This is a genomic window from Herbaspirillum sp. GCM10030257 (genome assembly GCF_042666555.1).
Lineage (GTDB): Bacteria > Pseudomonadota > Gammaproteobacteria > Burkholderiales > Burkholderiaceae_D > Noviherbaspirillum.
Map to the genome: position 1 here is coordinate 1 of NZ_JBHTDH010000001.1, position 57,671 is coordinate 57,671.

The 57,671-nt window shown below is 56.1% G+C and carries 46 protein-coding genes (1 of these 46 running past the window's edge); 23 read left to right on the forward strand and 23 right to left on the reverse strand.

The window, feature by feature from the left end:
• The 7 genes from ACFQUU_RS00005 to ACFQUU_RS00035 form a co-directional block, all read left to right on the forward strand.
• Positions 1-1,173, forward strand: a 1,173-nt coding sequence (locus ACFQUU_RS00005; protein ID WP_382240786.1) for a molybdopterin cofactor-binding domain-containing protein, incomplete at its 5' end; no start/stop codon positions are given.
• On the forward strand, positions 1,170-2,219 hold the full coding sequence (xdhC, locus tag ACFQUU_RS00010; protein WP_382240789.1) for a xanthine dehydrogenase accessory protein XdhC: 1,050 nt from the start codon (positions 1,170-1,172) through the stop codon (positions 2,217-2,219). The genes ACFQUU_RS00005 and xdhC, both read left to right, overlap by 4 nt.
• A gap of 81 nt (positions 2,220-2,300) precedes the next feature.
• Positions 2,301-3,650 (forward strand): guanine deaminase, encoded by a 1,350-nt coding sequence (gene guaD / locus ACFQUU_RS00015; RefSeq protein WP_382240792.1) that lies wholly within the window; start codon positions 2,301-2,303, stop codon positions 3,648-3,650.
• A gap of 215 nt (positions 3,651-3,865) precedes the next feature.
• On the forward strand, positions 3,866-4,957 hold the full coding sequence (locus tag ACFQUU_RS00020; RefSeq protein ID WP_382240795.1) for a porin: 1,092 nt from the start codon (positions 3,866-3,868) through the stop codon (positions 4,955-4,957).
• Positions 4,958-5,068: 111 nt separating this feature from the next.
• Entirely contained in the window at positions 5,069-5,845 is a 777-nt protein-coding gene (locus ACFQUU_RS00025) for a class II aldolase/adducin family protein (protein ID WP_382240798.1), read from the forward strand.
• 16 nt (positions 5,846-5,861) lie between these two features.
• Positions 5,862-6,044, forward strand: coding sequence for a 4-oxalocrotonate tautomerase (locus ACFQUU_RS00030; protein ID WP_382240801.1), 183 nt, complete (start codon positions 5,862-5,864; stop codon positions 6,042-6,044).
• 150 nt (positions 6,045-6,194) lie between these two features.
• Positions 6,195-6,569, forward strand: coding sequence for a hypothetical protein (locus ACFQUU_RS00035; protein ID WP_382240804.1), 375 nt, complete (start codon positions 6,195-6,197; stop codon positions 6,567-6,569).
• 98 nt (positions 6,570-6,667) lie between these two features.
• On the opposite strand, the gene tldD is transcribed toward ACFQUU_RS00035, so the two are convergent.
• The 3 genes from tldD to ACFQUU_RS00050 all read right to left on the reverse strand — a co-directional run bounded on the left by tldD (position 6,668) and on the right by ACFQUU_RS00050 (position 13,311).
• Positions 6,668-8,128: a metalloprotease TldD gene (gene tldD, locus ACFQUU_RS00040; RefSeq protein ID WP_382240807.1), complete on the reverse strand. Its 1,461-nt coding sequence runs from the start codon at positions 8,126-8,128 to the stop codon at positions 6,668-6,670.
• A gap of 136 nt (positions 8,129-8,264) precedes the next feature.
• On the reverse strand, positions 8,265-9,080 hold the full coding sequence (locus tag ACFQUU_RS00045) for a carbon-nitrogen hydrolase family protein (RefSeq protein WP_382240810.1): 816 nt from the start codon (positions 9,078-9,080) through the stop codon (positions 8,265-8,267).
• A 4-nt stretch (positions 9,081-9,084) separates the two neighbouring features.
• A complete protein-coding gene (locus ACFQUU_RS00050) occupies positions 9,085-13,311 on the reverse strand; it encodes a YhdP family protein (protein WP_382240813.1) in 4,227 nt (1,408 codons plus the stop codon).
• Positions 13,312-13,603: 292 nt separating this feature from the next.
• On the opposite strand from ACFQUU_RS00050, the gene glnE reads away from it, so the two are divergent.
• Positions 13,604-16,351, forward strand: a complete 2,748-nt coding sequence (gene glnE, locus ACFQUU_RS00055; RefSeq protein ID WP_382240816.1) for a bifunctional [glutamate--ammonia ligase]-adenylyl-L-tyrosine phosphorylase/[glutamate--ammonia-ligase] adenylyltransferase — start codon at positions 13,604-13,606, stop codon at positions 16,349-16,351.
• 359 nt (positions 16,352-16,710) lie between these two features.
• Here glnE and gap read toward each other — a convergent pair whose 3' ends face one another.
• Complete coding sequence (gene gap / locus ACFQUU_RS00060; protein ID WP_382240819.1) at positions 16,711-17,721, reverse strand: type I glyceraldehyde-3-phosphate dehydrogenase; 1,011 nt, start codon at positions 17,719-17,721, stop codon at positions 16,711-16,713.
• 154 nt (positions 17,722-17,875) lie between these two features.
• Positions 17,876-19,870: a transketolase gene (gene tkt / locus ACFQUU_RS00065; protein WP_382240822.1), complete on the reverse strand. Its 1,995-nt coding sequence runs from the start codon at positions 19,868-19,870 to the stop codon at positions 17,876-17,878.
• Here tkt and ACFQUU_RS00070 point away from each other — a divergent pair.
• From ACFQUU_RS00070 to ACFQUU_RS00115, 10 genes are all read left to right on the forward strand, one after another.
• Positions 19,869-20,054: a hypothetical protein gene (locus ACFQUU_RS00070; protein ID WP_382240825.1), complete on the forward strand. Its 186-nt coding sequence runs from the start codon at positions 19,869-19,871 to the stop codon at positions 20,052-20,054. The two genes, tkt and ACFQUU_RS00070, sit on opposite strands and share 2 nt — an antisense overlap.
• Before the next feature lie 149 nt (positions 20,055-20,203).
• On the forward strand, positions 20,204-20,929 hold the full coding sequence (locus ACFQUU_RS00075; protein ID WP_382242131.1) for a 16S rRNA (uracil(1498)-N(3))-methyltransferase: 726 nt from the start codon (positions 20,204-20,206) through the stop codon (positions 20,927-20,929).
• 145 nt (positions 20,930-21,074) lie between these two features.
• Positions 21,075-21,494 carry a YidB family protein gene (locus ACFQUU_RS00080; protein ID WP_382240828.1) on the forward strand — a complete coding sequence of 140 codons (420 nt, stop codon included), beginning with the start codon at positions 21,075-21,077 and terminating at the stop codon, positions 21,492-21,494.
• A gap of 19 nt (positions 21,495-21,513) precedes the next feature.
• Positions 21,514-22,380, forward strand: coding sequence for a zinc-dependent peptidase (locus tag ACFQUU_RS00085; RefSeq protein WP_382240831.1), 867 nt, complete (start codon positions 21,514-21,516; stop codon positions 22,378-22,380).
• A 93-nt stretch (positions 22,381-22,473) separates the two neighbouring features.
• Positions 22,474-23,451, forward strand: coding sequence for a bifunctional riboflavin kinase/FAD synthetase (locus tag ACFQUU_RS00090; protein WP_382240834.1), 978 nt, complete (start codon positions 22,474-22,476; stop codon positions 23,449-23,451).
• Between the two features lie 62 nt (positions 23,452-23,513).
• Entirely contained in the window at positions 23,514-26,363 is a 2,850-nt protein-coding gene (gene ileS, locus ACFQUU_RS00095) for an isoleucine--tRNA ligase (protein WP_382240837.1), read from the forward strand.
• A 205-nt stretch (positions 26,364-26,568) separates the two neighbouring features.
• Positions 26,569-27,090: a signal peptidase II gene (gene lspA / locus ACFQUU_RS00100; protein ID WP_382240839.1), complete on the forward strand. Its 522-nt coding sequence runs from the start codon at positions 26,569-26,571 to the stop codon at positions 27,088-27,090.
• Between the two features lie 50 nt (positions 27,091-27,140).
• The gene (gene coaBC / locus ACFQUU_RS00105) at positions 27,141-28,331 is read left to right on the forward strand and encodes a bifunctional phosphopantothenoylcysteine decarboxylase/phosphopantothenate--cysteine ligase CoaBC (protein ID WP_382240842.1); all 1,191 of its coding nucleotides are present in this window, start codon (positions 27,141-27,143) and stop codon (positions 28,329-28,331) included.
• 74 nt (positions 28,332-28,405) lie between these two features.
• Positions 28,406-28,855: a dUTP diphosphatase gene (dut, locus tag ACFQUU_RS00110; RefSeq protein ID WP_382240845.1), complete on the forward strand. Its 450-nt coding sequence runs from the start codon at positions 28,406-28,408 to the stop codon at positions 28,853-28,855.
• A gap of 13 nt (positions 28,856-28,868) precedes the next feature.
• On the forward strand, positions 28,869-29,975 hold the full coding sequence (locus ACFQUU_RS00115) for a M48 family metalloprotease (RefSeq protein ID WP_382240848.1): 1,107 nt from the start codon (positions 28,869-28,871) through the stop codon (positions 29,973-29,975).
• 165 nt (positions 29,976-30,140) lie between these two features.
• Here ACFQUU_RS00115 and ACFQUU_RS00120 read toward each other — a convergent pair whose 3' ends face one another.
• Complete coding sequence (locus ACFQUU_RS00120) at positions 30,141-31,058, reverse strand: DUF4394 domain-containing protein (protein ID WP_382240850.1); 918 nt, start codon at positions 31,056-31,058, stop codon at positions 30,141-30,143.
• Between the two features lie 606 nt (positions 31,059-31,664).
• On the opposite strand from ACFQUU_RS00120, the gene ACFQUU_RS00125 reads away from it, so the two are divergent.
• A complete protein-coding gene (locus ACFQUU_RS00125) occupies positions 31,665-32,114 on the forward strand; it encodes a c-type cytochrome (RefSeq protein WP_382240853.1) in 450 nt (149 codons plus the stop codon).
• Positions 32,115-32,154: 40 nt separating this feature from the next.
• Here the strand turns inward: ACFQUU_RS00125 and ACFQUU_RS00130 are convergent, their stop codons facing one another.
• The 6 genes from ACFQUU_RS00130 to cysT all read right to left on the reverse strand — a co-directional run bounded on the left by ACFQUU_RS00130 (position 32,155) and on the right by cysT (position 37,870).
• Positions 32,155-33,030: a DMT family transporter gene (locus tag ACFQUU_RS00130; RefSeq protein ID WP_382240856.1), complete on the reverse strand. Its 876-nt coding sequence runs from the start codon at positions 33,028-33,030 to the stop codon at positions 32,155-32,157.
• A 102-nt stretch (positions 33,031-33,132) separates the two neighbouring features.
• Positions 33,133-33,825 carry a two pore domain potassium channel family protein gene (locus tag ACFQUU_RS00135; RefSeq protein ID WP_382240859.1) on the reverse strand — a complete coding sequence of 231 codons (693 nt, stop codon included), beginning with the start codon at positions 33,823-33,825 and terminating at the stop codon, positions 33,133-33,135.
• 258 nt (positions 33,826-34,083) lie between these two features.
• On the reverse strand, positions 34,084-35,013 hold the full coding sequence (locus tag ACFQUU_RS00140) for a CysB family HTH-type transcriptional regulator (protein ID WP_382240862.1): 930 nt from the start codon (positions 35,011-35,013) through the stop codon (positions 34,084-34,086).
• Between the two features lie 12 nt (positions 35,014-35,025).
• Positions 35,026-36,093: a sulfate/molybdate ABC transporter ATP-binding protein gene (locus ACFQUU_RS00145; protein WP_382240865.1), complete on the reverse strand. Its 1,068-nt coding sequence runs from the start codon at positions 36,091-36,093 to the stop codon at positions 35,026-35,028.
• Complete coding sequence (cysW, locus tag ACFQUU_RS00150; protein ID WP_382240868.1) at positions 36,090-37,004, reverse strand: sulfate ABC transporter permease subunit CysW; 915 nt, start codon at positions 37,002-37,004, stop codon at positions 36,090-36,092. Before cysW ends, ACFQUU_RS00145 begins: the two co-directional genes overlap by 4 nt.
• Positions 37,005-37,006: 2 nt before the next feature.
• Positions 37,007-37,870, reverse strand: a complete 864-nt coding sequence (gene cysT / locus ACFQUU_RS00155; protein WP_382240871.1) for a sulfate ABC transporter permease subunit CysT — start codon at positions 37,868-37,870, stop codon at positions 37,007-37,009.
• 460 nt (positions 37,871-38,330) lie between these two features.
• Here cysT and ACFQUU_RS00160 point away from each other — a divergent pair, with 460 nt between their 5' ends.
• From ACFQUU_RS00160 to ACFQUU_RS00170, 3 genes are read left to right on the forward strand one after another with little or no spacing between them, the layout of a single operon-like run.
• A complete protein-coding gene (locus tag ACFQUU_RS00160) occupies positions 38,331-40,451 on the forward strand; it encodes a TonB-dependent receptor (protein WP_382240874.1) in 2,121 nt (706 codons plus the stop codon).
• A gap of 10 nt (positions 40,452-40,461) precedes the next feature.
• Entirely contained in the window at positions 40,462-41,187 is a 726-nt protein-coding gene (locus ACFQUU_RS00165) for a hypothetical protein (protein ID WP_382240877.1), read from the forward strand.
• 4 nt (positions 41,188-41,191) lie between these two features.
• Positions 41,192-41,896, forward strand: a complete 705-nt coding sequence (locus tag ACFQUU_RS00170; RefSeq protein WP_382240880.1) for a PepSY-associated TM helix domain-containing protein — start codon at positions 41,192-41,194, stop codon at positions 41,894-41,896.
• 401 nt (positions 41,897-42,297) lie between these two features.
• Here ACFQUU_RS00170 and arsH read toward each other — a convergent pair whose 3' ends face one another.
• From arsH to ACFQUU_RS00215, 9 genes are all read right to left on the reverse strand, one after another.
• Positions 42,298-43,056 carry an arsenical resistance protein ArsH gene (gene arsH / locus ACFQUU_RS00175; protein WP_382242134.1) on the reverse strand — a complete coding sequence of 253 codons (759 nt, stop codon included), beginning with the start codon at positions 43,054-43,056 and terminating at the stop codon, positions 42,298-42,300.
• Positions 43,049-43,480, reverse strand: a complete 432-nt coding sequence (gene arsC, locus ACFQUU_RS00180) for an arsenate reductase (glutaredoxin) (protein ID WP_382240883.1) — start codon at positions 43,478-43,480, stop codon at positions 43,049-43,051. Before arsC ends, arsH begins: the two co-directional genes overlap by 8 nt.
• Positions 43,481-43,485: 5 nt before the next feature.
• A complete protein-coding gene (gene arsB / locus ACFQUU_RS00185; protein ID WP_382240886.1) occupies positions 43,486-44,556 on the reverse strand; it encodes an ACR3 family arsenite efflux transporter in 1,071 nt (356 codons plus the stop codon).
• Positions 44,557-44,612: 56 nt separating this feature from the next.
• Complete coding sequence (locus tag ACFQUU_RS00190; RefSeq protein WP_382240889.1) at positions 44,613-45,122, reverse strand: arsenate reductase ArsC; 510 nt, start codon at positions 45,120-45,122, stop codon at positions 44,613-44,615.
• An 8-nt stretch (positions 45,123-45,130) separates the two neighbouring features.
• On the reverse strand, positions 45,131-45,556 hold the full coding sequence (gene arsN2, locus ACFQUU_RS00195; RefSeq protein WP_382240892.1) for an arsenic resistance N-acetyltransferase ArsN2: 426 nt from the start codon (positions 45,554-45,556) through the stop codon (positions 45,131-45,133).
• Between the two features lie 24 nt (positions 45,557-45,580).
• Positions 45,581-46,105 carry an ArsI/CadI family heavy metal resistance metalloenzyme gene (locus ACFQUU_RS00200; RefSeq protein ID WP_382240895.1) on the reverse strand — a complete coding sequence of 175 codons (525 nt, stop codon included), beginning with the start codon at positions 46,103-46,105 and terminating at the stop codon, positions 45,581-45,583.
• Positions 46,102-46,440 (reverse strand): ArsR/SmtB family transcription factor, encoded by a 339-nt coding sequence (locus ACFQUU_RS00205; protein WP_382240898.1) that lies wholly within the window; start codon positions 46,438-46,440, stop codon positions 46,102-46,104. The genes ACFQUU_RS00200 and ACFQUU_RS00205 overlap by 4 nt, the downstream gene beginning before the upstream one ends.
• 545 nt (positions 46,441-46,985) lie before the next feature.
• A complete protein-coding gene (locus ACFQUU_RS00210; RefSeq protein WP_382240901.1) occupies positions 46,986-49,244 on the reverse strand; it encodes a PhoX family protein in 2,259 nt (752 codons plus the stop codon).
• A gap of 421 nt (positions 49,245-49,665) precedes the next feature.
• Positions 49,666-51,777: a putative bifunctional diguanylate cyclase/phosphodiesterase gene (locus tag ACFQUU_RS00215; protein WP_382240904.1), complete on the reverse strand. Its 2,112-nt coding sequence runs from the start codon at positions 51,775-51,777 to the stop codon at positions 49,666-49,668.
• Positions 51,778-52,138: 361 nt separating this feature from the next.
• Here ACFQUU_RS00215 and ACFQUU_RS00220 point away from each other — a divergent pair, with 361 nt between their 5' ends.
• Complete coding sequence (locus ACFQUU_RS00220) at positions 52,139-54,364, forward strand: ATP-binding protein (RefSeq protein WP_382240907.1); 2,226 nt, start codon at positions 52,139-52,141, stop codon at positions 54,362-54,364.
• Positions 54,365-55,055: 691 nt separating this feature from the next.
• Here ACFQUU_RS00220 and ACFQUU_RS00225 read toward each other — a convergent pair.
• Positions 55,056-57,041: an ATP-binding protein gene (locus ACFQUU_RS00225; protein WP_382240910.1), complete on the reverse strand. Its 1,986-nt coding sequence runs from the start codon at positions 57,039-57,041 to the stop codon at positions 55,056-55,058.
• Positions 57,042-57,176: 135 nt separating this feature from the next.
• Positions 57,177-57,671: the 3' portion of a PAS domain S-box protein gene (locus ACFQUU_RS00230; protein WP_382240913.1), read on the reverse strand. It continues 1,419 nt past the right edge of the window; only the last 495 of its 1,914 coding nucleotides appear in the window; its start codon lies off the right edge, out of view — the gene reads right to left on this strand; the stop codon is at positions 57,177-57,179.

Here is a 57,671-nt window from a genome sequence, read left to right on the forward strand (position 1 = left end):
TTTTACGGCCGCAACGATGCCGAGGGGCGCAATGTCACCCAGTACGGGCAGAAGGTGGTTGACAACGTGATCCATGAACTGGTCGGTGAGCTCGAAGCGAGCAGCGACTACCGGGCACGGCGGGAAGCGGTCAGGGCATTCAATGCAAGCAGTCCGGTGCTGAAGAAAGGGTTGGCGATCACGCCGGTCAAGTTTGGCATTGCGTTCAATGTGAGCCACCTGAACCAGGCTGGTGCGCTGGTGCATGTGTATGTGGATGGTTCGGTACTGGTCAACCATGGCGGCACCGAGATGGGCCAGGGGATCAATACCAAGGTGGCGCAGGTGGTGGCGCATGAACTGGGGGTCGATTTGTCGCGGGTGCGGGTGTCGGCGACCGATACCAGCAAGGTGGCCAATACCTCGGCAACCGCAGCCTCGACCGGTGCCGACCTCAACGGCAAGGCCGCTCAGGATGCAGCCCGCCAGATTCGCGAGCGCCTCACCGCGTTCGCTGCCGAAGCCTATGGCGTTGATGCATCGAAGATCCAGTTCGCCAACAGCCATATGTATGTGGATGGCAAGCCGGAATCCTTCGAGTCGCTGATCCGCAGTGCTTACAACGCCCGCGTGCAATTGTGGTCCGACGGATTCTATGCGACTCCTGGCTTGTACTGGGATTCGAAGACGATGACCGGCAATCCGTTCTTTTACTTCGCCTACGGCGCTGCGGTATCCGAAGTCGTGGTCGATACCCTGACCGGCGAGTGGAAACTGCTGCGCGCCGACGCACTGTACGACGCTGGCAATTCGCTCAATCCGGCCATCGATATCGGCCAGGTCGAAGGCGCATTCATCCAGGGCATGGGCTGGCTGACCACCGAAGAACTGTGGTGGAACAAGGCCGGCAAGCTGATGACGCATGCACCGTCGACCTACAAGATTCCCGGCATCTCCGATTGCCCGGAAGATTTCCGTGTCGCGTTGTTCAAGAATCGCAATGCGTCTGACAGTATCCATCGTTCCAAGGCTGTCGGTGAACCACCTCTGTTGCTGCCCTTCTCTGTGTTCTTCGCGATCCGCGATGCGGTGGCGAGCGTTGGCGACTACAAGGTCAATCCACCGTTGAATGCACCCGCGACCAGCGAAGCAATCCTGAACGCCGTGGACGCGGTACGGGCAAGCGCAGCATGAGCGCATGGCTGTCAGCAGTCACATCGCCCACCGGGGACGTAATGCCGTCGGTGCTGGTCACCGTGGCCATGGTCGAAGGATCCGGGCCGCGTGAACCGGGCGCCAAGATGCTGGTCACGCGTGATGGCCAGGTCGACACCATTGGTGGCGGCCACCTTGAAATGCGTGCCTGTGAGATCGCCCGGGAAATGCTCAACCAGACCGCGACGATGCCGGCGGCCAGCCGCCGCATCGGCCGGTTTGCATTGGGACCGAGTCTCGGCCAGTGCTGCGGCGGCGTCGTGCATCTCGCGTTTGAACGGATTGACGGGGCACAGGCAGACTATTTTCGTCTGCTTGGTGAACGCCGGTCCGAACGCGAAACCAGCTGGCGACTGGTTGCACTCGATTCGGCAATCCCGCCCGTGATGCTCGATGCATCGGGCAAGTGCATTGCCGGTAGCTGGCCTGCCACGCTCGGTGCGATTGATGTCGAGCGCCCCTGCCATGTACTGAAAGATGCGGAAGGAAAAACCTGGCTGGCTGACCCTTGCCGCCCTTATCGGCCGCATCTGGTGCTGTTCGGCGCGGGGCACGTCGGTGCTGCCATCGTGCGCGCACTAGGCGAACTTCCCTGCCATGTCACCTGGGTTGACGAACGAGACGACATGTTCCCTGCGAGCGTGCCCGCCAATGTCAAGATTGAAGCAACCGACGCACCCGAAGCAGTCGTCGATGAAGTGGCGCCTGGCGCGACTTATCTTGTACTCACGCATTCCCATGCGCTCGACCAACGCCTGTCCGAAGCCATCCTGCGCCGCGCCGACGCCGGATGGTTTGGCTTGATCGGTTCAAAAACCAAGCGCATGCAGTTTGAACACAGGCTGCGCGACCGCGGTATTGCACAGGAACGAATCGCCGACATGGTCTGCCCGATTGGTGTTCCCGGCATCACCGGCAAACAGCCGGCCGTCATCGCCGCATCGGTCTGTGCGCAATTGCTGCAGGTCTGGGAAGCGGAAGAATGTGCACAACTCGCCCAGCCACAGCGGCGGCAATTCGCATGAGGCATGCGCCGCGCAGAGACCTGCGCGGTTTCGTCATGGCTGCGCACGACAATATGCAATACCAAGCAATGAAAGAATGTAATGACCTCGACTAAAGCACTCCCAAACTGCCAGGCTTACCGCGCCAGCATCCTGCACTTCACGGCTGATCCAGCCTTTAACGACAACGCCTTTCGCTGGCATGAAGACGGCCTGCTGATCGTGGCCGATGGCCGCATTTATGCCGCCGGCGACTATACCCAATTGAGCGGCACCCTGCCCGAAGGCGTCAAGGTCCAGGATTATCGCGGCAAGCTGATCGTGCCCGGTTTTATCGATACGCATATCCACTATCCGCAGACCGACATGATCGCCTCGCCGGCACCTGGTCTACTTCCCTGGCTGGAGACATATACGTTTCCGACCGAGCGCAAGTTTGAAAAGGAAGAACATGCCGTCGAAGTGGCAAGCTTCTTCCTCGATGAATTGCTACGCTGCGGCACCACGACAGCGATGGTGTATTGCACCGTGCATCCCACATCGGTCAATGCCTTCTTCGGCGAAAGCGAAAAGCGTAACCTGCGCATGGTAGCCGGCAAGATCATGATGGACCGAAATTGTCCCGACTTTCTTTGCGACACAGCGGAAGGCGGCGTACGCGACAGTGAAGACCTGATTCGCACATGGCACAAGCGAGGCCGGCAACTGTATGCGATCACGCCGCGCTTTGCGCCAACTTCGACCGAGGCGCAATTGCAGCTGGCCGGTGAACTTGCTCAGACCTATCCCGACACCTTCCTGCAAACCCACGTCGCCGAAAACACCGATGAAGTCGCGTGGGTCAAATCGCTGTTCCCGGAGGCGCGCAGCTATCTGGATGTGTACGACCACTACGGCATGATGCGTCCGCGGGCAATGTATGCGCACTGCATCTGGCTGGACGACCATGATCGCGCGCGCATGCGCGAAACTCAGTCAGCGGCATCGATCTGCCCGACGTCCAATCTCTTTCTGGGCAGCGGCCTGTTCGACTTTGCACGCGCGGACGCTGCGCAGGTTCCCTTGTCGCTGGCGACCGACGTTGGCGGCGGCACATCGTTCTCGATGCTGCAGACCATGAATGAAGTGTACAAGGTCGCCCGTATGGGTGGCACTTATCTTCCGGCTTTGCGCATGTTCTACATGGCGACACTCGGTAACGCACGAAGCATGCAACTGGAAGGAACGATTGGCAATTTTGCAACTGGTGTCGAGGCCGATTTCGTCGTCCTCGACCCGCATGCAACCCCCCTCCTCTCCCGCCGCACCTCGCGCACGGAAAGCCTGGAGGAATTACTGTTTGCCCTTGCCTTGCTTGGCGATGACCGCACTGTGGCCGCAACTTACAGCGCCGGCAAGCAGGTCCATGCGCGCGGACCTCAGCCAACCAAACCGGAAGCTGTCGCCGTATAAAAATGACAGGCTGCGGCACCCGCCGCAGCGTTGCGCCGATAGCACAACGACATGAAGATTTGGCATTTCCTTGTCCAGAATAAAGCAATGAAAAGTAGAATGGCTGCCGGTATAGAAAAGTAGATAAGCAATGCAATTCATACAGGTAGCCCGGAGGGTTTCACCGTCCGGGGGCACACCCGGCTTATTCAATCTGCATCACAACAGGAGATGTCATGCAACATAACAAACTAAAAAAGCTACTGCTCGCAGCTGTAATGGGCGGTGCGGTTGCCATTCCGGCCAGCGCGCAAACCAATGTCACCTTCACTGGTCTCGTTGATGTTTATGCTGGTTCGATGCGCAACGCCGGCGATGCGCGCTCACGCTCGGTGGTCAATAACGGCGGCATGACAACTTCGTGGTTTGGTTTCAAGGGTTCGGAGGACCTGGGTGGCGGCCTGAAGGCCAACTTCCTGCTGACCAGCTTCATCCAGGCGGACACGGGCACACAGGGCCGCTTCCCCGGCGACACGCTGTTTTCACGCGACGCCAACGTCGGCCTGTCGGGCGGTTTTGGTGCGGTGTCCTTTGGCCGTGAACTGGCTCCGCACTTCCTGCCGACCATCCTGTTCAATCCGTTTGGCGATTCCTACACGTTCTCGCCATTGCTCCTACACGCAGATGTGCCGCTGTTTAATGCATCGGGCTGGACTAACTCCATCGTCGGGGACACCGGCTGGAGCAATTCCATCCGTTACCAGACACCAAGCTTCGGTGGGCTGACCGCCAACGTGCACTACCAGTTCGGCGAAGTCGCCGGCAGTACTGGTCGCAACAACATCGGCATCAATGCACTGTATTTCGCGGGTCCATTGGCGTTGACTGCCTTCTACCACAACGTTGAGATCAATAATCCGCTCAACGTCCCGGCAGGTAACGTTCAACCGGGCGGCAATATCCCGCTCGCAACCGGTGCATTCGCAGCACGCCAGACTGCGTGGATGGTGGGAGGCAGCTACGATCTGAAAATCGCTAAGTTGTTTGCGACTTACGGCCATACTTCGCATAACATCGATCTGGACGACAAGACCTTGTCCCTGGGCGCGACCGTCCCGGCAGGCCCTGGCAAGGTGCAGCTGGCGTGGGCGCAGACCAGGCGTGACGGTGTAGCCTTCGGTCCGGACCAGAAGCGCAACACAACAGCGGTGGGCTACGACTATGACCTGTCCAAGCGTACCGACCTGTATGGAGTTGTCATGAATGACCGTATCACTAACCGCGATAGCGGCAACAGCTTTGGTGTCGGTGTCCGCCACCGTTTCTGATAGCTTGACGATGTGATGACGCGTGGGCGGACAACGTCTGTTTCATACGTTGTTACGCTCGATTGCTTAACGGCCCGGCATTGCCGGGCGTTTTCATTATGGTGATCCACGATGGAATCGAATTTCATATACCAAGGCGGCAAACTTGCCGGTGAAGCGATCAGCAAGGAAGAATGGCAGATGCGCCGTGACCTGGCCGCCTGCTACCGGCTATGTGCGATCAAGGGTTGGGATGACCTGATCTATACGCATATCTCGGCTGCGGTACCGAATGAGCCGGGGCGTTTTCTGATCAACCCTTTCGGCTATCGCTTTGATGAAATCCGGGCGTCCAGTCTCGTCAAAATCGACTTACAGGGCCGCATTATCGGCGATCACGGATATCGCATCAACGTCACCGGATTCGCCATCCATGCAGCGGTGCATGCGGCGCGCGCCGATGCACAATGCGTGATGCACCTGCATAATGTCAACGGTATCGCGGTCGGTGCGCAGGAAGCGGGATTGCTGCCACTCTCGCAGCATGCGCTGCGTTTCCATGGCCAGCTTGGTTACCATACCTATGAAGGACTCGCACTGTCTCCAAGCGAGCAGCGGCGACTCGTCGACCGGCTTGGCGGCTACCCGGCGATGATGTTGCGCAATCACGGTACACTTGTGTGCGGCCGGACGGTGGCCGAAGCTTATGTGCTCATGGAGTCGCTGGACAAGGCATGCGAGATCCAGCTTAAGGCACAGACTGGCGGCGCAAAGCTGGTTCTGCCCGATCACGAGACTTGCGTCAAGACACACCGTGACCTGCTCGGCGACGGCTCGCCCGAAGGCGAACTCGAATGGCCGGCATTGCTACGGATGCTTGATGCCGTATCCGCTTCTTATCAACAATAAACTGGAAGGACAATTCATGCCGACAATTAACGTACAGATGTTTGAAGGACGGACGCTGGAACAGAAACGCGCTTTTGCCAAGGCAGTGACTGAAGCGGCGGTTGCGACCCTGGCATGCAAGCCGGAATCGGTTGACATCATCATTCAAGAAGTAAAGAAAGAAGATTGGGCTACCGGCGGCAAGCTCTGGAGTGACTAAGGTCTTCTCGCGCCGACCCTGGCTTGCGCAGCACCGCCGAAATCAGTCAGCCTCGGTGCAACAGATTCTTGCCCATACGACTCTTGTTACAAAGATTCCCGGCAGTCGTAGTGAGTTTGTCCTTTAATATAAAGGACAAAGGAGCGATGCATGATGAAGTATTTCAGGTTAGCAGCCGCTGCAAGCCTTGCCCTGTCAGCTTGGTCGACACCGGCATTCGCGGGAGGCAACGTCCACTGGTCCGTGTCTGTCGGCGGACCAGTTTATGTGCAGCCGGGTGTGGTTTACCAGCAGCCGCAGGTTGATTATGGGCCTTACGGTCGGCCACCATCGGCATTTCCTTCGCCTCCGGTGTATTACTACCCGGCGCCAAGTTACTACGTTGCGCCGACACAGGCCTATCCGATAGCGCCACCGCCGGTTATCTACTATCAGTCTCCTGCGCCGCGGCCGCATCACCATCAGCACCATCACCATCGGGGCTACCATCATTACGGTGACGGACGCGCTGCCTTACGTAGATAAAACACCCTCGGCAGCACGAAACGGCTCTGCAAAAAAATTAACCGGTTAGTGTGCCACCTGGAAAAGGTCGCACGCTAACCGGTTTTCTTTTCTGCAAATTACGCTGTACCGCCGACCGTCATGCCATCGATACGCAATGTCGGCTGACCGACGCCTACGGGAACGCTCTGGCCTTCCTTGCCGCAGACCCCGATGCCGCTATCTAGCCTCATGTCATTGCCGATCAATGACACACGGTTGAGCACATCCGGCCCATTGCCGATCAGGGTGGCACCTTTGACCGGATAGCTGATCTTGCCATCTTCGATCATGTAGGCTTCACTGGCGGAAAACACGAACTTGCCATTGGTAATATCTACCTGGCCGCCGGCAAAGTTGACGGCATACAAGCCATTTTTAACCGAGGCGATGATTTCCTGCGGGTCTTTGTCGCCACCCAGCATGTAGGTGTTGGTCATACGGGGCATCGGCAGGTGCGCATAGGACTCGCGACGTGCGTTGCCAGTCACGGACATATTCATCAGGCGTGCGTTCATCGTGTCCTGGATATAGCCCTTGAGTATGCCGTCTTCGATCAGGGTCGTGCATTGCGTCGGCGTGCCTTCGTCGTCAATATTGAGCGAACCGCGCCGGTCGGTGATAGTGCCGTCGTCCACGACGGTCACGCCCTTGGCCGCAACCCGCTCGCCAATGCGGCCCGAAAACGCGCTGGCACCCTTGCGGTTGAAGTCACCTTCCAGTCCATGGCCAATTGCTTCGTGCAACAGTACGCCTGGCCAGCCGGGACCCAGCACCACGGTCATCGGTCCTGCCGGCGCAGGGCGCGCATCCAGGTTCACGATCGCCGTCGAGACCGCATCGCTCGCGTATTTTTCCAGTAGTTCATCGGTGAAGTAATTGAAATCATAACGGCCGCCGCCGCCGCTGGAACCGACTTCGCGCCGACCATTCTGTTCGGCGATGACGGTAATCGACATGCGGACCAATGGCCTGATGTCCGCCGCCAGCACACCGTCGCTGCGTACCACGAGCACGACATCGTATTCACCCGCAAGGGAGGCCATGACCTGCACCACGCGAGGATCCTTTGCCCGCGCAATGCGTTCGATCTTTTCCAGCACCTTCACCTTCTCTGTCGCGGTCAGCGATGACAAGGGATCGTTTGGCAGATACAGGGACCGTCCGCCAACAGGCTGAATCGATGAAGCCACCTTGACCTTGCCGGCACCCTGACGCGCAATGGTGCGTGTTGCCGCCGCCGCATCCAGAAGCGCCTGTTCCGAAATTTCGTCGGAATAGGAAAATGCCGTCTTGTCACCAGACACTGCGCGCACTCCGACACCCTGATCAATCGAAAAGCTGCCCGTCTTGACGATGCCCTCTTCCAGGCTCCAGCCTTCGTTTTTTGTAAACTGGAAATACAGGTCAGCGTAATCGACCCGATGCGTAAAGATCTCGTCCAGCGTTTTGATCAGCTTGGCTTCATCCAGACCGAAAGGTGTCAGCAGGACATCGCGGGCAATGGCAAGGGTTTGAAGATTGGGTTCGAATAGCTTCATGTTTTATTGTCTCTTCGCGTGAATGCGTTGACTGGATACGATATGCGATTGTAGAGCATCTGCCGGGCCACCGTCCCATCGCATGATTCGGTTGGACGGGTTCAGGAATCCAGTCAGCAATTGCTTGGTGGCACGCTTACAGCTTACGGTGCATCAGCGCCGGCAAACTTTCACGCACACCTTGCAGTTGTGAGATGTCAAGATCGCCGATGACCACGCCTTCGCCTTCGGGCAGCACGCTCTTCACTTCACCCCAGGGATCGACCAGCATGCTGTGTCCCCAGGTACGTCGTCCATTCTGATGCTTGCCTCCTTGGGCCGCGGCAAGGACATAACATTGATTCTCGATGGCACGTGCGCGTAACAGGATTTCCCAATGCGCACGCCCAGTGGTATAGGTAAATGCCGCTGGCATGACGATCAATGCACAGTCGCCCATCGCGCGATACAACTCGGGGAACCGCAGGTCATAGCATACCGAAAGGCCGACCTTACCGAATGGCGCGTCGAAGGTGGTCACACGCTCGCCATGGACGATGGTCCGCGCTTCATCGTAGAACTCTTCGCCCTTGGTAAAGCTGAACAGGTGGATCTTGTCGTAACGGCTCGCCTGTTCGCCATCGGGGTTATAGACCATCAAGGTATTGAGCACCTTGCCGTCTTCCGGGGCGGCCATGGGGAGGGTGCCGCCTACCAGCCAGATCTTGTGTTCGCGCGCAAGTTCAGACATGGTTTCCTGGATCGGGCCTGCACCGGTCTGCTCGGCATGCGCCAGCTTGTCCGAGTCTTTCATGCCCATAATGGGCCAGTATTCGGGCAGCAGCACGAGTTGGGCACCCTGGCGCGCGGCATCGGCAACCAGCCTGCGGGCACTGGCGAAATTTTCTTCCACGACGGGCGTGGATACCATCTGGATGGCAGCAATTTTTGTGGATCGTGCGGATTGCGTCATGATCTCAGCCTTTGGTTCCGACATTGTTTGCCGCCTCGCCGTTCGGTGTGGCGGGTTTTCGCAACATTTTGGTGACCACCGGATCCTTCCACGGGCCAGTCACCTGATACTCAAAAGTGAAGGCCTTCATCAGCGGCTCGCGCAGGAAAAGTTGCGCCAGGAAAGTTCCCACGCCGATGACAGGATTGACTGCCAGGCCGTAGACAACCGACGCTGCGCCGACATTGATATCCGGGATCACGACCACATGCAGATTCTGCGCTTCTTGCGCGATATCCGCTGTGCCATCCATCAAAACCGTCGCCGCTACGCCACGCATCTTGAAATTATCGGTATGCACGACGCCCTGCGTGATGTTTGCCGTTGCGCTGACGCCATCGAAGGCAAAACCTTCGGAAAACACATCCCGGAAATCCAGTACCAAGCGGCGCGGCAATGATTGCAGGCTAAGCACGCCAAGCAACTTGGCGGCTGCCGGATCGACTTTCAGAAATTGTCCGGCCGTCAGGTCAAGATGCATGTCCCCGGCGAGCGAGGGAATATCCAGCGAAAACGGCAAGCCCTTCCAACTGATTTCGCCTTTCATCTCGCCCTTCCCGCCGCGCAGTACGTTCTGAAACCCGAAACGTTCGAGCAGGCGGCCGGCATCGGCGATTTTCATCTTGTAGGCGAGGCTGGACAAACTCTCGCCGTCCTTGCTGGCCCAACGGCCGGTCGCATTGAATTCTCCGTCCGGGTTGGCGATGGATAGCTTGTTGATTCGCCATTCGCGCCCGTTCGGCCCGCGCGCATTCTGTGCGGCGACTTCCAGGTGCCCGAATTTCTTGCCAAACAACTCGAAGTTTTCAGCAACGATATCGAGCGCGGGCATCTGCGTCGTGGTGTTCTTTCCTTCGAGCAGCTCTGTGACGTCGGAGGCGGCGGATTGTGGAATGATGAGCGACGCCAGCCTTGCCGTGACCCGTCCCGAGCCCTGCCGGAAACGTGGTTCCATCCAGGTCACATAGCCGGAAGCCTGGTCGGAATCAATACTGGCTTGCCACTGGCCTTTTTGATGTGACGCGCCGACCACGACATTGTCGAGCTTGCGGCCAAGCACGATCAACTCGGTCGCATTCGCGGCGAGTACTTCGGGATCAATGTACTGGGCGATGCCGAGGGAGTCCGGCTGACTCTGTGTACTCTGTGTACTCTGTGTACTCTGTGTACTCTGTGTACTCTGTGTACTTTGCGCATCGTCCTGCCGCACCGCGGCAACCACCGACGTCAGCGCGCGACGCCACGCGTCGATATCCAGCGACTTCATGCTGGCATGGACGATCAAGCCATTATCCGGTTGCGGTGCCGGCACGTTGACGCCGATACCGCCACGCAGCACGCGCCACTCCGCATCCTTTTCAGTACCCTTCTGCCGCTCGTATCTTGCCGAAATGGAGGAACCGAGTGACAGCTTCATCTCGTCGCGCACTAAGGCAGCGTCGTTTGATGGTAGTCCGATAAGCTCGAAGCGGAATGGCATGCTGTCGCCGCTTGCCTTCCTGAGCGGCGCCGGGAAGTCGAGACCGACACCAACCAGATTGGACTCGACCACAATTTCCGGCCGCTTGTTCTTGACGCGAATCGTGGTGGTGTACCGTGTGCCGCCGCTGATCCGCTCGGATGAGCGCTGGGTCAGCGGTGTTGTGTAAATCTTGCGCAATCCGTCCACCGACAGGGTGCCATCCGCCCTGACCACGATACCGCCGTCGCGCTGGGTGCCACCGGCAACAGCGGCCGGTCCACCGAGGAAGTTGGCCTTGATTCCAGCGAGATTAAAACCCTTCTCGGAAAACTCCAGCTTGCCGGTCGTACCCATTAACGGCGGCATGAACTTGATCAGGTCCACGTTGTTTCCAGCGAACTGGAGCGCGCCCTTTACTTTAGCGTCACGCAGATGCTGTAACGGCAGTTGCAGGTCCAGCGCCAGCCTGGCATTGCCAGTAGCCTTGGTGTCTTCGGTGAAATGATCGATCCAGCCTGCGACCGGGCTTTCATTGGTGAAGCGTAAAAAGTTTTGCAGCGGTCCGGCGGCTTCACCATTCACATCCAGCACCATGTTGTCGTGCTGGTCCAGATCGGGAATCACCGCCTTGACGTTGGACAGCGTGGTACCTGAAGTCCTGGCGTTGGCAGCCACGATTTCCATGCGCGCCCGGTCAAATGCGATGGTGCCATTGATGCCGTCGATCAGCGGCCACATGGGTGTTTTGCCGTCCGGCGCAAACAGATCCGGTGCATAGTTCAGCTTGCCGTTTTCGATCTTGCCGAGGACGCTGAATTCGCCTTTCGGCTTGTCGTTGCCGGCGCTTCGCGCAAAAGGAAATTGCGCCAGATCTCCCTTCAACTTCAGCCGCACATCTTTTACCGTGCCGCCGACGAGCGCACCGGTCAGCCATTCATGAAGTGACTTGGGCGTCTGCAAGGGCAGATAGCGCCCGATATCCTGCAGTTCAAGCTTGTTTAGTTTTCCGGTGAGATCGATATTGCCACGCGATTTTCCGGCCTGATGACTGAGGGGCATGAGGTGGGTGCCGCTGAAGGAACCCGCCAGTTCGCCCTGCATGAATTCCATCTTTTGCACGTCAAGCAGCAGCTTGTTGTTTTCCTGGAAGGTCCAGTTTGCCTGCATGCTGAAACGATCGAAAGGCATCACCGGCTCGGCGAAATAGCCAGGCAGCTGCAATGCGATATCACGCGAGGCCAGGTTGAACGAGCCGCCACGATCGTTCGCATCGATACGTCCTGTCAGGTTATCGAAGCCGGGAATCGCCGGCACTGCTGCCTGGGCCGGCGACGTGGCAGTCCTGGGCCTTGCTTCGCGGGCCGGTAAGGGCTTGAGCGACAGGCCGGCAAATTCGCCTTTGACACTGTAGGCCGAAATATCCGGAAAGCTGCCCTGCCACTGTGCGGAAAAGTCCTTGAGAAGCCCGCGTGGCGCAAAATCCGCCAGCATTTGGCGCTGCTCCGCAGGAAGCGGCAAACGTTCGGCGAAACTGGCGGCAGTTTGCAGATCAAGCAAGCGGGCATTGATCTCGGTTCTTGCGGGCCGCCCATTGCGGGCCGGCGCATAGCTTTCACTGATTGTAGTGCGGGGCAGGTACAGCCCGTCGTCGGTCTGCAGCGTAAAGTCGGTCAGCGAGATGGCATGCCCGTTCTGGCCAAACGTCGGCGTGCCATCCTGCGCATTGGCGTTGTAATCCTCCCGGATGGAAATCCGTCCCAATACCTCGACCAGATTCATGGGTTCAAGGTCTTCGCGCAGTCTTGCCGACACGTTCGACAAGCTCAAGTCGGCAGTAAAGTTGGCGACCTTGGCACGGTCAAAATCCAGCCATGCCCGTACCGAGCCCTTGCCCTGCTGCATGTCCACCGGATAGTCCAGATACGTTCTCCAGACTGTCAGGTCGGTGTTGTGGAGATCAGCGTAGACCTGTCCCTTCCATACCGCAGCATCGGAAATCTTGCGTGCAAAGTGAGGATGGTCGAACGCAGCACGCACGTCGAGCGGACCGGAGAACGCTGGGGGTGGCGTTGCTCGCAACGAGAAGCGATGATGCCGCCATTGATTACGCAAGATAAGATTGACATCATTGAGCGGCAGTTCGGGCGCAGCACGCTGATCGTCATTCCAGCGAACGCGTCCATCCCGGATGATGATTTCACGTTGCGACAACACCCAATCGGCGCCTTTGTCGCTGCCGGTTCTGCCGGTATCAATGGCGATGCCGGCCACAAACAGCTTGCCGTTCGCATCGCGCCGCACGTCCATGTCGGGCTTGTTGATGACAAGTTGTTCGAGTCGCAAATCGGCGGTTGGCAGCGACAGCCAGGACAGCGTGGCGGAAACGTTAGGGAGGGTTAGCGCGGCATTGCCGAACTTATCGTGGATGACCACCTGGTCAAGCGAGAGCCGGGGATGCAGACCGGACCAGGATGCCTGGATGTCGCCAATGGAAACCTTGTTACCGATGGCGCGCGCGGCCATCTGCTCTACTTCCGGCTTGTAGCTGTCGATGTTGGGCAGGACAACATAGCGCAGCCCGAGCACCAGTCCGCAGAAAACGAAGTACAGGACAACCGCCGTCTTGAACAGCGCACCAAGCACGTGATGCGTCGCCTTATTGGCGATTCGATAACATTCTTTCGACGCATGCCAGTACGCGCTAAGCCTGGTTTCTGGTTGCGGCGGCATGTTCGGATCTGTGGGCATCAACGATAGGAGCAGAGTCTGTTCAAAAGCATCAAGCGAGAAATAACGGCAATGCACGGAGATACATGGCAGGTGGCATACCATAGACGCCGCGCAACGCAGTATATACGCCGGGCTTCTTGTTATGTCTCCCGTGCCGGATTAGCATTGCATGCATCATGTTCGCATGGATATCACCGGACAATGCTCAATAATTTATTAATGAACAACTCTTTATCGTGCGCTGCATCGCGCATGCCTGTCCCTTTAACCCAGCCACTCAATCCCTGACACTGTGACCCCATCCCTTTTGACCAGCGAAGTTGCCTCAAGGTTCTACTCGAGGTGGCTCAACGCCGACCCGTCCCGCGCGGGCATGGTAGCCGAGCTTGCCGGATTATCTATTACGCCAGAGGTTTTTGCTCGGCTTTTACAAAAAGAAACAGCTGCCGGCATGCCTCTTCCGCGAGCGATGCGGCGAGTACGCAACCTGGTGGTGTCCGCTTTGATCGATCGCGACCTTGGCGGACGGGCGGAGCTGGCTGACATCCTGGCCACCATCAGCAACTTCGCCGATTTTGCCGTACAGACCCACCTTGCCGCAATCTCGGCAGAGTTGGTCGAACTTCATGGCACGCCCATCGGCGCCGAATCCGGCGAGCAGCAGGAAATGATAGTGATCGGCATGGGCAAGCTGGGCGGGCATGAACTGAATGTGTCGTCCGACATCGACCTGATCTTTGTCTACCCGGAGAGCGGCGAGACCAGCGTGACGTCGTCCGAGCAACGGCAATTGTCAAATCACGAATTTTTTATTCGGGTCGGCAAGAAGCTGATCGGCGCGCTGTCAGAGATTACCGAGGACGGTTTCACCTTCCGGGTCGACATGGCATTGAGACCAAACGGCGCGTCCGGGCCACTCGCGGCAAGTCTCGCGATGGTGGAAGAATATTTGCTGGTGCAAGGCCGGGAATGGGAGCGCTATGCCTGGGTCAAGGCACGTGCGCTGACCGGACGCCCGGAAGACATTGCCTCGCTTGAGCAGATCGTGCGGCCTTTCGTCTACCGTCGCTATCTTGATTTCGGCGCGATTGAAGCCTTGCGCAATATGCACGGGCAAATCCGTGCAGAGGTGAAGCGGCAGGAGGTGCGTCACCCGGAGCGGGCCAACAACGTCAAGCTGGGACGCGGCGGCATTCGTGAAATCGAATTCCTGGCGCAGGTATTCCAGTTGATCCGTGGTGGGCGCGACCTGTCGCTGCAGGACCGTTCGACACGTGCGACCTTGGTCACGCTTGCCGAGAAAAACCTGCTGAGTGCTGCTGAAGTGGAACAACTGCAAGAGGCTTATACATTCCTGCGTAACCTTGAGCACCGCTTGCAGTATCTTGACGATGCACAGACCCATACCTTCCCCGCCAATCCGGAAGATCAGCTCGCGATCGCGAAAATGATGGGTTTTGCCGACGTACCCGCACTACTGGCAGTGCTGGACGCCCATCGCACCACTGTTGCGTCACAGTTCGATGCGATTTTTGCCGACAAGGCAAGCGGTACGCCGGCCACGCCGGAAGCCGAATCCGCGACGATCGTGCAAGGCAATCTTTCCGACATCGAACACCGTGAAGCCATCGAAGCACGTCTGCAAGCACTGGCTTTCGACGATGTGCCAGGCGCTACCAAACGATTGCTTGCCACCGCGCAGTCGCACCGCCTTCAATCGCTCCCTGAGGCAAGCCGAACCAAATTGATGGCACTGATTAACGCCTCGCTGCCATTGATTGCCGCCACGTCAAACGCGCGAGCGGACACTCTGGGCCGCCTGCTGGATTTTTTTGAAGCGATTGCACGACGCGCTGCTTACCTTGCCCTGCTCACCGAGTACCCGCACACTTTGGGTCGGGTGATTCGCATGATGGGCGCCAGTGGCTGGGCGGCCACCTATCTGACCCGCCATCCCATCCTGCTGGATGAATTGCTTGAAGACCGTACATTGACGGCGGCGCCTGACTGGGCTGCATTCGCGCAGGAAGTGCAACGCCAACTGGATGCAGCGGATGGCGACACCGAGCTTCAAATGAACGTACTGCGCGACTTGCATCATGCGCAGTTGTTCCGTTTACTGGCGCAGGACCTCGAAGGCGGGCTCACGGTGGAGAAGCTGGCCGACCATTTGTCAGCACTTGCGGATATTCTTGTTGGCGCAACCATCGGCGCAGTCTGGAAGACCATCCACAATCGGCATCGCGAAGTGCCGAAATTTGCAGTGATCGCCTATGGCAAGCTGGGAGGCAAAGAGCTGGGTTATGCCTCGGACCTGGATGTGATTTTCCTGTTCGATGACGACGATCAGGAAGCGCCGGCGAACTATGCAAGGCTGGCGCAACGTTTCATTACCTGGATGACCACCCATACCCCCGCCGGCATCCTGTTCGATATCGATATTGCGTTACGCCCGGATGGCGCGAGTGGTCTACTCGTGTCGCGCGTCTCGGCCTTTGAAAAATATCAGACCGAACATGCGTGGCTGTGGGAACACCAGGCGCTGACCCGTGCCCGCTTTTGCGCAGGCGATGCGGAGATCGGCGCACGCTTTGAAGCGATCCGCGAACGGGTTTTGCGTCAGCCGAGAGACGAGGAAAAACTGCGTCGCGAAGTCGCCGCGATGCGTACCAGGATGCATGAGGCACATCCGAACCGGTCCTTACAGTTCGATCTCAAGCACGATGCCGGCGGCATGATCGATATCGAGTTCATCGTGCAGTTTCTGGTACTGTGCAATGCGTGCAAATATCCGCAACTGACGCCGGATATCGGGAATATCGCCTTGCTCAAGTTGTGCGGCGAATTGGGTTTGATCGATGCATCACTTGCGGGGGATGTCGCGGATGCGTATCGGACGTTCCGGAAGTTGCAGCATCAGATCCGGTTGCAGGGGAATGACCGGGCGCGGGTCGATGTGGAGAAGGTCGAAGTTGCGGCTGCGAAAGTGCGGGAGTTGTGGGGAATGACGTTGGGGAGGAGTCAGTCTGGTGCGACTTGAAGGGCATTAGAGCGGATTTCATATTGGTGTGCGTAACGTCGACAAGCACCAAAGATAGACGCAAGCGGCAATGCGATGCGCAGCGAGCGAGCCGAAGTTCCCTCCTCTTCAAGAGGAGGGTTAGGGCGGAGATGGGTTTAAAAATGCCCCTGTGCAGATGCCAAAAGAGCGCCGAACCGGGGTCGCCTTTCTTTGCCTCCTTTCTTTGGCGAAGCAAAGAAAGGAGGTGGCCCGCCGGGGCCAGTCCCGGCAAGGTAGATCGAAGAACAAACAGACCAGCATCACCGAAGAGAAACAAAAAAACAAAAAAGGCGTACCTGATCTCCCAGATACGCCCCTTCAACAAGCAAAAACCTAAATCACTTAGCCGACATCAACGCCACGGTCGTATCCAGCATACGATTCGAGAAACCCCACTCATTGTCGTACCACGACGATACCTTCACCAGACGACCAGACACCTTCGTCAGTGTCGCATCGAAATTGCTCGATGCCGGATTATGGTTAAAGTCCACCGACACCAGCGGATCAGTGTTGTAAGTCAGGATGCCCTTCAGCGCGCCATTAGAAGCTTCCTTCATGATCGCGTTGATTTCATCCACAGACGTATCACGCGCAGCGATGAACGACAGGTCGACGATCGACACATTGATCGTCGGAACGCGGATCGCGAAGCCGTCCAGCTTGCCGTTCAGTTCCGGCAGCACCAGGCCAACAGCGGCTGCAGCACCAGTCTTGGTCGGAATCATCGATTGCGTGGCCGAACGCGCACGACGCAGGTCTTCGTGCATGACGTCGGTCAGCACCTGGTCGTTGGTGTAAGCGTGAACAGTCGTCATCAGGCCATTGACCACGCCGATCTTGTCATGCAGCGGCTTGACCAGCGGTGCCAGGCAGTTGGTGGTGCAGGAGGCGTTGGAGATAACGGTGTCCGAGGACTTCAGCACGTCCTGATTGACGCCGAACACGACAGTCGCGTCAACGTCCTTGCCGCCTGGAGCGGAAATGATGACCTTCTTGGCGCCGCCCTTCAGGTGGGCCGATGCCTTTTCCTTGGTGGTGAAGAAGCCGGTGCACTCGAGCACGACGTCGACATTCAGTTCACCCCACGGAATTTCAGCCGGATTGCGCTGCGCGAAAACCTTGATCTTGTCGCCATTGACGATCATGAAGTCGCCGTCCACTTCCACGGTGCCCGGGAACTTGCCGTGCGCTGTGTCGTAGCGGGTCAGGTGTGCGTTCGATTGCGCATTGCCCAGGTCGTTGATCGCAACGATCTGGATGTCGTTCTTCTTACCGCCTTCGTAGTGCGCACGAAGGATGTTACGGCCGATACGTCCATAGCCGTTGATTGCGACGCGAATAGTCATGGTTTTCTCCTGAATGAAAAAGCAAAGTAATCATTCAGCTCCCGCTCCTCGCGGAGCCGGGTTGGGCAGGAGCGATTTCCGCATGATCGATGTGACCCGCGCTTCGCCCCAACCCAACCTCCCCGTCAACCGGGAAGGCGCTGGAAACTGTAAATCAACCTAATACCGATTTCACCTTCGCCACGACGTTGTCAGTCGTGAAGCCAAAGTGCTTGAACAGCACGCCCGCCGGAGCGGATTCGCCGAAGGTGTCGATACCGACAACCGCGCCTTCGAGGCCAACGTACTTGTACCAGAAGTCGGTGACACCGGCCTCGATGGCAACACGCGGCAAGCCCTTCGTCAGGACGCTCGCCTTGTATGCGGCATCCTGGCGGTCGAACACGTCGGTGCTCGGCATGGAGACTACGCGAACCGCGATGCCCTGTTTGGCCAGTTCATCCGCGGACTTCATCGCCAGTTCCACTTCCGAACCGGTGGCAATCAGTATCGCCTTCGCATCCTGCGCGTCGCGCAAGACGTAGGCGCCACGCTGGATGTCGCTGATCTGCTGCTCGTTGCGCTCCATGTACGGCAGATTCTGGCGCGAGAAAATCAAGGTGCTCGGACCATTGCGGCGTTTTACCGCCTGCTGCCATGCCACTGCCGATTCCACGGTGTCGCAAGGACGCCAGTTGTCCAGGTTCGGGATCAGCCGCAGGCTGGAGATATGCTCGACCGACTGGTGGGTCGGGCCATCTTCGCCAAGGCCGATCGAATCGTGCGTGAACACGAACAACGAGCGAATCTTCATCAGTGCCGCCATGCGGAGCGCATTGCGGCTGTAATCGGAGAACGTCAGGAAGGTCGCGCCGAAAGGCAGATAGCCGCCATGCAGTGCGATACCGTTGATCATGGCGCTCATGCCGAACTCGCGCACACCGTAATTGATGTGGTTGCCCGGCTGCTCGCTGCGCACCGCGACCGATTCCTTCCAGTTGGTCAGGTTGGAGCCGGTCAGGTCGGCGGAACCGCCGAGAAATTCCGGCAGCACCGGCGCCAGTGCCTGGATGGCGTTCTGGCTGGCCTTGCGGGTCGCGATGGTTTCCTTCTTTTCAACGCAGGAGGCAATGTATGCCTTCATCGCATCGTCCAGGTTACCGGGCAGCTCGCCTTTCATGCGGCGCAATAGCTCGCCTGCCTGTTGCGGATAGCGCTCGTCATATGCCTTGAACAATGCATTCCATTCGTTTTCCAGGGCTTGGCCGCGCGCCTTCGCATCCCATGCCGCATAGACGTCGGCGGGGATTTCGAATGGCGTATGCGACCATGCAATTGCTTCGCGCGTCGCCGCGATTTCTTTGTCGCCAAGCGCCGCACCGTGCACCTTGTCGGTGCCCTGCATATTAGGCGCTCCTTTACCGATGACCGTCTTGCAGCAGATCAAGGTCGGCTTGTCTGCCTTCTTCGCTTGCGCAATGGCAGCGTCGATTGCGGCCACATCGTGACCATCGACATTGGGGATGACGTTCCAGCCGTAGGATTCGAAACGCTTGGGTGTATCGTCGGTAAACCAGCCATCGACCTTGCCGTCGATGGAAATGCCGTTATCGTCGTACAGGGCAATCAGCTTGGACAGACGCAGTGTGCCGGCCAGCGAGCAGGCCTCGTGCGAAATGCCTTCCATCAGGCAGCCGTCGCCAAGGAAGACGTAAGTGTGATGGTCGACGATATCAAAGCCGGGCTTGTTGAATTCGGCGGCAAGCAGTTTTTCTGCCAATGCCATGCCGACTGCATTGGTAATGCCCTGGCCGAGTGGTCCGGTCGACGTTTCCACGCCGGCGGTAATTTCATACTCAGGGTGACCAGGCGTCTTGGAATGCAGTTGACGGAAGTTCTTGATTTCTTCCATCGACAGGTCGTAGCCGGACAGATGCAACAAGGCATACTGCAGCATGGAGCCGTGGCCGTTGGAAATAACAAAGCGATCGCGGTTGATCCAACGCGGATTGACCGGATTATGGCGATGGTGCTTGGTCCACAGTGCGACGGCAATTTCTGCCATGCCCATGGGCATGCCGGGATGGCCGGAATTTGCCTTTTGTACTGCGTCCATCGCCAATGCGCGGATCGCATTGGCCATCTTGTCGGTGGGGAGAGTGGAAGTCATGTCAAATCAAGGTATGTGGCGGGTCTTGGAGCGGCTGCGGGCGGCACGCATTGCCGGACGCGGGATGTTGCAAAGCCCGATATTTTACCAGAGTGCGATTGACGGATTTAAAATCGGACGGTATCAGGGCATGCCTCCCATGGTCACCGCGTTCTCCATGGCTCAGTTCTTTGCCTATTGGTAATAACTATGCAAATCCCAAGTGGCTACAATGTGTTTACATGTAAATACTTAGTGGAAACAAAGATAACAAAGTAATAACAAAGCACCAGCCTATTCAACTTCCTGCGACTTCAACGCATACTTTTGCGTAAACAACTCGCCAATCTAAACATGCCCCGCTTCTATATCCCCCAAGCCCTTTCTATTGGTACGGTAGTTTCCCTGCCTGAACATATTACGCATCACATCCACGTTCTCCGGCTTGCTATTGGTGAAGCGATTACCTTGTTCAACGGCGAAGGGGGAGAATTCACAGCAACCATGCAAACCATAGAGCGCAGGCGGGCTGTTGCAGAGGTAAAAGCCTTTTCTCCGCGGGAAGCCGAACTGCCGTATGCATTGACGCTGGCCCAGGCTCTGCCGGAAGGCAGCAAGATGGACTGGATTATTGAAAAAGCGGTGGAACTTGGTGCCACCGCGATCCAGCCGATTGCGGCCCAGCGTTGCGTCGTCCGTCTTTCATCCGAGCGTGCGGCGAAAAAGTATGAACATTGGAAGAACATTATTGAAGCAGCTGCCGAACAGTGCGGTCGTAACCGGCTGGCCCATCTTGCTGAACCAGAACAGTTCACCCAATGGATAAGCCAGAGCGACTTGCATCGCCGTATCCTGCTGTCGCCGCGCGCAACCCAATCACTCTCTGAATGGGCGCGACATCATCCGCCCCAATGCGTGTCTCTGCTGATTGGTCCGGAAGGGGGATTCACTGAGCAGGAGGAAAACATGGCGCTCAGCCAAGGCACGCTTTCCTTATCTATCGGACAACGTGTTCTGCGTACGGAAACCGCCGGAATTGCTGCAATTTCTGCTCTGAATGCGGTGTGGGGCGAATTCTGAGAAAGCCGCCCGGACTTTTCCAGGCTCTTTCAAGCCAAAAAATTTTGCGCCATAAACCCAGATCAAAAGTCCCGTTGATTCCTCACCGGCATGTCCGCATTTCACCTAAGGTAACTGCTTTCTCCAATTTCTGAGGAGGCACGCGATGGGGCTGCTCGACATGGCATTCGACATGCTTGGCGATAACCATTTGCCATTAATGGATTCCAGGACTCGCCTGTTGCAGGCGGCCTTGGCACTGATTGCCAATAACGGCCAGACCGGGGGTCTGCACGGCCTGGTTGAGCGTTTCCGGGAAGAGGGAGTAGTCGATATTATCCGCTCGTGGATCGGTGCCGGACCCAATATGGCGGTCGCGCCGTCCCAGATGGAAAAGATTCTTGGTGAAGGCCAGCTTAAGCAGATTGCAGAGGAAACAGGGTATACCGAACACGAGGCGGCTGAACACCTCAGCATCATGCTGCCCGACCTGATCGACCAACTCACTCCAGCAGGGCAGATCCCCCATGGCGGTGTAGGGAACATGAGTGTGCTGCTGGACCATTTCATGGGCGGCTATCACTAAAATCGGTAACAATGCCGGCATGGAATGGTTACGCCGACTCTTTGCCCGACAAACACCCCGTATTCCCAACCCGATGTGGGCAGCGGCCGTCAGCCGCCTGCCCTTTCTGCGGCGGCTTGCGCCGGATGATCTCGTTCGCCTGAAAAACCTGAGCGAGTCGCTGCTTGAGCGCAAAACCTTTACCGGTGCCGGTGGTTTTGCGCTGACCGACGAGATCGCGGTACAGATCGCCGCCCAGGCTTGCCTGCCCGTCCTTAACCTCACCCTTGACATGTATGACGACATGGCAGGTGTCATCGTATATCCGGCGGCGTTCATCATTCCGCAGGCGGAGGTAGACGAGGCCGGTGTAGTGCATGAATGGCATGAGCCGGTATCGGGGGAGGCCATCGATGCCGGCGGGGCGGTGGTGTTGTCCTGGGAAGACGTGGAGGAAACCGATGTTGCCGGATACAACGTTGTCATCCACGAGTTTGCCCACAAATTAGATATGGGGAATGGATCGCCGAACGGATTTCCGCCGTTCTTGCCCGAATGGCATCGAGCGTTAAGCGCAGTGGAATGGAAGCGCGAATTTTCAGCTGCATACCAGGACTTTTTACGGCGCGTCGAGATGGTTGATGCCGCGTTACCATCGGATTTCGATGATGAAAATCCCGAGCATGCGGCGCTCTACGACACGTTGGCCGCGCAATTGCCTCTTGACCCGTATGCAGCCAAGCATCCGGCAGAGTTTTTCGCGGTCGCGTCCGAGGCATTTTTCGTTTTCCCGGAGCCGCTTGCACTGGCGTATCCAGCGATCTATCGCTTGCTGAAAGACTACTATCGGCAGGATCCGCGTTCCGCCGAAGTGCGGGATTCTGGTGCCGGATCGCGAATTGATTGACACTTTGGCACCCCAACCTCCCCTTGCAGGGCGGAAAAGCGCGCGAAAGCGCATATAATCACAGGTTTTGCATCTGGACTCCGAGCCATCTCCATGAAGGTATTTCGCGGACTTCCCAACGCTGCATCGCGAGCGCCCTGCGCGCTGACGATCGGCAACTTCGACGGCGTGCACCGTGGCCATCAGGCCCTGCTTGCGCACGTGCGCGAAGCAGCGACGCGACTTGGTGTCGAAGCGGCCGTCATGACCTTCGAGCCGCATCCGCGCGAGTTCTTCGCCCGTCTGGCCGGCGACCTGTCGCGCGCGCCGACCCGGATCGCCAACTTGCGCGACAAACTCCAGTCTTTATCCAATGCCGGCATCGACCGTGTCATCGTCGAGCATTTCAATGCCCATTTCGCCTCCATGTCTCCGGATGACTTCGTCGAGAAGGTCCTGGTGGAAGGCTTGCACGTCAAATGGCTGATGGTCGGCGAAGATTTCTGCTATGGCTCCAAGCGCGCAGGCAATGTCGCAACGCTGATCGAAGCAGGCAAGAAATACGGCTTCCACGTCGAAGCCATGCCGGCCGTGACCAATGAAGGCACCCGGATATCCTCGTCGGCTGTGCGCGCCGCGCTGGCCGACAGCAACTTTGCGCTGGCGGCGCAATTGCTCGGCCATCCCTACGCGGTCTCCGGCCATGTCACCCATGGCAAGAAGCTGGGCCGCACCATCGGTTTTCCAACCCTCAACCTGCGCATGGCGCACAAGCGCCCTGCGCTGTCGGGCATATTCGTGGTGCAGGTGCATGGCCTGGCAGATCATCCATTGGAAGGTGTCGCCAGCCTAGGTGTGCGGCCGACGGTAGAGGATAGCGGCCGCGTGCTGCTGGAAACCTACCTGTTCGACTACGCGGAACAGTGCTACGGCAAGATCGTGCGCGTCGAGTTTTTAAAGAAACTTCGCGACGAAGAAAAGTACATCGACCTGCCGACCCTCACTGCTGCGATTGAACGCGATGTGCAGCAGGCCCGCGATTTCTTTAAAGAGCGCGAAGCGCTTGCCGTGTCGGCGACAGACCGAATTTGACGATCAGACGATGCTGATATCGATGCCGTTTGATCCACCGAATTTTTAACATTGAAACCACCATGTCCGAGCAAAAAAACAAGTACCCGGTCAACCTGACCGAAACCGCCTTTCCCATGCGCGGCGATCTCGCCAAGCGCGAACCGAAATGGGTCAAGGAATGGCAAGACAAGAAGATCTACCAGCGTATCCGCAAGGCCTCGAAGGGCCGTCCGAAGTTCATCCTGCATGACGGTCCTCCCTACGCCAACGGCGACATCCATATCGGCCATGCGGTCAACAAGATCCTCAAGGACATGATCGTCAAAGCCCGCAATATGGCCGGCTTCGATGCGGATTACGTACCGGGCTGGGATTGCCACGGCATGCCTATCGAAATCCAGATCGAGAAACAATACGGAAAGAACCTGCCGACCGCCGAAGTGCTGGCCAAGTCGCGCGCCTATGCGTCGGAACAGATCGAGCGCCAGAAAAAAGACTTCATCCGTCTTGGCGTGCTGGGCGAATGGGACAATCCTTACAAGACCATGAACTTCGGCAATGAGGCCGATGAAATCCGTGCGCTCGGCACCATCCTCGAAAAAGGTTATGTCTATCGCGGCCTCAAGCCGGTGAACTGGTGCTTCGACTGTGGCTCGGCCCTGGCAGAAGCCGAAGTTGAATACCAGGACAAGCGCGACCCGGCCATCGACGTCGGCTTTCCTTTCGCCGAGCCGGAAAAGCTGGCCAAAGCATTTGGCCTGAAGAAGCTGCCGACCGACAAAGGGTATATCGTCATCTGGACCACCACGCCGTGGACCATCCCCGCCAACCAGGCGCTGAACGTGCATCCTGAGTTTGACTATGCACTGATACAGACTGAGCGCAACGGCGAAGCCATGCAGCTGATCCTCGCACAGGATCTGGTCGAAGCCTCGCTGCAGCGTTACGGCCTTGAAGGCAAGGTCATCGCCACGGCCAAGGGCGAAGCGCTGTCGCTGATCAATTTCCGCCATCCGTTCGCCGGCGCCGACAAAGGCTACGATCGCATGTCGCCAGTCTACATGGGCGAATACGTGACGCTCGATACCGGTACCGGCATCGTGCACTCGTCGCCTGCGTACGGCATCGAAGACTTCCAGTCCTGCAAGGCGCATGGGATGAAGGATGACGACATTCTTAACCCGGTGATGGGCGACGGCAAATACGCGTCCTGGCTGCCCTTCTTTGGCGGCATGAATATCTGGGAAGCGTCCAAGCCGATCTGCGCAAAGCTGGATGAAGTCGGCTCGCTGTTCAAGCTGGTCATGTTCGACCACAGCTACATGCATTGCTGGCGCCACAAGACGCCGATCGTTTACCGCGCGACGTCCCAATGGTTCGCCGGCATGGATCGCAAGCCGAAGGACAACGGTCCGACCTTGCGCGAAACCGCGCTCGCCGGTATCGAGGCAACCGCCTTCTTCCCCAGCTGGGGCAAGGCCCGTCTGCACGGCATGATCGCCAACCGTCCCGACTGGACCCTGTCGCGCCAGCGCCAGTGGGGTGTGCCGATGGCTTTCTTCGTGCACAAGGAAACTGGCGAACTGTATCCGCGAACGCCTGAACTGCTGGAACAGGTGGCACAGCGTGTCGCGCAGCACGGCATCGAAGCCTGGCAGGCACTCGACCCGAAAGAACTGCTGGGCGATGACGCCGACATGTACGTCAAGAACAAGGACACGCTCGATGTGTGGTTTGATTCCGGCACGACCCACCAGACCGTGCTGCGTGGCTCGCATGCGGCGGAATCGGCTTTCCCGGCCGACCTTTACCTCGAAGGTTCGGACCAGCATCGCGGATGGTTTCATTCCTCGCTGCTGACGTCGTCGATGATCAACGGCCGCGCGCCGTACAAGGCCTTGCTGACGCACGGGTTCGTCGTCGACGGTGAAGGCAAGAAGATGTCCAAGTCCAAGGGCAACGTGGTCGCGCCGCAAAAGGTGTCGGACACCCTTGGCGCCGAGATCCTTCGCTTGTGGGTAGCGTCGACCGATTACTCCGGCGAACTGTCCATCTCTGACGAGATCCTCAAGCGCGTGGTGGAATCCTATCGCCGTATCCGCAATACGCTGCGTTTCCTGCTTGCAAACACGTCGGACTTCGATCCGAGGAAAGATGCGGTGCCGGTTGCCGACCTGCTTGAAATCGACCGCTATGCGATCGCGCGTATGGCCGAATTGCAGGCCGATATCCTGCAAAACTATGAGGTGTTCGAATTCCACCCGGTGGTCGCCAAACTGCAGATGTACTGCTCGGAAGACCTCGGCGGCTTTTATCTGGATATCCTGAAGGACCGGCTGTATACGAGCGGCACGACTTCCGCCGCACGTCGTTCGGCGCAGACTGCGATCTGGCATATCACCCAGGCATTGCTGCGCGTCATGGCGCCGATCCTGTCGTTCACGGCGGAAGAGGCATGGGCGGTGTTTGCCGGCCCGGAAGGCTACGCGGAAAGCGACGAAACCATTTTCACGCAGGTTTATTACGCGCTGCCCGAGATTGCCGATCGTGACATGCTGCTGACCAAGTATGCCGTCTTGCGTGAAGTTCGCACCGACGTGACCAAGCAGTTGGAAGAAGTGCGTGTGGCCGGCGGCATCGGCTCCTCGCTGCAGGCGGAAATCGAGATCAAGGCGAGCGGCGACAAGTTCAGTTTGCTCAACAGCCTCGATGATGACCTGAAGTATGTGTTCATCACCTCGGCAGCAAAGGTCACGCAAGTAAACAACGCAGCGGAAGAAGCTGTGACGGTCACGCCCTCGGCGCATCAGAAGTGCGAACGCTGCTGGCACTATCGCGCCGACGTGGGCGCCCATGCCGAACATCCCGGCCTGTGCGGACGCTGCTTCAACAACTTGTTCGGCCGTGCGGAGCCGCGCAAGTTCGCGTAAGCCGGCATAAGCCCGCATCAGTTTGTATAAGTTTGTATTCGCAGCCGGCACGGACAGCATTCTTGTTGCCTGCATTTCCCTTAAAAGAATGCAGGCAACACTGTTGGACGGGCCGGTACTTGTTTCGCATGTCCATGACACCGTTGAACGTTGAATTTTGCATGTTCAACACTCAGGCAACCGGTCGATAACTTAAATTCCTGCTATGGCATCCAAACAAAAGAGCATCAAGATGTTTTCGTCAGGACAGAGCGCGAGCATTGCGCCCTGGCTTGGTATTGCTGCAATCATTGTCCTGATTGACCAGATCACCAAGATTACGGTCAACAAGATGTTTACCTTTGGTGAGTCGGTTCCCGTCACCTCTTTCTTCAACCTGGTGCTCGCCTATAACAAAGGCGCCGCATTCAGTTTCCTTGCCAACGAATCGGGCTGGCAGCGCTATGTATTTACTGGCGTCGCCATTGCCGCGGTGATCTTTATCACCTATCTGCTGAAGCGTCACGCCGGGCAACGTTTGTTTTGCTGGGCGCTGGCATTGATCCTTGGCGGCGCGGTCGGCAATGTGATCGACCGTGTGCTCTATGGCCACGTGATCGACTTCCTTGATTTTTACATACCAAATTCCAGCCTGCCGCACTGGCCGGCGTTTAACGTCGCCGACATGGCCATCGTCGGCGGTGCCATCCTGTTCGTCATTGATGAACTCCGGCGCGTCGGGAAATAACTTGTTGGCAACACTGCTACACTAACGCCATTGGATTATTGGGAACTTGCATGGACCTCGCACGGAAACGAATCGTCTTGGGCCTTACCGGTGGCGTGGCCTGCTACAAGGCTGCCGAACTGACGCGCGGCCTCGTCAAGGCCGGCGCAACGGTCCAGGTCGTGATGACCAATGCGGCGACGCACTTCATTACGCCGGTCACCATGCAGGCCCTGTCTGGCCGCACGGTCTATACCGACCAATGGGATGCGCGGATTGCAAACAACATGCCGCACATCGACCTGACGCGCGATGCGGATGCGATTGTCATCGCGCCCTGCTCCGCGGATTTCATGTTCAAGCTCGCGCATGGCGCCTGCGACGACCTGCTGTCGACCCTGTGCGTTGCACGCCCGATGACCGTACCCTTGCTCGTCGCGCCGGCAATGAACGTCGAGATGTGGCAGAACCCCGCAACACAACGCAATGCCACGCAGTTGCGGTCCGATGGCATCCACATTCTTGGTCCCGACGCCGGTGAGCAAGCTTGCGGGGAAACCGGCATGGGGCGCATGCTGGAACCCGAGCAACTGCTTGAAGAAATCATTGCCTCATTCCGCAACAAGGTCCTGACCAACAAACGCGTCCTCGTTACCGCGGGCCCGACCTTTGAGCCTATCGACCCGGTGCGTGGCATCACCAATCTCTCTTCCGGGAAAATGGGTTATGCGATCGCACGCGCGGCACGTGAAGCCGGCGCCGAGGTGACGCTCGTGTCCGGTCCCACCGCCCTGTCCACACCCTTCGGCGTGCACCGCATCAATGTCCAGACCGCGCAGCAAATGTATGACGTGGTCATGTCCCGGGCGGCCAGTCAGGATGTCTTCATTGCGGTCGCCGCGGTAGCCGACTGGCGTGTCGCCAATGCCAGCGTCCAGAAGCTGAAAAAGAACGAAGCCGGCGATGTGCCGCAACTGCAATTCGAACAGAATCCGGACATCCTCGCTGCCGTCGCCGCCCTGAAAGACAAGCCCTACTGCGTCGGCTTTGCAGCCGAATCCGAAAACCTGCTCGAATACGGTGAGGCCAAGCGCAAGCGCAAGGGCATTCCTCTCCTGGTCGGCAATATCGGTCATCAGACGTTTGGCAAGGATGAGAACGAGCTGGTGCTGTTCGACGATGCTGGCAACAAGCGCCTTGCGCGCGCGGACAAGCATTCTCTGGCGCGGCAACTGGTCAGCGAGATTGCCGGCCGCTTGTGATAGCGCAACGATAAGCTGTATTTTTTTGTAAGCCCCTGTGCGTCTTCGGACATGCAACTTTATTCTTACACCTCATGAAATCCATAGACGTCAAAATCCTCGACCCGCGCATGAAAGAACAGCTTCCCGCTTATGCAACCCCGGGAAGCGCCGGGCTCGACCTGCGCGCCTGCATCGATGAACCGATGACCATTCGCCCTGGCGAAACCCATCTCATTCCCACTGGCCTGGCCATTCACCTCGCCGACCCGGGCTATGCCGCGATGATCCTTCCTCGCAGCGGCATGGGCCACAAGCATGGCATCGTGCTGGGCAATCTCGTTGGCCTGATCGATTCCGATTACCAGGGCCAGCTGATGGTATCGACCTGGAATCGCGGACAAACCGAATTCACTCTCAATCCAATGGAACGACTGGCGCAACTGGTCATCGTTCCCGTGTTGCAGGTGGGTTTCAACGTGGTGGATGAATTCGATTCCAGCGAACGCGGTGCCGGCGGTTTTGGCAGCACCGGGAAACATTAATAAAGGAAGACACATGCCTGTTCTCACGCGACTTCAACCGCTTTTGCAGATTGCCGCGCCTCGCAAGGAACTGCTGCTGATCCCCGCCGCATTGCTGCTGGCAGCCTGCGCCACCACCACTTCCGCTCCGCCCGATTTGCCGGCCAGACCGGCGGAACCAAGCGTACGCACGGCACCGCCGGCGCCACCGACACAGGAAGAAATTGCGTTGCAGTCGCTCGCTACGATGCAGGACCGGTTGTACCGGGTTGCGGCACCACTGATCGTCAATAACCCCCAGCTTTGCAAGTCCCAGGCACGCAACCTGCTCGGCTTTACGGCCAAGAACCGCTATTCCTATTCGAACGAATACATAGCCGCAGCGCAAAAGGTACTGGGGTTGGGCGACAAGCTGCGGATCATGGGCGTACTGGCCGGTAGCGGTGCGGCGAATGCAGGTGTGCGCGCCGGCGACGTCCTGCTGTCCGTCGAAGATCGTATCCTGCCCGAAGGCGAGAATGCGGAACGTCAGGCCGCCTCCGTTCTTGCGCCACTGGTCACTGGCCGTTCATCAGTCAAAATCGCGGTGCTGCGTGATGGCAGCAATGTCACATTGAATGTTCCGCTGACCCATGCCTGCGCTTATGGATTTGAACTTGGCAATACCGATAACGTCACCGCGTATGCAGACGGCTACCGGGTGCTGGTATCGCGTGGCATGATGAATTTTGCAAAGACCGACGACGAGCTTGCCTACGTACTGGCAAAGGAAATGGCCCATAACACGCTCGGCCATCCTGCACGCCAGCGCATGAGTGCGACAGTCGGTGGGATTATCGACAACCTGACACGCATTCGGCCCGACATGAGCACCATGAGTGGACTTGCAGGCGTCAAGCCCATGCCGCAAGAACTGGATGCCATTGCCGACAGGCTGTCGCTCTATATGCTGGTCCGTGCCGGCTACAAGATCGACGACACCGTTCCATTCTGGCGCCGGTTAGCGACGCAATATCCGCCGACAGTGCTGAACGCCTATACCGCCATGCATCCCGGCACCAACTTCCGCGTCGCGGCAATGGGCCGTACGCTGAAGGATATCAAGGCAAAGCAGGCGGCAAACAAGCCTCTGATGCCTTGAGTGGCTAGTCGGTAGCTGGGGCTATCGTGCCCCACCTTCCCTACGGGATGGGTAAGGCCAGGCAGGCTAGCCAAAACTGGCCTGCCTGGCTTCTAGAAGCATCCGGCATCGTCGGTACGGTCAGGGTGAAAGCGCTCTAATGTACAGATTGTGTGTGGCAAGTGCTTAGGGCTCGATGGCTATTCCGACAACGCGCTCGGGTGCACCGATCGTGCCGATCCTGGTGGCCTTGCCAGTATCAAGATTGACTTCGTACCACGAAGACGACAGTGCACCTAGTTGGCTGGCTGCGACAAAGGCGGCGCCGGAAACATCGGCGATGTCGAACGATACTTTTTCGACTGCACCCATACCAAGCGGACCAACGGTATATACCTGGCCAGTATTGGGTGACACCACCGGGGTTTTGCCCTCGCGGCTGCCTTGGGTCACCAGCGTGCCGTACGCCGCATCGATGGCGAAATTGGTGGTGAGCTTCTCATCCTGTTTGTTGTAGGTGTAACCGGCTGCGACGATGGCGGGTATCCGCCCCGCATGGATGTCTCCCGCCGCGTAAACCAGTTTGCCGTCAGCCTGCAAGCCAGGCGTGTTCGGATCGCCATCGACTATGGCACCAGTGTCCGGATGAATGCGCAGATTTTCGCCCTTGTTGCTCACTACGCGAATGCGGTCAACTGTGGGATTGAAGTCGAAGCCGACTTCTGAAACGGCCTGCATCATCGCCACTGACCCGCTGCCTATCATTGTCACTGTGCCGTTACCTGTGTTGATACGGTAAAGGCGGCCACTGCTACTTAGCCCATACAACCATCCCTTAGCGACACGGTAATCGATGCCAAGCAATGTCTCCTTGTCGTGCATGCCAACCAGAGGCTGCTGCGACAGTAGCTTTCCGGGTTCGCCGGCGTTGAACTTGATCAAATGGTTAGCAGCGGTTACCGCGTAGACCGTTTCCTTGCGTGGCGTACGGTGCTGTTCAGGGATGCCTGCGCATGCGGCAAGCACTGCCAACACAACGACTGCCGACACTGTTGCAGTTATGGATAGCAGACTTTTCCTGCGGGACTCGAGATTGATTTTCATGAGGTTGCTTGGGAAGAATCGATGGGTTCTGAATTAATGCGGATTACGCTCGATCGATTTAGGAGCGGCGAATTATGCTGACGGCGAAGTTGAGGCCGCAACATCGTTAGACTGTGTAGAAGGATACGCGAAAGAAGATGACAAGAGTTTCCAGGTTCCATGACTTCATCATGATTCGTGCAAAAGTTGTGCGCACTTCAAACGCATATTGAAACCCGAGGCTGGAAAGCCGTACTTTAGCGGATGCACGTCGCCATCTCGCGATACCCTGGCACCACTGTTTAGTCCTGATGCTTAATCCCGCACAACGTGTTGGTTCACACCAAACAGAAGATGTGGAAATTCTCTTTCAAGAGAACCAGCCAATCAGCGACTGTCTTTGAATAACCATGGTTTTTCAAAGGTTTAGAAGTTTCCCTAACTAAGTCAAGCCGGCTGGCATGTTCCCTGCAACAGTCTCTACGTCCTTTACCTGCGGGATGATGCTTCATGCATTCGTGTCTATCCCGGCGATATGGCGATATCGCAATTTCTATACCCGTAACCTGCTGTCGCAGGCTGTAATGGGTGCACATCATTAATCCATATGACAAGACAGGAGTCGTCATGAGTTATTCTTCTACCGCATTCGTTTTTAAGATGGCAAGCATGTTGTTCGCGCTTTTTACCGGTACGGCGCATGCCGCCGGAGATCCTGAACGTGGCGCACGCGATTTCCGGCCATGCATGGCCTGCCATTCGGTCAAACCAGGCGAGCACTCGATCGGGCCTAGCCTGGCCACCATGTGGAACCGTAAGGCTGGAACAGTTGAAGGGTTTCTCAGTTACTCTTCCGGGCTGAGAGAAGCAAACATCGAATGGAATCAGGAGAACCTCGACAAGTGGCTCAGCGCCCCTCAAAAATTCATTCCTGGAACCAGCATGAATTTCAAGGGAATCACAGATGCGCAGGAGCGCGCCGATATCATCGCCTATCTGAAAGCGGTTTTCGAAAACACGGCACCTGATATCCCGCCGCAAGGCGGCATGCTGCAAAAGCGACGCCGTGGCGGATGATGTGCGTTCGCCGTGTTCAGGTCGGCACCAACCCTTCTGGCTAGGTTTTTGTGGATCTTAGCGCCGTCGCGACGCCCGCCAGCGTCAACGCCATCGCCCCAAGCTCCCTCAACCCCAAAGGCTCTCCAAGACTCAAGGCAGCTGCAAAGACGCCCACGACAGGCGTCAACAAGGTGGCGATAGACGCCAAAGCCGGAGGTACCCGGCGCAGGGCGGCAAACCACATGATGTAACACAACCCCATCGGCACCAACGTCATGTACACCATGACCGCGCCGCCCCGGATACTTAGGGCAGACAGTTCTGGACGTTCAAACAGAACGCCGAACAGCACCATTGGCAGGCATCCAATGGCGAGCTGCCAGCTGACCAGTGCAAGGGGATCGATAGGCAGCGGCTTCATTGCCACTGTACCAAGCGCAAACAACATTGCAGCAGCCAATGCAAAGAGTACGCCTGGCCACTTGCCGACCCCTATGCCAGAGGTTGAACCGGCGAACAACAACGCTATGCCGGCAAGGCACAATGCCAGCCCCACGATACTTTTGGCACTTGGCTTTCGTCCCAGAAAAGGCCACGCGAGCAATGTGGCCCACACCGGCATCGTATAAACAAGAAGCGCTCCCTGCCCAGCGTTCAGCCAGCGCATGGATAAAGTGGAAAAACCCATCCACGCAAAGATATTGAAGAATGCGCCGAGCGAAATCCGGCCGACATACTCACGTGGCACGATCAGACTTCTTCCGGTTGACGCGGCGATCACTGCGATGATCAGTGCCGCGCAAAGACCCGAGGTCCCGCGCGCGAACAGGGGTGGCCATTCCTGCAGGAGGAACTTCATCGCCGGCCAGTTCAATCCCCATCCAATTGAAGTGGCAAGTAAGTAAAGCAAACCAATAGAGCGGGAATCGGGCATGGACAGGTTCGCGGACAGGATATGAGAGCCGACGGGTCGAAAAGCAGAGCTTAATGGTAAATCGGCCTGTGTGCTCGCCGAGAAATCGGTGTGCCAGCCGTGCTAGTCGGTTTCAGCGCTGTCGCTATTTTTATGCTTTGATGATGGCTTCGCCGAGGGCATCGTGAAACCGATGAGCCGAGTAACAACGGCGGCCAGATACATCAACCCTGTCAGCATCTCGATACTGGCCAATGAGCGGGCGTGCGCCGAGACGGCCACGATGTTACCCATCCCGGTGCCCGTCAGCAGCGCAAAGCTCAGGTGGTTCAGGTCGGACCAAGTGCGGATCGCACCATTGTCGGAGAAGGCACCAGATTGCAGCGCCTGAGTCATCACAAAGAGATGGGTGAACGCCCAGATAAGCAGTGTGAAGGTGGCGGCCGCTGCGTAAAGCTCATCGACGGTTGTCTGGTAGTCCTCCATCATGTAGGCAATAAGACTGGCGGCGGCAAAGAAATAGAAGGCGGCCTCCAGCGCGGATGACCAAGGGAGCAAGCCAGGCATGTCGAAGAGGCTTTGCAGCGCAACGAGCAGGATGACGGGGACTGCGAGCGTAACGCTGATCCAGGTTGGCCCCGGCGTCCTGTGAACTGTGCGAATTGTCATGCCCAACACGATGACACCGAAGACATTGAGGCCGGTTTGGCCAAATTTTGTGGCTTCGATGAACGGATACAGGAGTACGCCGAGCACTTGTACGAGCAGCAATATTGCGGAGGGGTGCCTTTTGGGGTGGTGAAAGAATTTCGTCATTTGGCAAACGTCCTGAAAGATATCTTTGTCATTAGATCATGCCAGGAACCGTCTGCCCCAAATTGCGGTTGTTCCAATCGAATTGATGTACCTCTGTTAACTGATTAATTCACTGCAAAAATGAGAAGGGACGACCAGATAGTCGTCCCTGTCCTTTCGGATCGCCGCATCAACTTATCGCGCGTGAGCCACAACGGAGTGGCGCCATTCGCAATTACCATGGCGCCCTACGACACTCCTGCCCTACTGGTAGATGCCTTAAGCGCCACCTATATTCAGCGCCGTCTCGATGTCCGAGCGCTTCAGCTCAGGTGCAAACTGCAGAATGAATTCATAGGTATATGACCGCAGATAAGCGCCACGACGCACCGCCAGGCGCGTCACGTTCGGCGCGAACAGATGCGGCACTTCGATTGCGTGCAAACGTCCGCCGCGGCTTTGCTCGACCGCCATCGACGCAACAATACCTACTCCGAGACCAAGCGACACATACTGTTGGATCACGTCAGAATCCATCGCGGTCAGCACGATATCCGTCGAAATACCAGCCTGCCTGAACGCGTCGTCGATATGGCTGCGTCCGGTAAAACCGACGTCATAAGTGATGAGAGGATAGGCGGCAAGATCTTCCAGCGATACGCTATGAAGGTGTGTCAGCGGGTGCCCCTCGGGTACCACGATCACATGGCTCCATTGATAGCACGGAAAAGAAACCAGTTCCTCGAACTGACTCAAGCCTTCAGTGGCGATGCCCACATCCGCCTTGCCGGAGATAACCCACTCGGCAATGTGCTCCGGAGAGCTCTGCTGCAATGCGATGCGCACATTGGGAAATGTTGAACGGAAAGATTGCACTACCTGCGGCAGTACATAACGTGCCTGGGTGTGGGTCGTCGCGACGCTCAGTGTTCCACTCTTTTCGCCCGCGTATTCCTGGCTAGCCTGTCGCAGGTTTTCCGCCTCCAGCAAAAGGCGGTCGATGATTTGCAGGATGCCTTTACCGGGTTGGGTCAAGCCAGTCAGCCGCTTGCCGTTGCGCTCGAAAATTTCGACGCCGAGCTCTTCTTCGAGTTCGCGGATCTGTCGGCTGACACCCGGCTGCGAGGTGAACAGGACATTGGCGACTTCGGTCAGGTTATAACCGCGGCGCGCAGCTTCCCGGATTGACCGCAGCTGTTGAAAATTCATTTGCTTTCTCCCTTATATGGCCTGGTCGACAAACACACGCAGGCGCTTGGGCCGCACCACCAGTGTTTCGCCTTCGCTGAAACCGAGTTGTGTGTATCGTTCGGTCGAAATGACAGCTTCGATGAGTTCCTGGTTATCGGCGCGTTCCAGTTCCAGTTGCGCCAGTGGGCCGATCGCATGGGCACGGCGCAGGCGGGCTACGATGCCTTCTGCATTGGCGGTATAACGGTCGACTTCCAACTCGTGCGGGCGGACGAAACCGACACCTTTCGCATCCTGCGCCTGCACATGATCCGGCGCGTCGAGCGTGACACCACCGGCATCCAGCACGCCTTCATGAACACGGCCGTGGAACAGGTTGACGTTGCCCAGAAAACCATACACGAAAGGCGACGACGGATGGTTGTACACCTCGTCCGGCGCACCGATCTGCTCGACCTTGCCTTTGTTCATGAGCACGATCTGGTCAGCGACTTCCAGCGCTTCTTCCTGATCATGCGTGACGAAGATACTGGTCACGTGCAGTTCGTCATGCAGGCGGCGCAGCCACCGGCGCAATTCCTTGCGAACCTTGGCATCAAGCGCACCAAAAGGCTCGTCAAGAAGAAGGACGCGGGGTTCCACCGCCAGTGCGCGTGCCAGAGCGATACGCTGGCGCTGGCCACCGGAAAGTTGCGGCGGATAGCGGTCGGCCAGCCAGTCCAGTTGCACGAGCTCAAGCAGCTGCATGACCTTTTGCCGGATGTCCGCTTCAGATGGACGCAGGTTGCGAGGCTTGACCCGCAGCCCGAACGCGATATTCTCGAACACGGTCATATGCTTGAACAAGGCGTAGTGCTGGAACACGAAGCCGACCTGGCGCTCGCGAACGTGGTGCGCAGACGCGTCCTGTCCATCCAGGAAAACTTGTCCTGCATCCGGCTGTTCGAGGCCCGCGATGATGCGCAACAAGGTAGTTTTGCCGCAGCCCGAAGGGCCCAGCAAGGCGGTCAGTTCACCCTGCGGAAAGCTGAGCGATACATTATCGAGCGCAACGAAATTGCCAAAGCGCTTGTTGATGTTGCGGACTTCGATACTCATGATTTTCCCTCGCCCTCATTCAGCGTTTTCAGATTCAGATCGTGCGCGCGCCATTCAACGAAGCTCTTGAGCGCCAGCGTCACCAGTGCCAATAAGGCGAGCAGCGAGGCCACCGCGAACGCAGCCGCAAAGTTATATTCGTTGTATAGAATTTCTACCTGTAGAGGCATGGTATTGGTCTCGCCACGGATGTGGCCCGAGACCACCGAGACGGCACCGAACTCGCCCATCGCACGTGCATTGCACAGGATGACCCCGTACAGCAGGCCCCATTTAATATTGGGCAGCGTCACATGCCAGAAGGTACGCCACCCGGATGCGCCTAACACGAGCGCCGCTTCTTCCTCTTCGCTGCCCTGCGACTGCATCAACGGAATCAGCTCGCGTGCAACGAAGGGAAAAGTGACGAAGACAGTCGCCAGCACGATACCCGGCACCGCGAACAGGATCTTGATGTCATGCTCGCGCAGCCATGGACCGAACCAGCCTTGTGCGCCAAACAGCAGCACGTAAATCAGGCCGGAGATGACCGGCGATACCGAAAACGGCAAATCGATCAGCGTGAGCAGGATGTTCTTGCCACGGAAGTCGAACTTGGCAATGGTCCAGGCAGCCGCGACACCGAAGACGAGGTTCAGCGGCACGGCTATCGCAGCGGTTAACAAGGTCAGCTTGATGGCCGAAATCGCATCGGGCTCCACAATCGCCGACGTGTACGCATCCCAGCCTTTCTTCAATGCCTCGGCAAACACAGCGACCAGCGGGATGAAAAGGAACAGGGTCAGGAAAACCAGCGCAATACCAATCAGTACGGCGCGGACCCAGACCGGTTCGACCGTGGCAGCCGGCGCATAGGCAGGTTCACCGCGCGGTATGGATATCGGGAGAGTTGAGACAGCAGCTCCGGCCATGTTTACACCCTCTCTGCCTGACCGCGCTTGCGTGTCCAGGCTTGCAACAGATTAATCGTCAGCAGCAGCGAAAACGACACCAGCAGCATCACCACCGCAATGGCGGTCGCCCCGGCATAGTCGTATTGCTCCAGCTTGGTAATAATGAACAGCGGTGTGATTTCGGACACCATGGGCATGTTGCCGGCAATAAAAATCACGGAACCGTATTCGCCTGTGGCACGTGCGAAGGCCAGTGCGAATCCGGTTAACAAGGCCGGCAAAATGGTCGGGAAAATGACCTTGGCAAATGTCTGCAGGCGATTTGCGCCGAGGCTGGCCGCAGCTTCCTCAAGTTCTCGTTCGGCTTCCTCCAGGACTGGCTGCACCGTCCTGACGACGAAAGGCAGACCAATGAAGGTCAACGCGACGACCACACCCAGCGGCGTGAAGGCGACCTTGACACCGAGCGGCTCCAGATAACGCCCGATCCAGCCGTTGGACGAATAGAGTGCGGTCAGCGCGATACCGGCGACCGCCGTGGGCAAGGCAAACGGCAAGTCCACCAGCGCGTCGACAATCTTCTTGCCGGGGAAGCGGTAACGAACCAGTACCCAGGCGACAATGCCGCCGAATACCACATTGATCAGGGCGCCAATCAGGGACGCGCCAAAGCTCAGCCGGTAGGAAGCCATCACCCGATCTGACGTCACAGCAGCCACAAAGGCATCCCACGTCATCGTAAATGTCTTTAAAAACACAGCCGACAACGGAATCAGGACAATCAACCCTAAATAAAACAGGGTAAAACCGAGCGAAAGCCTGAATCCTGGAATGACTCTTAAAACGCTGCCGCGGCTTGATGATTGTGTATATGCAGCCGCCATACCCTCCCCTTATTACAAATACAGCTATCGATGCGCCATATTCGCACTCAGAGGTTATAAAGCGAACTACTATTTATGCATCTTGTTATTCTCTTTTTGCATAAAGGTGCAGAGTCACCGGATAGTGCCCATCGTCATAACCTGCGATTGGTCAGTTTTATTTACTTACCAGCACACCGTACCTGCATACATTCAGATACAAATTGCTAAAAAGTGACATATCATTGATAATTGAATACGAATCGTTCTTATTTACAGTTCGATCCTGTTGAATTTACATCGTGTAGTCAACTATGAACGGCTACCCGTCTTTCTTTCACACATTGTTAGTTCAGCATCCAACATCTAGATTATCTTCCGATGTTTAACGGCATTGCGACGATCGTCTGCGTAATTCATTGCCAGCCACGGGGCCTTTCCTGCAGCCAGCCTAGCTTTTAACGCTAACCTGGAGAGTTTCGTGGTAATCAAGAAAAAGCAGCTTGCGCTGCTAGTCGCGCTGGCTGTTCAACAATCTTTCAGTTCAACGCATGCGCAGAATGCGGCCTCGGCGGCCGGAGATACAACGCTTCCTACCGTACAAGTTCAAGGCTCACGGGACCTCCTGCCAACTTACAATCCACCGACCGCGACCAGCGCGACAAAGATTGAAGCGCCATTGCGTGACATTCCGCAGACTGTGAATGTGGTACCGAACCAGTTGTTGCGCGACCAGAACGTTACGTCCATGGAGAGGGCTTTGCGACTCGTGCCGGGAGTTGGATTGTCCCATGGTGATGGCCAGCGCGACCAGGTGACTATTCGTGGCTTTACGGCGATTGCGGACCAGTTCATTGATGGTTTGCGGGATGATGCGCTGTATTTCCGCGACCTCTCCAATATCGAGCAAGTTGAAGTTCTCAAGGGTCCGGCGTCAGTCTTGTACGGCCGCGGATCTTCAGGCGGCCTCATCAACCGGATCACGAAAAAGCCCGGAGTTGATAGGAGCGAAATCACGGCGCAGGTAGGAAGCCACGATCAACGTCGCGGCGAATTTGATGTCGCCCGGAATTTCAAGGAGAGCGGCATCGCCTTTCGGGTAACCGGAGCCGTTGAACGCGCCGATAGCTATCGCAACAACCAGTTTCTCAACCGCGAAGCATTTGCACCGTCCTTGTCCTTCAAACTCGGGGCAAACACTGATCTGTTACTCCAGGCCGAGTATCTTTCTGACCGCCGTATTACCGATTTCGGCATTCCGGCCTACCGCGGCCGCCCGGTCGACGTCCCTGCGGGCACCTACTATGGTGCTCGCAATGCGCGTGACGTCGATACTTCCCAGTCGGACGTCACGGCGTTAGGTTTTAACTTGACACATCGCTTCAGCGATACGCTCTCTTTGCGCAATGCATTTCGTCATTACGATTACAAACTTGATCGAAACAATACCTTGGTTGGCGCAGTCAATGAGGCAGCACTTACGGCGTCCCTGAACCGCAGCAACGTTCGACGCGATGAACAAGGTTATTTCAATCAAACCGAACTGACGCAAAAGTCCACATTCGCCGGCATGACGCATCAATTCTTGTACGGGATCGAGATCGGAAAACAGGATAAGGATCAGTTTTTCCGTACGCAGAACAATATCGCGACGGTCTCTCTTTTCAACCCGATTCTGCCCGTATTGCCATTGTCAGTGACCGCAGCACCCTCCACCGACAATCTTGGCATCATGACCACTTCCAGTGCATACGTCCAGGACCTGGTGACGTTGTCCAAAGAATGGAAAGCGCTGGCAGGTATCCGCTACGATCGCTTTGAACAAGAAACGCAGGAGCGACGTGCAGGCCAGCCCAACTTGGCGCGTACCGATACCGCATGGAGTCCTCGCGTCGGTCTTATTTACCAGCCTAAATTCAATCAGTCGTATTACGCTGCATTCAGCAAGTCATTCCAACCGTCCGGCGAAGCATTTCCGTTAGCGGCCAGTAACGCGGAGATTGCTCCTGAAGAGACGACAAATAAGGAAATCGGGGGCAAGTTCGACTTCCTCGATGGAATGGCATCGGCAACTGCGTCCGTGTTTCGCCTCGAACGGACGAACATCAAGGCAACCGATCCCACGACGAATCGTCTGATTCCGATTGGCGTGCAACGTACCGACGGCCTGGAACTGACATTGACCGGCGACCTGTCGAACGGCTGGCAAGTGTATTCTGGCTATGCGTACCTGGACGCGAAAGTAACTTCTTCAATTGCACGAGACGCAGGACAGCCGGTACTAGGCAAGCGTGCCACTCTCACACCTCGGCACAGTGCAAATCTCTGGGTGACGAAGGCGTTTGACGATCGCTATCGCGCCGGCGCAGGTATCAACTACGTTGCCGATCGCTTCGCCAATCCTGGCAACACCGTGACGCTGCCTGCCTACACGACGGTCGATGCCATGATTGGATACCGTGTTGCCAAACTCGACTTGCAGCTCAATGTGAACAACCTGTTTGACCGTAAATACATCGTATCCGGACACGGCACCTCGCCATTGCTCAATCTGCCTGGCGCACCGCGCAATGTGCAAGTAACGGCACGCTATAACTTCTGAGGATATAAAGATGATCTGGCAAAACGCTATGACTAGAGTCGTTTTCTGTGCGATGGCGTTCGCGTCAAACCTGGCGCAGGCCCATTACCTGTGGCTAGAGCTTGCAGGAGAAAACGCCATACTGTCTTATGGAGAACTTGAAGAAGGCGCCAGGGAAAAATCCCCCGGCAAGCTCGACACGATTCAACATCCCAAAGTCATTGTCCTGGCCGGCCAAAAGATGTTAGATGCCGCCCCGGTCAGGATGCCGGATCATTTCCTCATCTCGGCTGTGCAACAGCAATCCACAGTATTGGCAAAGGAGGAAGCCACCGAAGTCCGCGACCTAAGCAAGTATGGTTTAGGCATCGCAAAAACCAACTACTATGCGCGCGTCGGGCGGCTTGCCGCTCCGGTTACCGCAGGTGGGGCGTGGCTTGCCCTTGATATTGGGCCCCAGGGAGGAAGCATCTTTTCTGTCCTTTACCACGGCAAACCCCTGCCAAGTGTAAAAGTGCAGGTTATTGCGCCCAACACATGGGTGCAGGAGCACACGGCCGACCAGCAAGGAAGAGTCAAGATTAATACGCCTTGGCGGGGCCAATACGTAGTCCATATTCTTCATGTGGATGGCGCTTCAGGCGAATTTGCGGACAAACGCTACCAATCCTTGCGAAATCATTTTACCTATTCATTGTTTGTAGAAGATGGCATGCCGGTCGGACCCGCGACTCCCCCACAACTTTTCGCAGAGTAGCAACATGCGTGACTATGCTGATTCAGAAGCGCTCGACCCGATGCCGGTCAACATTACGCAGATGAATAAGGCCGTTCAACCTCGCGGTCGCAGTAGACGAGCACTTTTTCTCCGGTGGCTTCGGCAGATACACCTCTACGTCGGGCTATGGGGTGCTGCCCTCGGCCTGCTCTTTGGCGCCACCGGTTTGTTACTCAATCATCGAGCAATTCTTAAAATCCCCGTTGAGAAAACAAGCGTTCGAACATTGCAGCTACGAGCCCCTGAGCAAGGTTTCAGCTCGCCAGCAAGCATGTCGGAATGGGTGCAGAAAGAATTGCAGTTCACCCCGATCGCCCCTCCCATCGTGAGGTCGCAAGCGTCTCAGATACTGCTGTTATCCGGCCGAGAACTGACGCAGCCGGAACGTTGGAACGTCAGCCTGACACGCCCGGAGGGGGCGATCAACGCCGAATACTTTGTCGGCACTCAGTCCATCAAAATCGAGCACGTCGATGCGACATTGATCGGCACCTTGACCAGGCTGCATATGGCCGTCGGCGTCAACGCCTTCTGGGTACTATTAACCGATACGATCGCAGGAAGCATGATTCTTCTATCGCTGACCGGATTGCTGTTGTGGACTCAATTGCATACCGTTCGGACGATCGCAGTCTTTGTCAGTATCGGGGCACTGCTCGGCGGGCTTGCATTTTTGTGGTCAATATAGACGACCGATCGTGAATGCCTCGCCGCAAAGTTGATATCACTGACGTGGATGATAAGCAGGCCACAGCTACGGAGCTTGCTGTCAATAGCCAGATTGAATAACGCCAGATCACGGGTTCGGTGTTCCAGTTGCTAGCGAGTACGTATGACCCAGATTTTCTTCAACGTCAAAGGCGCTTTTTGACCGACAAATTTGCCCTTGTTCCATGGCCGGATGGAATGGTAGTGGGCTGAGTTTGGTTGGCATTCATGACCGCCTCCTTCTGTAAATGTAAGAAGACTCATTCTGCGCCACCTATTACCGACGTTCCGCTACCCAAACCCGTCTCAGACCTTTCCCCAAAGCAGACGCTTTAACGGAATGCATCATAGGATGCGGCATTCAGGTAGCGTCCAGCCAAACTACTCCAGTTCGTCGCCAGTCTCGTCTTTGGCTTCGTGCTCCATTGCGGCCGCTGCCAATGCAGTTGTCAATTCCGGCGACGCTTCCTTGCGTTCGCTGTACCGACTTGTCAAGTAATCCGAGCGATCTCGCACAAGCAAGGTGAATTTGAAAAGTTCTTCCATCACGTCAACGAGGCGCTCATAGTACGAAGACGGCTTCATTCGGCCATGGTCATCGAATTCCTGATACGCCTTGGCCACCGACGACTGATTCGGGATGGTCACCATCCGCATCCACCGCCCAAGAACCCGCAATTGGTTGACAGCATTGAAGGACTGGGAGCCTCCCGAGACCTGCATAACCGCTAGAGTTCGGCCTTGCGTCGGACGAATACTTCCCATTTCCAACGGCAGCCAATCGATCTGGGACTTGAAGATTCCGGTCATTGCGCCGTGACGTTCCGGACTACACCAAACCTGCCCCTCTGACCAGGCAGAAAGACTACGGAGTTCCTGCACCTTCGGATGGTCCGGTGGGCAACTGTCCACCATGGGCAGGCCGTGCGGGTCGAAGACTCGCGTTTCAGCACCGAAGTGCTGCAGTATCCGCTCCGCTTCAAGTATCAGAAGGCGGCTGTAGGATTTTTCGCGTAGCGAACCGTACAGCAGAAGAATGCGCGGCGAGTGAGTCGACACCTCCGGTGCATCCAATTTTTCCTGAGTGGGAATGTCAACATGCGCGGCACTGAGGTTCGGAAGATGCGACAGGTCAGCCATTTCCTTTGACCCTCCGGCCTTCAGCGTCAATCACTGCTTCTCCGTCTTCCTTGCTGAACGGCCCCTTCTGAGGCAATGGAAGGATGTCCAGCACAACTTCTGACGGCCGGCACAAGCGAACGCCAACCGGCGTCACAACAAAGGGCCGATTGATGAGAATCGGGTTTGCCAACATCGCGTCCAGCAGTTGTTCATCGGTCAGATTCGAGTCGCCCAATCCCATTTCGGCGTACGGAGTGCCTTTTTCCCGGATGGCTTCGCGTACCGTCAATCCAGCTTTTTCAATCATTTCCTGCAGTTCTTTTTTGCTCGGCGGAGTCTTCAGGTACTCGATGACCTGCGGCTCGGCACCGGCATTACGGATGATTGCAAGGGTATTGCGGGACGTGCCGCAGCTGGGGTTGTGGTAAATCTTGATGTCCATAGTGCTTATGCCTTTGCTTCGTACCAACGCTGGGAACGATTAACGACACCGACCACCAGCAGCATCACGGGGACCTCGATCAGTACCCCAACGACGGTTGCCAGCGCGGCGCCGGACTGGAAACCGAACAAGCTGATCGCGGTTGCCACGGCAAGTTCGAAGAAATTGGAAGCGCCGATGAGGCTCGACGGACCGGCGACGCAATGTGCTACGCCCAATTTCCGGTTCAGCAGGTAAGCAAGACCGGAATTGAAGAACACCTGAATCAGAATGGGGACTGCCAGAATAGCGATCACCAAAGGCTGATCGGTGATGGCCTCTCCCTGGAATGCAAACAGGAGTACCAAGGTCAGCAGCAGCGCCGAAATCGAGAACGGGCCGAGTTTTCCGACTGCACGCTCCAAGTGGCCCGGTCCTTTCGCCACCAAGGTTTTACGGATCAGCTGAGCAAGAATAACCGGGACGATGATGTACAGGCCGACGGACGTAATCAGCGTATCCCAAGGCACGGTAATGGACGACAGGCCTAGCAGCAGTGCCACCAGGGGAGCAAAGGCCACAATCATAATGGCGTCGTTGAGCGCAACCTGGGATAGCGTGAAGTATGGATCGCCCTTGCAGAGCTGGCTCCAGACGAACACCATCGCCGTGCAAGGGGCGGCGGCCAGCAAAATAAGTCCGGCAATGTAGCTGTCCAACTGATCGGCCGGCAACCATGCTGCGAAGACATGGCGGATGAACAGCCATCCGAGCAACGCCATCGAAAATGGCTTCACCAGCCAGTTGATGGCCAGCGTGACGCCGATGCCACGCCAGTGCCCCTTCACCTGCGAAAGCGCGGCAAAATCGATCTTGATGAGCATCGGAATAATCATCACCCAGATGAGAACCCCGACCGGAATATTGACTTGTGCGACTTCGAGTTGTGCGATGCCTTGGAAGACCGAGGGAAATGCTTTCCCCAGGAAGATACCGACAACAATGCAAAGGGCTACCCAGATAGTGAGATAGCGTTCGAAGAAACCAATTGCCGGGGCAGCGCCGCCGGCGACAGCAGTAGTATGAGTTGTTGTCATTATGGTGAAGACGATGAAAGTGCCGCGTCTTCCTGGAGGCGCGGTGGTCGAGCGAACTAGGCAGGCATCACGGGCGTATCGCCAATCTTCTTGATTTCCTGCTGAATGGCGTGCTTTTCGAGCATGTTCAGAGGCAGGCTCACGAACGCGTTCATCCTGGCCATGATTTGCTTGAAGATTTTTTCGAAGGCTTCCCGCTTATCGTCATCCGACCCTTCAACGGCAGCCGGATCCTCAAAACCCCAGTGGGCAGTGGCCGGGTGGCCCGGCCAGATCGGGCAGGCTTCCCCTGCGGCGTTGTCGCAGACGGTAATGATGAAATCCATATGCGGCGCCCCTGGCGCGGCGAACTCGTCCCAGCTCTTGCTGCGCAGGTTGTCGACAGGATAGCCGGTCTTTTTCACCTGCTCGATAGCGAATGGGTTCACCTTGCCTCCTGGCTTGCTGCCAGCACTAAATCCCTGAAAGCGGCCGTGCCCCATGGTGGTCACCAGTGCTTCGGCCATGATGGAGCGTGCGGAGTTGCCCGTACAGAGGAACAGCACGTTGAAGGTCTTGCCGGTCATGATTTTCCTTAAGATTTTTTGATAAGGTGCCGTCGCATGCAGGTGGCCTGCGACGGACATAAACTTGAAAATTCGGTTGTTTCCAGAAGCGTAGACGGTGCCGTCGCGCGATCAATGACTTCATACCCGCGGCGCATGAAGAAGTTGGCAGCGGTTGTTGTAAGTAGGTAAAGGGTTCCAACACCTGTTCTCCTGGCATGGTCCTCTATGGCGTCGGCAAGTTGAGTACCTAGCCCCGTGAACCGGTTTTCCGGTCGCACGGCGAGGGAGCGCAAGAGCGCGTTTTCATCGTAGCGCTCCAACCCAACTATTCCGAGCAGTGAATGCCCATCTGCCGCGACCAGGAAGTTGGTGGCATGCGCTGCTGTCAGGTCTTGGTATGGCAGGCCGGCCTCTCCAAGTAAAGCGAGGATTGCCGGCAAGTCGTGAGCCATGGCTGGCCGAAGCGGAGTCATGGCTTAGCAGCAGGCGCCAGTCGTGCTTTTCTGCGCAGTTGGTACGCAGCACGGTCCGTCCTTGGATAGCTTGATACGCGGCTTGGCAAGCGGTACGCAGCACGCCTCGGAACCCGCCGCACCGGTCTCCTCCGGCGCAGCTGTCTTATTGGGCTCACCGAAAACCGGAATGGTGTCGAGCGTATAGAAGGTTTCCCAAGCAATGCCAGAGGGGTCGTTGAGCCAATATTTGTCGGACTTCGCGTAGCAGCAGGCTACGCCTTCTTCCTTCTCCACACCGGGTTGCAGAGCCCCGAGGCGGCATTGCATTTCACTCAGTTCCGCGGTCGATTCGACTTGAATACCGAGATGATTCAGCCCGGCTTCCGCGCCGCGCTGTGATATGGCGAAGTTCACCCGAGGGTCGTCAAGCATCCATTTCGCGTAGTCTGTCTTTACGACAGTCGGTTCAGACGCGAACATGCCGGAGTAAAACTTGATGCTGTCGGCAAGGTTGTCAACGGAGACGTGTACGTGCAGGCGTTTCATGAGCAAGCTCCTTCTTCGGAACAGTTGGAAACACGGACGGGCGAACAGACATTCCCGCCGCAGCAATTTTCAGTCAAAAACCCGAGCACGCTATTCATGGCATCGAAGTTGGCGGCGTATATCAGTGAGCGGCCCTCCCGGGTCTGCGAAATCAGGCCGGCGTGCAGCAACTCCTTAAGGTGGAACGAGAGTAAGGACGGAGCGATACCAATCCCATCGGCAATTTGCGTCGCAGCCATGCCTTTCGGACCGGCTTGCACGAGCAGCCTAAATACGGCGAGGCGGGTTTCCTGGGCAAGCGCCGCAAGGGCTGCAACAACGTTCTTAACATCCATTTCAACTATCCTTGAATTATTTAATTCAAGGATAGTTGAATGATCGTAGTTAAGCAAGTGTTTTTGGGGAGTGCCCCGGCTCTGGTCTTCCTAGCTGTAATACCAATCCCAACCTATAACGTGACAAATGAGATCGATGGATTTTTTTGACTGGCAAGGCGTAGGAGGAGTCAATAGCGGGCTATTGACGATGAGTACAACGCAGGCAGGCGGCTCGGCGCCCCCCGGAAAAAGACGCGATGTCATGGTGCGTTATCGGTTGGGATTGGTATAAGTACAGCAGCTGAGGCTGCCACGAGGAAATTTCCCGGAAGGGCATTGCAGAAATGACGCAACCAGGAGGGACGGGTGTGCCGGCATAGATTATGGATTACCAGCGATCTTGGCCAAGGAAGGCATCCGACGCCGATGCCTTATACCGCTCGAATGCTTGGAGCAGACGCCCTGTGACTCTGACTGCAGAATCGGGGCTACACTTCGAATGCCAACCTGGGCCGGAAGGTTTTCAGCCCAACCCAGGCGTTGTCTGCCAAGCGTGCCTGGGATTATGTTCCGATACGTCCGCCGTCATTCTTGGTGATGACGATAGTCGCCGAACGCGGCCGCTTACCCGCACCATAACCGGCATTCGAAGGCCACTGGCTCGTGTACTTCGACGGATCACCGATATTGGCCATGGCGGTAGTCTCACCCGGATGCTGGATATTGACGAACAATGCTTTGCCGTCAGGCGTCTCGGCCAGGCCTGTGATCTCGCAAGCCACCGGGCCGACGAGGAAGCGTTTCACCGTGTCGGCATTAGCTGCTCTACCGACATATGTATCAACGGTCAGATTGGTTCCGTTAGCGCGGGGATAAGTCAGTGTCACTTTCTTGCCGTCGCCAACTTGACCAGGAATTGCCGCCACCATCATGCAGTTCGTCACATCGGTGTACGCGCCGTCATCGGTCTGGAACCAACAAATGCCTGTCGCTTGGCTGAAAGCGATGCCATCCGGGCTGGAAAAATCCTGGTCTTCGGTCAGGCCAGACAGATTCACTGTACCGGCTGCGGCTTTTGCCTCGGCGCCGAACAGATAAACGTCCCATTGGAAAGCCGTTGCTGCGGAGCCCGACGTGCCTTCTTTGATCCTCAGGATGTGGCCGTTGGGATTGCCCTGCTGCGCGGTGCTGCCTTTCATGTCTGTATAGACGCGTGGATTGGCGGCATCCGGGGCGGACTGGCTGGAACCAGACGGCTCTACACGGCGGTTGCTGTTATTGGTCAGCGCAAAATAGATCTCGCCATTTGCCGGGTTGACGGAACACCATTCAGGACGGTCCATCTTGGTAGCACCCACAGCATCTGCTGCAAGACGCGCGTTCACAACAACATCAGCCTGGTCTGCGAACTTGTAGGTTGCATATCCGCTGATGGCAGCATTGGAGATCGACAGTTCGACCCACTGTCCTGTGCCATCGGCATTGAATTTCGCAACGTACAACTTGCCATTGTCGAGGTACTTGTCGCCCACGCTGATGCGGTCTGCGGGGGAGGCATCTGCTGCCGACCATACCGCAGTCGAGACAAATTTGTAGATATACTCGTTACGCGAGTCGTCACCCATATAGACAGCCAAGGGTTGGCCTGCGACAGGCTTACCAAACGCAGCGCTTTCATGCGCATAACGACCCAGCGCCGTACGTTTCTTTGCCAACGTGGTCTTGTCATACGGGTCCATCTCGACAATGTAGCCCATGCCATTCAGTTCATTACGGTAGTCGTCGCTACCATCAGTAGAGGTACCGGTCTTGCTGATATTCCAGCGTGCATATTTGTCGTCTGTACCGCCGGATTCCCAGCCGTGGCGCGAGGCATCGCCCTGATTGCGGCCATAGCGCCTTAGTGACGCGACGCTCTTGTCATTTCCGCGGGCCGCATCATCTGTGCTGTTTCGCGTGAAATAGCCTGCCCAGTTCTCTTCGCCAGTCAGGAAGGTATTCCAGGGCGTTTTACCCGTGCCGCAGTTGTTCAGGGTGCCGCGTGTCCTTGTGCCGTTCGGAGAATACTTGGTCACCATTAACGCGTTGCCCCGGGCCGGGCCACTGATCTCGATATCGGTCAGGGGCGTTACGCGGCGGTTGAATACGGAGTCCTTTGCATATTCCCATTTGGTGCCGTTCTTGCGGACTTCGACGACAGCCAGACCGTGGAGAGCAACTTCCTTGTCAACTTCGACAGCCGGACGCGGCAACGTTGCGGTGCCGCCGTTAGCGTGCAGGAAGAATGACGACAGTTTTTCGTCAATGGTGGCTTCGTGATTGATTGCCAGCAAGCCTCGCTCATTTGCCGATACTGAAGCCTTGCCGTCAGCGGACAGACCGAAGTATTCCATGCCGTCATGTTGATCGCCGGAGCGGTTCTCAAAATCGGTGTCGGTGCCGTCATTCCTGAATGCCGGTGTAGTGGCTGTCAGCGGATCACCCATAGCGTACAGCACGGTCACGGTATAACCGGCGGGAACGATGACGGCGTCAGCGAGGCTCTTCGAAACTGCCTGGAAGCCCAGCAACTTTTCTGTTGGAGCAGGTGTTGTTGGCGTTACCGGGGCTGTAGCAACAGAATCACCACTTGAACCACCGCATGCAGTGAGACCGATGCTACTCAGGAGGGCGCCGGCAGCGGATGCAGCACCGCCACGCAGAAGAGACCTGCGGCTTAACCGCGCATTCAATACCGAGCTGAAGTGCTCGTTCGACGAATTATTTGAATCGATATCGTCATGATCAACGGGGATACGTGCGAGGTCGTTTGGCATATTCATTGGCTAAGATCCTATTGTCAGTGAGAAAAGACCGCTGCATCATAGTTGCAATAGATGACAACACCGTGACGCACGTATTTCAATATGATGAAATCGTGCGCTGCGCGAGCGAGCGATTGCATCTGGATAATCTCAACTGTTTCAATAAGCCAATGTCATCAACATGAAGCATTCAGTAAGTAACATTCCGAATAGCTAGTAGTCCTTCAGCTTCTGAGGAACTGAACTTACAGCCTGCATTCTATGCAGGCTGTAACTGGTTCTTTTGCACGATTTCAATGCGGGCACGTATCGCTGTGACTGGCCCGACGACATCAAGCGGACTTTCTGGATTACTCATCAATGAGTAACGAGGGGTAGGATTACGTGCATGCGTTTTATGAAAATCGCTGAGTAGAATACCGTTGAACAATGGATATCTTCAGGTTGTAGTAAGCGGAATCAGCGTCGTTTTCACATCGTTCGCAGCTTGATTCATCAACCTAACGAGGTCGGCTCCTTCCATTGGCCGCCCAAGTAAATAACCCTGTGTCTGATCGCAATTGAGAGCTTTTAGCATTGCAAGTTGTGCCTCGGTTTCTACGCCTTCGGCTACTACTTCCATATTGAGCGAGTGCGCCAGCCGAATAATTGCTGCAACAATGGAATAGCCTTTGTCGTTCACCGTGAGATTACTAATGAAGCTGCGATCTACCTTCATTTGCTGCACTCCGAACTGCTGGAGGTAACTTAAACTAGAGTAGCCAGTCCCGAAATCATCAATTGCAAGCTTAAATCCAGCTTCCTGCAACCTTTCGATGGCGCGCATCGTTGCTTCGGCATCTTGCATGGCGACCGTTTCGGTAATCTCGAACATCAACGTGGATGGACTGACGCCATATTTTGTGGTGATAGCAAGAATGTTCTCGACAATTTGTGGTGAACGTAACTGAATCTGCGACAAATTGATTGCTATTTTGAACGTGTGCAGGCCGGCGTTCTTCCAGGACTGTAACTGTCGGCATACTTCTTCGATTACCCACTGACCGAGCAAAATGATCTGGCCAGACCGCTCAGCAATGGGAATAAACTCGGCCGGTGAAATCAACCCCAGCTGTGCATGCTCCCATCTAAGTAGCGCTTCGGCGCCAAGTATTTGATCATTGCCACAATCGAATTTTGGCTGGTAATGAACAAAGAAATCGCCACGTTGTATCGCTCCTGGCAGGCTACGCTGGATCTCGATGGCGCGCTTCATCGCCACGTTCATTGACGTCTCGAAAAAACGATAATTATTTCGACCATTCGCCTTCACTTCGTACATTGCAGCGTCAGCGTGGCTGATGAGATCATCAACAGTTACGCCGTCATCCGGGTATAGTGCAATGCCAATGCTTGGTGAAATACGTAAGCTAGCTTGATCCGGAATGAAATCCGCGGTGAAGCACTCAAAAAGCTTTTCGGCAATGTGTGCAGCCATACCGACGTCAGGGATATTTCCGACCATGACGACGAACTCATCGCCACCCAGGCGAGCGACGATATCTTCCTTGCGTACCGCCTTCTTGATTCGTGCCGCCAATTCCTTCAGGACCGCATCACCTGCCGTATGTCCAAGTGAGTCATTGATCGCCTTGAAACCATCCAGATCGACGAAATAAACGGCAAACTGCTTGTTTGCGCGTTCAGCGCTATCGATCGCATGCTGCATTCGTTCAAACAACAGGGAACGGTTGGGTAGACCGGTCAGGGCATCGTGCATTGCCTGATACTGCAATTTTTCATTTACGCTTTTAAGCGACTGTACATATGCATTGCTCTTTACCTGCAGTCGTGCATCCAACACGGACAAAACAAGCGTGATGATCAAAATCCCAAATGTTGCACCAGCCACCGTGACAGCTAACCAGTTTGTACTGATTCCGGAGGCAGCCATACAGATAGAGCCTTCAGGAAAGCTGGCTGCCGCCATGCCTGTGTAGTGCATGCCAACGATCGCGCAGCCCATGACCAAGGCCGCGCCTAAGCGCCAACAAAATACTTTTTGGATTTTTTCACTCCGCAAAGTCGATGCAATCCATAGTGCAGCGGTTGCCGCCACAATTGCCACGATGACCGACATTGCAAAAACAGCCGGCTTGTACTGAATGGCAGGGTGCATCTGCAAGGCAGCCATGCCTGTGTAGTGCATACTGGCGATGCCAATGCCCATCAAGATACCGCTGAAACCAAGTCGTACCGTTGACAGGTTTTCTTGTGTGACTAGATGAAGGGCGAAGTAGGAAATAATGACGGCGATCAGCAGTGAGGCAGCCGTGATGGCCAAGTCGTAACCAAGCGGAATCGGCAAGGAAAACGACAGCATGCCTACAAAGTGCATGCACCAGATGCCTAAACCCATTGACAAGGCTCCCCCGGTCAACCAGTAGGGTCGACTTGCCTTATTACCTAGGGATGAGATCCTGCCAGCCAAGTCCAGCGTGGTATAAGATGCCAGGGTTGCAATGCAAAGTGCGGCAACAATAAGAGGAACGTTATACGTGTGTTGAAGCATGGAAGACACCGAACGGCCATTTCAAATGTTTCTTGATGGCAACAAGATACAATACAAGCTTATCTTTTCCTAGCAGACTTACAATTTGCCTATGCTTTAAAGCTGCCGCTAAGCACTCGCGCATGGCCATCGCAAAGGTCCGGTAGCGAGGTCGTTCCACGCTACTCAAAGCCGCGCCACGTCGATGAACGGTCAGATGCTCTGCGCCACATTGAGCCGGCTACTGAATGTTCGCCGCCCCCGCACTGATGAAGTAAAGCAACTAATGGGGAGGTCATCTAAGCCTGGCTTACAATAGGGGAATCGTGGCAGGTCTGCGGTACTGCACCGCTATAGCGGCCTTTATAGAATCCAAGGACACATGTTGCCATCAACTACACAAGATTCGGTTCTTGACGATTTACCCCAAGTAACACACTTTGCTCGCTTCTATGATGAAGATGCGCAGCTAATCAACGAAGTCGCCGATTTTCTTGACGGTGCACTTCGCAAGGGTGGTGTAGCTATCGTTATTGCAACCCCTGACCATATCGCTGGCTTGCGCCAGCATCTGACGGGGTTTGGCTCAGTGCAAGGGCAGCCGGGCTGGTTTTCCGGAGAATTGATTACGCTTGACGCCGAAGTTGTACTTGCCCAGTTTATGGTCGACGATTGGCCGGACGAGGCGCGATTCCACGACACCGTAGGAAAGATCGTACGTGAAGCCTGCGCTAAAGGAGAGACCGTTAACGCCTTCGGCGAAATGGTCGCCCTACTCTGCGCCGAAGGTTTATATGATGCCGCCATAAGGCTTGAGCAACTGTGGAACGGCCTTCGTGACGACTATTCGTTCTCTCTGTTCTGTGCCTATCCGTGGCGTTTATTCCCAACCATTGAACTGGCAGAGTCTTTTCAGCAGGTGTGTGCTGAGCATGACCACGTTTGTTCAGTCGGCGGCCATCTGCACACGTCGGTTGAGCTACATGACATCCATCTCAAGACAACACAGCTGGAACAAAAGGCGCGAGCATTACAGGTCGAAGTCGATCGTCTGAAAGAATCGGAGCAGACACTCAAGCATCGTGAGAAAGAATTCGCCGATTTTGTCGAGAACGCGGCCGAGGGCTTGCATCGCGTTGGGCCGGACGGAACGATCCTCTGGGCAAACAAGGCAGAACTAGCGATGCTCGGTTATAGCTGGGAAGAATACATTGGTCATCACATTGCTCAGTTTCACGCAGATCAACCAACTATTGAAACCGTTCTTAACAAGTTGTTGGCTGGTGAAACATTGCTTGACCAGCCGGCGCGGCTACGGTGCAAAGACGGCTCGATTAAACACGTAGTCATCAGTTCGAACGGGTGTTTTAAAGGTGGTCAGCTACGCTACACCAGGTGCTTCACCCGCGACGCGACCGAGCGCCAGCAGCTGGAACAGATGTACAACGAACGCGAGGCATTGCTTGCAGAACTCACCAGAGCTAATCGGGCCAAGGACGAATTTCTGGCAATGTTGGCACATGAACTGCGCAATCCACTCGCACCGATTAGTGCAGCCGCACAATTGCTGGAGTTGGCAGCTTCCGACCCGGTCAAGGTGAAACAGGCCGCTGGAATCATTAGCAGGCAGGCCGGATATTTGACCGCCCTTATTGACGACCTACTCGATGTGGCACGCGTGACAAGAGGCCTCATTGTAATCGACAAGAATCCTGTCGATTTCCGTCAAGTGCTCTCTGACGCTATTGAGCAGATGACTCCACACATCAGCGCACGGCAACATAATCTATCGCTACACCTGCCGCCTGAGCCCGCCAATGTGGTTGGGGACCGTAAGCGACTGGTGCAAATTGTGACCAACTTATTGGCTAACGCGGCAAAATACACTCCGGAGGGCGGCAATATCACTGCACGGCTGCAGGTATCGTCAGGCCAAGTGGTACTGAAGATTTCGGACAACGGAATAGGCATGGCGCCGGACTTGCTGGCTAAAGCTTTCGATTTATTTTCCCAAGGTGAAAGAACATCGGATCGTTCGCAAGGAGGCTTGGGCCTGGGTCTTGCACTGGTCAAGACACTGGTTGAGTTGCATAGCGGATCAGCGCATGCCGATAGTGCAGGTATAGGCCAGGGTAGTACCTTCACTATCAGGATACCAGTAGTTACCAACGCATCGAATGAAGTAAAGGCTCCATCTGTCTCCGGCGAACAAACCATCAAAGCAACTCAGGGGTTGAGATTGATGATAGTGGACGACAATGTCGATGCAGCAGACACGTTGTCGCTGTTACTCAAGGCAATGGGTCACGAAGTTTTTACCGAATATACTGCTGCTAAGGGAATCGATCGAATTCGTGAAATAAAACCGGAAGTGGCGCTGCTCGATATCGGCCTGCCCGATATCGACGGAAAAGACCTTGCACGAAGACTGCGAACGATGCCGGAAGGGGCAAAAACGGTTCTTATTGCAGTGACCGGCTATGGGCAAGAGCACGACAAGAAAGAGTCAAGCGCTGCAGGATTCGACTACCACTTCGTGAAGCCGGTCAATATCGAAGAATTGTCGATGTTATTAGCCTCGCTATCCGTACGGAAGGTCGGAGTTTAATCTAGCCCTTGATATCTAGCCTTTGATCGTGGCAAGGAAGCAAGCATGTTACATGAAAATTTGCTGACCTTCGCAAAGCGTTAGACCATTATGGTCCGAAAGCTATTTAAGAGATTGTCTCTTCCGCACTACCTAACGGACACAACAATTTAATCAAAGCGTTCTGTTCGGCGATCTAACTAGCGCGGCTGTCCTACAGCTGGGGGAGCGGCTTGAGGTAACGTATTTTAATCAACGTCTGGCATCCGGCATGAGCCACCAACATCGACCGGCTGCTCATGGGCGATTGACGGCATGTCCGTGTTTTTCTATTGCGGCTGGAACGGGCAAGCAAGCGGTCATTGCGAGTACGACGCAGAGACACTCCAGGCGCTGGGCGTGCCGTTTGGTTGCAGGTCAGGGGCGGTTCGCATGGGAACGCCTAACGGAACCATCGTTGGATCGACGATGCAGTAATTAGCACGGCCGTTTAGATCGTCAAAGTCAGCATCTAACATTGATGATGTATGAACCTAACTATGACAATGGATAATAGAACGGCCGATGCCTCATTGTCCGAACAATCTATTCACACACATTTGGCTCTACGGATACCGCATCGGGGTCGATTGGACGACGCCCTGATCGGTAGAAGCCGAGGTGTACTGAAGGTGATCAAGCCGGGTCACCCAAAGCTTAATCTGTTAACAGGCTAACTGATGAGAGCAGCAAGCTTTGCGGTAAAGGAATTCATCGAAAAGGGTTTAGTCAGCAAGTGCATACCTTCTGGCAGTGCCTCGTTCTTCATGACTGCTTCTTCTGCATAGCCCGTAATGAGGAGAACTGGGAGCTCAGGCCAGTGCGTGCGAACCAGGTCGGCAAGCTGGCGCCCGTTCAAGCCATTCGGCAATCCGATATCGGTGACGAGCACGTCCAGCGTGGAAGTTGCCTCCAGAATTTTCAGCGCCTCGCGCGCATCGCCTGCTTCCAGCACTGCATAGCCCTGTAGCTGCAGCAAGTCGACTAACACCGACCTGATTTGCGGTTCGTCATCCACAATCATGGCTGTCTTATTACCCTGCAATGTCGCGGAAGACGCACATGGCGTTGCGGCAGTGTCGATGGTATTCGACAGCGAAATCTGGCGAGGAAGCCGCATACGCGCTATTGTTCCCCGACCTGGTTGTGAATGGATGGAGGCATGCCCGCCGGACTGCTTTGCAAAGCCGTACACCATTGATAAGCCCAGGCCGGTTCCTTGTCCAAGCGGCTTCGTCGTGAAAAATGGATCGAAGGCCCTGGTTGCTACATCCGCAGTCATCCCGGTTCCGGTATCGCTCACTGTAACGGTAACGTACTCGCCTGGTTTGAGATCCCCATAGATTGCCGCATGCGCCTCGCCGACGGTTATGTTCTCGGTTTCTATTGTCAAGGTTCCACCGTTTGGCATCGCATCTCTTGCGTTGATTGCCAGATTTAACAGCGCACTTTCGAGTTGGTTCGGATCACAAAGCGTCATCCATAGCGATCCCTCCAATCGTGTCTCAACTTTAATCGTCGGGCCGGCAGTTCGATAAATCAGATCGGCCATGGAAGCGACCAGTTCATTCGCATTAATCAGCTTTGGATCAAGTGCTTGTCGTCGCGAGAATGCAAGCAGGCGATGTGTGAGTGCCGCAGCGCGCTCGGTAACGCCCAGGGCGGCTTCAATTCGCTGTTGAAGGCCATCGGTCAGTTGACCGACTGCTTCCATCTTTTGCGATTGACGCAATGCTTCTTCGGCGTACTGAAGTGCATCGGTTTGTTTTTTCTCCGCAGTGATGTCCCGGGCAACACCATACAGCAGTTCGCCTTCGGGAACGATGGTCCACGATACCCAGCGATGCGAGCCGTCCTTATGCATGACACGGGTTTCATAGCGAACAAGCGGTGCGCCTGCGGCGAGTACCCGCATGTTTTCAGTGACATCCTCTTTGTCATCAGGATAGACAAGATCCATAAAAGGGACAGAGGTTGCCTCTTCCTGGCTCCAGCCAAAGGTTTCCGTGAATGCCGGGTTGACGGTGGTGAACTTGCCTGTAGCAAGGGACGCCGCAGTCATCACGTCATGAGAAATCTTCCAGATACGATCCCGATCAGCAGCGTGCGAGGCGGCCTCGTGCTGTAAGCGTGCGTTGAGGTGACGCAGTGCCTCTTCTTTTTCGAGCAACTTGGCAATGGCATTGACCTTGTCGGTCGTCTCGAAGACCGTGCAGAGAATCCCCCCGACCGCCCCGGTTTCGTCGCGCACGGGGCTATAGGAGAAACTGAAATAGGTTTGCTCCGGATAACCGAATCGCTCAACGACGATCGGCAAGTCTTCAAAATAACTTGCCTCGCCTGCATAAGCTTTTTCGGCGATTGGTCCAACGGTATCCCACGCTTCTGACCAGACCTCACGGAAAGATCGACCGAGCGCCTGCTTGGTGCCGAGCAAGGGAGTATAGGCATCGTTATGGAAACTGATGAAATCAGGTCCCCAGCACAGGAACGAAGGGAACTTGGAATTGAGCACCATACTGATAGCCGTACGCAGCGAAACCGGCCACTGATCAATTGGTCCGAGCCCAGAGAGGGACCAGTTTTGCGCAGCGATGCGCACTCCCATTTCACCACCACCTGTGAGAAATGTCTGAGGTACCGTGACAGCGATATCCATTTCTTTCCTATATTGCAATGCGAGCGCGATGTGCCAATCGCTTCGGCTGCATCATAGCTGATCGAAATGATGTTGGCTTAATCCAAAAATGCGCAATTTCAAGTAATGCATGCCTCCGTGCAATATGGAAATCGACTATGGCAATCGTAATCTCCTGGCCAGGTCGGCCAGTTTATAAGGCTTGTTTATAAAAGCGAATTCATCGACTCCGTTATGCTGTGCCTTCAACGCGGGCAGCGGATAACCCGAGGCCAACAGAATCTTCATGTCTGGTCGAAGCCGACGTGCTCTTTTAGCCAACTCAATGCCACTCATGCTTGGCATCATGACATCTGAAAACAACACCGAAATGTCCTTGGTCCGCTCCAGTACTTCAAGCGCGGCAGGTCCATTATTGGCGGTAAAGACTTCATAGCCGATACTACGAAACAGTGCCGCTGCCATTTCCATCACGTCCGGTTCATCATCGACCACCAGCACTTTCTCGCTACCGTCTTCAGACGGAGCAGCGTCACTGCTACGTTCATCAAGTGCAGGTAAATACAGGTTGATTGTCGTGCCGTGACCAACGGTTGACTCGACTTCCACGCCTCCTTCGGATTGCTTCATGAAACCATATACCTGGCTCAG

What these genes read in the sequence shown, in the direction of transcription:
- xdhC (WP_382240789.1), top strand. Translation starts at nt 1,170, where the DNA reads ATGAGCGCATGGCTGTCAGCAGTCACATCGCCCACCGGGGACGTAATG.
- guaD (WP_382240792.1), top strand. Translation starts at nt 2,301, where the DNA reads ATGACCTCGACTAAAGCACTCCCAAACTGCCAGGCTTACCGCGCCAGC.
- ACFQUU_RS00020 (WP_382240795.1), top strand. Translation starts at nt 3,866, where the DNA reads ATGCAACATAACAAACTAAAAAAGCTACTGCTCGCAGCTGTAATGGGC.
- ACFQUU_RS00025 (WP_382240798.1), top strand. Translation starts at nt 5,069, where the DNA reads ATGGAATCGAATTTCATATACCAAGGCGGCAAACTTGCCGGTGAAGCG.
- ACFQUU_RS00030 (WP_382240801.1), top strand. Translation starts at nt 5,862, where the DNA reads ATGCCGACAATTAACGTACAGATGTTTGAAGGACGGACGCTGGAACAG.
- ACFQUU_RS00035 (WP_382240804.1), top strand. Translation starts at nt 6,195, where the DNA reads ATGATGAAGTATTTCAGGTTAGCAGCCGCTGCAAGCCTTGCCCTGTCA.
- tldD (WP_382240807.1), bottom strand. Translation starts at nt 8,128, where the DNA reads ATGAAGCTATTCGAACCCAATCTTCAAACCCTTGCCATTGCCCGCGAT.
- ACFQUU_RS00045 (WP_382240810.1), bottom strand. Translation starts at nt 9,080, where the DNA reads ATGACGCAATCCGCACGATCCACAAAAATTGCTGCCATCCAGATGGTA.
- ACFQUU_RS00050 (WP_382240813.1), bottom strand. Translation starts at nt 13,311, where the DNA reads ATGCCGCCGCAACCAGAAACCAGGCTTAGCGCGTACTGGCATGCGTCG.
- gap (WP_382240819.1), bottom strand. Translation starts at nt 17,721, where the DNA reads ATGACTATTCGCGTCGCAATCAACGGCTATGGACGTATCGGCCGTAAC.
- ACFQUU_RS00070 (WP_382240825.1), top strand. Translation starts at nt 19,869, where the DNA reads ATGTCAAATCAAGGTATGTGGCGGGTCTTGGAGCGGCTGCGGGCGGCA.
- tkt (WP_382240822.1), bottom strand. Translation starts at nt 19,870, where the DNA reads ATGACTTCCACTCTCCCCACCGACAAGATGGCCAATGCGATCCGCGCA.
- ACFQUU_RS00075 (WP_382242131.1), top strand. Translation starts at nt 20,204, where the DNA reads ATGCCCCGCTTCTATATCCCCCAAGCCCTTTCTATTGGTACGGTAGTT.
- ACFQUU_RS00080 (WP_382240828.1), top strand. Translation starts at nt 21,075, where the DNA reads ATGGGGCTGCTCGACATGGCATTCGACATGCTTGGCGATAACCATTTG.
- ACFQUU_RS00085 (WP_382240831.1), top strand. Translation starts at nt 21,514, where the DNA reads ATGGAATGGTTACGCCGACTCTTTGCCCGACAAACACCCCGTATTCCC.
- ACFQUU_RS00090 (WP_382240834.1), top strand. Translation starts at nt 22,474, where the DNA reads ATGAAGGTATTTCGCGGACTTCCCAACGCTGCATCGCGAGCGCCCTGC.
- ileS (WP_382240837.1), top strand. Translation starts at nt 23,514, where the DNA reads ATGTCCGAGCAAAAAAACAAGTACCCGGTCAACCTGACCGAAACCGCC.
- lspA (WP_382240839.1), top strand. Translation starts at nt 26,569, where the DNA reads ATGGCATCCAAACAAAAGAGCATCAAGATGTTTTCGTCAGGACAGAGC.
- coaBC (WP_382240842.1), top strand. Translation starts at nt 27,141, where the DNA reads ATGGACCTCGCACGGAAACGAATCGTCTTGGGCCTTACCGGTGGCGTG.
- dut (WP_382240845.1), top strand. Translation starts at nt 28,406, where the DNA reads ATGAAATCCATAGACGTCAAAATCCTCGACCCGCGCATGAAAGAACAG.
- ACFQUU_RS00115 (WP_382240848.1), top strand. Translation starts at nt 28,869, where the DNA reads ATGCCTGTTCTCACGCGACTTCAACCGCTTTTGCAGATTGCCGCGCCT.
- ACFQUU_RS00120 (WP_382240850.1), bottom strand. Translation starts at nt 31,058, where the DNA reads ATGAAAATCAATCTCGAGTCCCGCAGGAAAAGTCTGCTATCCATAACT.
- ACFQUU_RS00125 (WP_382240853.1), top strand. Translation starts at nt 31,665, where the DNA reads ATGAGTTATTCTTCTACCGCATTCGTTTTTAAGATGGCAAGCATGTTG.
- ACFQUU_RS00130 (WP_382240856.1), bottom strand. Translation starts at nt 33,030, where the DNA reads ATGCCCGATTCCCGCTCTATTGGTTTGCTTTACTTACTTGCCACTTCA.
- ACFQUU_RS00135 (WP_382240859.1), bottom strand. Translation starts at nt 33,825, where the DNA reads ATGACGAAATTCTTTCACCACCCCAAAAGGCACCCCTCCGCAATATTG.
- ACFQUU_RS00140 (WP_382240862.1), bottom strand. Translation starts at nt 35,013, where the DNA reads ATGAATTTTCAACAGCTGCGGTCAATCCGGGAAGCTGCGCGCCGCGGT.
- ACFQUU_RS00145 (WP_382240865.1), bottom strand. Translation starts at nt 36,093, where the DNA reads ATGAGTATCGAAGTCCGCAACATCAACAAGCGCTTTGGCAATTTCGTT.
- cysW (WP_382240868.1), bottom strand. Translation starts at nt 37,004, where the DNA reads ATGGCCGGAGCTGCTGTCTCAACTCTCCCGATATCCATACCGCGCGGT.
- cysT (WP_382240871.1), bottom strand. Translation starts at nt 37,870, where the DNA reads ATGGCGGCTGCATATACACAATCATCAAGCCGCGGCAGCGTTTTAAGA.
- ACFQUU_RS00165 (WP_382240877.1), top strand. Translation starts at nt 40,462, where the DNA reads ATGATCTGGCAAAACGCTATGACTAGAGTCGTTTTCTGTGCGATGGCG.
- ACFQUU_RS00170 (WP_382240880.1), top strand. Translation starts at nt 41,192, where the DNA reads ATGCGTGACTATGCTGATTCAGAAGCGCTCGACCCGATGCCGGTCAAC.
- arsH (WP_382242134.1), bottom strand. Translation starts at nt 43,056, where the DNA reads ATGGCTGACCTGTCGCATCTTCCGAACCTCAGTGCCGCGCATGTTGAC.
- arsC (WP_382240883.1), bottom strand. Translation starts at nt 43,480, where the DNA reads ATGGACATCAAGATTTACCACAACCCCAGCTGCGGCACGTCCCGCAAT.
- arsB (WP_382240886.1), bottom strand. Translation starts at nt 44,556, where the DNA reads ATGACAACAACTCATACTACTGCTGTCGCCGGCGGCGCTGCCCCGGCA.
- ACFQUU_RS00190 (WP_382240889.1), bottom strand. Translation starts at nt 45,122, where the DNA reads ATGACCGGCAAGACCTTCAACGTGCTGTTCCTCTGTACGGGCAACTCC.
- arsN2 (WP_382240892.1), bottom strand. Translation starts at nt 45,556, where the DNA reads ATGGCTCACGACTTGCCGGCAATCCTCGCTTTACTTGGAGAGGCCGGC.
- ACFQUU_RS00200 (WP_382240895.1), bottom strand. Translation starts at nt 46,105, where the DNA reads ATGAAACGCCTGCACGTACACGTCTCCGTTGACAACCTTGCCGACAGC.
- ACFQUU_RS00205 (WP_382240898.1), bottom strand. Translation starts at nt 46,440, where the DNA reads ATGGATGTTAAGAACGTTGTTGCAGCCCTTGCGGCGCTTGCCCAGGAA.
- ACFQUU_RS00210 (WP_382240901.1), bottom strand. Translation starts at nt 49,244, where the DNA reads ATGAATATGCCAAACGACCTCGCACGTATCCCCGTTGATCATGACGAT.
- ACFQUU_RS00215 (WP_382240904.1), bottom strand. Translation starts at nt 51,777, where the DNA reads ATGCTTCAACACACGTATAACGTTCCTCTTATTGTTGCCGCACTTTGC.
- ACFQUU_RS00220 (WP_382240907.1), top strand. Translation starts at nt 52,139, where the DNA reads ATGTTGCCATCAACTACACAAGATTCGGTTCTTGACGATTTACCCCAA.
- ACFQUU_RS00225 (WP_382240910.1), bottom strand. Translation starts at nt 57,041, where the DNA reads ATGGATATCGCTGTCACGGTACCTCAGACATTTCTCACAGGTGGTGGT.